The following is a 57,671-nucleotide window of genomic DNA, read 5'->3' on the forward strand; positions in this document are numbered from 1 at the left end:
TAGACAATTGAAAAAATTCGATTAAGTTAAGTACATCGAGTTCGCAACGCGCTGAATGAGATCCCCTTTTTCAAGGGGATGACGGTTCTTGTGCTTGGTTTGAAACAAAAAATGGGGCAGAAGTGTTTTACAAGCCTAAGGCTCTAATACCCCGAAACACACCAAACGGTATTGGAACGGTTCAGACTCTATTACCCTTTGACATCAATAGGCATGATTTATTGTTTTTAAATGATTGTTGCTGCTTATCTTGGGTTTTTAGGCATAAAAAAGGCCCCGACTAATCGAGGCCTAGAAATTTTTTAAGCGCGTTATTACTGAGGAACAACGTTTGTCGCTTGTGGGCCTTTTTGGCCTTGCTCTACTTCAAAAACGACCGCTTGGCCTTCTTTTAAAGTTTTGAATCCGTCGCCAGTGATAGCACGGAAATGAACGAACACGTCAGCGCCGCCATTTTCTTGCTCGATGAATCCGTAGCCTTTCTCTTCATTGAACCATTTTACTTTGCCAGTCGTGGTGTTAGACATCTTTTGTCCCTTACATTTCAGATTAAAACTCTCGCCTTACGGCTATCTTGCTTAGTGGTTCGGTTTATTTAATCAAAGCGTAAATGGGAAAAACGAATAGCAAATACTCGCATAGGGACTATCTGACAATACAACTCGCACTCTTTTACTCTTACATTTAAATAACTCTAAAAACACTAGAGCCAAATTAGTTTAGCACAGCGAATAGGCTATTAAATGAAATTGTTATGACGGTGAGCACAAAACAGGGCAACAATTTGTACAAAAAGTCGCCCTGTTTCAATATGAGACCATGCCGCCGCTGCAGCGATTAACGAGTTATCGCTTAGCGCTTGAAGGTGACTTCTTCAATGGCATCCAAGTGGATCTCTGTTTGAGCAGGTTTGGTCGTAGCGATAATTGCGCCCTTACGAATAGAGTAGCTCACTGGCACTTGGCGGCGAACCGCATCAAAACCATTGTCCGCAGGCAGTAATACTAGGCTACCGTGCTTACCAATGTCCAAACCATGGGTGTCTTGGATGTTGAGTGTTTTTGCTGAGTTAGCGCTGATCAAATCTAAAGATTCGTTGATTTGGTCGTAACCCATCACTTGGCAAACATGCAGCCCCATGTGCAGGACTTGCAACATGTTTGCAGTACCCAGTGGGTACCACGGGTCAAAGACATCATCGTGTCCAAAACAGACATTGATATCTGCCGCGAGCATTTCTTTCACACGCGTTACGCCACGGCGTTTAGGATAGTCATCAAAACGACCTTGCAGGTGGATGTTTACCAAAGGGTTGGCAACAAAACTGATTCCCGACATCTTCAACAAGCGGAATAAGCGTGAAGCGTACGCGCCATTATAGGAATGCATAGCGGTGGTGTGGCTAGCCGTGACCTTGTCACCCATTTGGTATTTATGAGCAAGTGCTGCAAGGGTTTCGATAAAACGCGATTGCTCGTCGTCTATTTCGTCACAGTGCACATCAATCAAGCGGTCATATTTGTTCGCAAGCTCAAAAATGAAGTGCAGAGACTCAATACCGTACTCGCGAGTGAACTCGAAGTGCGGGATCGCGCCAATAACGTCAGCGCCAAGTTGTACAGCCTCTTCCAAAAGCGCCTTACCATTTGGGTAAGAGAGAATACCTTCTTGAGGAAAAGCAACGATCTGGATATCGACCCATTGCTTCATTTCTTCACGCACTTCAACCATCGCTTTTAGGGCGATAAGGGTAGGGTCTGACACATCTACGTGGGTACGAACATGCTGAACACCATTGGCAATCTGCCATTTTAGCGTTTGTTTCGCACGTTGTTTTACGTCTTCAATAGAGAGCAGTGCTTTGCGCTCAGACCAGCGTTCGATGCCTTCAAACAAGGTACCGGAAATGTTCCAGCTTGGCTCGCCTGCCGTTTGGGTCGTGTCGAGATGGATATGAGGTTCACAAAATGGCGCAACCGCCATATGGCCTGTCGCATTGATTATGCGGTCGGCCTGCATTTGTTGAGAACCCGCTACCTCGATTGTGGTAAATACGCCATCTTCAACAAGGATGTCAAAGCGACCTTCACGTTGGTCAATGGCGGTATTTTGAATGAGTAGAGATGACATAACCGGCGATTCCTAATTAATGGCTATCAGCGTGCGTAACGGCTGCGCTGTTTTTATTGAGCATTGGGTTTAATACAAGATAGCTTAACGCGCCACCAAGTACTGCATTGACTGGAACGACACCAGGTAAAAAGTGTCCTGCAGCCACGCCCACGGCGACGGCAATAATACCTGCCCAATTCACCGTTTGGAATGTTGTGGTTTCAAATTGCTTGTATTTTTTACGGTTGGCAAGGAAGTCAGCAATGATCACGCCACCAATTGGTGGAATAGCAATCGATAGGAAGGTCAACCAACCGACAAAGTTATTGTATAGCCATAGTGCACATAAGGTGCCGACGATGCCATTTGCCATAGAAAGGTATTTACTTGGCAAGCCCGTCACGTTCGAGAAACCTAAGCCTGAGGCATATAGCGCGTTGTCGTTCGTGGTCCAGATATTTAAGCCCAATACGATGATGGCAGGGAGTAATAGCCCTTGTGCAATCATCACTTCTGAGATATCAGACTGACCCGTCACGGCTGCGCCTGCCGCGCCAAAAACAAACATCAGAGAATTACCAATAAAGAAGGCGGTCATTGTGATGAATACGGCGTTTCTTGGCTTCTTACCAAATCGAACGAAGTCAGCCGTTAAGGTGCCAGCACTAACAAACGAGCCGACTACCATCGCTAGAGCGACAGAGAAATCGATAGGCTCTGATGGTTGAATTTTTTGTAGCTCTGCCACACCACCAACGCTGTCGACCGCGGTAAACACCGAGTAGCCACCCAATAAAGCAATCGCGGGAACGGCAATGGCAGAGAGTACCATTAACGCTGAAATACCAAAGTAAACCGTTGCCGTCATTAATAGGCCACTGACAATGATGAGCGTGTTGGTATCAATGCCCGTTGCTTTGTGCACCGGGATAGCAAACATTGCCACGCCGACACCAAACCAACCGACTTGCGTGCCGCCAAGTAATACGGAAGGAAGCCATGAGCCTTTTGAACCGAAAGAAAAACGAGCAAGAAGGTGAGTAGAGAGGCCAGTAGAAGAGCCGATGTAGCCAAGAAAAGAAGTATAGATACCGAGGATTAAGTTACCGATGAGAACCGCGAGGAGAAAATCGTTAAAGGACAGTCCAGTGCCGAGTGAGCCACCTGTCCACATACTGGCGGAGAAAAATGTCAGCCCCAGCATCACCATTGTGAGTGACGCAACCCCTTTCCTAGCCGATGTGGGAACCGGACCAAGACTGTAGTTGTTATCCGCAGCCATTTTATACCCCTTCGTTAAATCAAAATAGTTAAGTCAAATTCTTTACAGAATGCCTGCTTATTTCGTGCAAACGGCGTGCATTATGGCGATGTAACTTTGAGTGTCAAGAGGAGTTTTTTACGACAAATTACGATAAATGATAATCTTTGAATTTTTTGTTTTTAAAAACAAAACACTAGACTAATTGCTAACCATGTAAAAACTAATTTTTTTCAATTTTAAACGTAAGTTACCTCTTAGGCAATGGTTTGCAATTATAGTTTTATCTCGTAGTTGCCATTTTCATTATTATGCTTATAAAGGCATAAAGGCATAAAGGCATAAAGGCATAAAGGCATAAAGGCATAAAGGGTTGGGTTAACTATTTACAGTAAAGAGAGCGGTGTCGATACAACGACTATTAAGTCGTCGGAAGATAGCCCAACAATGTTATGAGGCCAATTTCATATTGTGTGTCGTGGTGTTATCTAAAGTTCGCATTATGTTTACTGGTTCTCGGTAACGGTATGATCGTCCCATCAACTCATATTGACCACCAGAGAGATGAATGAAGAAATTAAGTATTGCGACCGCCTTTGTACTGATTGTCGGTGCCACCTTTGCCGTTGCAATAAGTGACGTAAAGGCGGCGGGTCAAAGGGTGGCAGACAATCAAGAAAGCAGCATTAAACCCATTGTGGCAGAGTTTGTCTACTATGAGCGGACGCATGACGGCTACGAGCATTGTGTTTACCAACACAATGGTTTTGTTAGCGGCGTATCTCTCGAACATTTAGGAGTAAAGGTAGGTAATGAATGCCCAGCTGCCCTAGTGTTTTCATTCAACGAATCCCTGTGATCTTGCATCGTTACCATCGTTCTAATCCGTTGTTCTTAAAGCCGAGGTCGTTAATGTTAAAATTTGTTGAGCGCAAAAAAGCACGTCAAGCCATCGCCTATAATTTGGTCCTTGCTGGATTGGAGCGTGATGACGCCGAACAGCTTGTGTATGAACACTCGACGCCCGACATGCTGTTTGATGATATGTTAGAAGCTGTCAAAGATCTCACGAAAAACAACACAGAGAAAATGCTTTGTTTTTCGTATGTTATGTTGTCAAACGAAATTACGTGCCTGAGAAATCAAACGCTTATTACAAGCGAATTGGCTTCTTCCTATCAAGCTAATGCCTCATACCAACACCTAGCTGAAAGTAATACTGTCGATGTATGTAAGCCCAAGGTGCAGGGCGCGGCGGTTACTGCACAAAGCCGTCGTGATTTGGGGGGGGTGTTTATGAATCTCAATGCCCTTATGACTGGTGAGAGCGTCATCGAAGACAATCAACTTGACCGCATTCGGAATCGCTACCGTCTAATGATTGATTATGTCGCGTTAAAAGAGATGAATGAAAGGCTGTATTCATTCCACCTTAAGAGCGCGTAGCCTGAGTGTAGATGATACCGTTCATTTCAATAAAGCACCTCGTAACGCAGAGGTGCTTAATATAGATTTGCTTTAGCTTTCTTTACTTACATCGCGCTGAGTTTATCCCACGCTGATGTCCAATGACTGCCTGTCCCAGGTTCATACTGAGTCGCGGAAGGTGACCACTGAATACAATAACCCGAGTATGGGAAAGGTTTACATTGATAGATCCCACCATCGGTTGCTAAGACTTTTGTCCCTTCGGTATATTCAGATAGATTATTTGGGAAGACAAAATCGTAGTCACCAGGCTCAGTGGTGTCGACCAACATAAAATCATTCGTGGTTTGGTCAATAAGATTATCGTTTTTATCTTTTACGCGAGTCACCAACATGTGATGCCCGGGTTCTGACTTCGATAATGTTAATGTCACGCTTTGTGAATCGCCGTCGGCAATCTCAATTTTTTGATTGGCAAGAGATTCTTGGCCATGATTGTACACATCCATTTCAACGTTTACGTCACCTGTGGCAACGACGCTCAAGGCAAGAGCAACTGGTGACTCTGTTATTGTGTACTCCGGTTGTAAGCCCGAAATTTCAACACCGACTACCGGTGGCGGTGTCACAATGTCATACCCAATTTCAACACGCTCTAACGCGCTGTTTTCGGCAACATAAACTGGATTCGCACCATAAACAGGGGTGGCATTGCCATTACTATCCATGGAGCCAGCTTTGATATCGTTTCGGTCAGCATTTATCTGTGAAGCAAGTGCATGAGACCATTGGTTAGCTTGGCCTTGTGCCGCACTTTGAATCGTGATGCTGGTGGATAAGCTTGGCAGTTCACCATTGTTATCAAAGACACGTGTATAAACGGAATCGCCGATATTGAGATCCATAGTTGGGTTAATGGTACCTGCTGGACTCCAACCCGGAATTCCAGGGTTTTCACCACTAAACTCCACATCAATCACGTTATAGAATGCGGCAGCAGTATCGCCCACATCCCACACTGCAAGTACAATCTGATAGCCACTTCGTTCAGGTACTTGGCACAGGTGTGACATGCGCATTGGCGGTTTTTCCATATTGCCTTCAACAACACAAAATGGGTTTAAATCAAACGAATCACGTGTAAGGGCTTGGTTAGGGTTCCAATCCGCTTTTGTGATGTAGTATTTCCAATCCCTTGTCGTGTGGTTGGCGGTAAAAGTCCACTCAAAATGTTGAGCGCCTGATTGGATCGGGCGTTTTACCCAGCGATCAGCCGTTTGTTCGTTCAGCGCAGAAAACTGACTTAACCCAGCACTGGCGATTTGTCCGTCTGGTGGGCCGCCTTGTGGAAAGCCTTCAGGGCCTTCAATGCTCTGAGGTTCCCACTGCACTGAACCGCAATTAGTGTTTTTCTCACCTGTGCTAGCAGGATACTTACATAACGTCCCACGCGCTTCTGCAATGCCATTATCGACCGATGAGACATACCCATGGCTAAACACTTGCGGGCTTAATGCAAGCCCAATAGCCACCACTGGAAAAAGAACCTTGGAATTCTTCATGCTATTACCTTTTTATAATTTTTTTGTTTGAAATGTACGTAACACGCATCACGCATCATTACGTTGAGCTTCGATGTTAAAACGTTCGCATCCTGCGACCGTTAGGCGGTAATTTAACGATATAAAATAAGCCGAGCGAATGAGTTGTTTGTTTTATGGAATAGATTTCTATGTTTTGATTTTTATATTGAACAAATGATATGTTTTAGGTGATTATTCTGGTCATTTGTACTAAGTGAGATTTTAGTGTTGGTTTTGTCACTAAATAAGAATGCTAACAAGGTAAGGGAAGTGGATTGTTCCACGATGTTGGTTTGCTGGTTTGCACAAGATTGCAGAAAAAAGGTGTGACTGAGTGTTCGATTAAGCCGATGAGTAATACCATGCCCACATTCAAGCCAATAAAAAGGCTTTAAAATGATTAGCCACGGCAGATGCGGTCGCAGGGGGTTGATAATACATGTTTAAGCTCCAAATACTCGTATCGAAATCCTCTAGGATAGCGGTTATTTCACCGTTGTTGATGCGCTCTTCAACCAAGAATCGGGGGAGGTAGGCGATCCCTGCACCATTTAACGCCGCCTGTAATAATAAATCGCTATCGTTGACTTCCAGTGATTTTGGCACCTTGATGATTTGGCATTCATTGTTTTGTGTAAACACCCAGTCATTGCTGCCGGTGAGTGTGGTGGCAAACAGGCATAAATGCGCTTTTAAATCGATTGGGGTTTGTGGAATGCCGTTTTTCGTTAGGTAGTGGGGGGAGGCGACTACGACAAAGGGGCTTTGCATGATTTCGCGACGAACCAGGTGTAAGTCTTTTTCTCTATACCCTTGATATGACGCGTTGGCACTTATGGTGATATCACTGTCCGCAGCATGATCAAGTGCCCACGGGGTGATATTGAGATTGAATGTTACATCGGGGTTGGTGATGAGGTATTCACTGATTTTTTCCATTAAAAAGTGATTAGCGTAGACGGGGGTGCAAATCACATCAATATGCCCTTTATCATGTTGTTGATAGTCTTGCATGGTACGCATAACCGCTTCTGAGCGGTCTACAATAATGGAAAACTCATCAAACAACGTTTGCCCCGCGGGTGTGGGCTTCAATAGGCGATTGTTGCGTCGGTACAGTGGCATTCCAAACTTTTGTTCAAGTTCTTGTAACCAACGACTCCCCGCAGAGACAGATATATTCAATTTACGTGCAGCGGCTGAGATTGAACCGGTACGTACGACATAAATAAAAAACGCCATTTTATCTAACATTGAATTTACCTGTATTTAAGAAAGGACAAATTAAAAACAGGCTACCCATCTGGAATAGCCTGTTCTAGCGAGGTTACGTGATTTAAACGGTCGCTTCCGTCGCTTTAGCAGGGGATTTTTTGCCCAGCTTTTCGGCCATTACTTTTTCCATATCCTCAAGAGCAACGCCTTTCGTTTCTGGAACATATTTGACCACCACCACCATACAGATGAGCGACAGGGCAGCGAACACCCAAAACGCGAATGCGCCATTGAAGTTCTCTTTTAAATATGGGTTTTCGTTAAGCATTGGGAAGCTTTGGGTCACAATGAAACCGGTAAACCATTGTGCACCAACAGCAATAGCCATTGCTCTCGAGCGAATGCTATTAGGGAATATTTCCGAAATCATCGTCCAACATGCGCAACCCCAAGAGGTCGCATACGCCACAACATAGAGACAAAGTGCGAACAATGCCGCGTAACCTTCTGTGCCGGTGTACAGCACGTAGCCTACAATGGTCATACCTAACGCACAGCCCAAGGTACCATATTTCATTAGTGGTAAACGGCCAACCTTGTCGATTAGATACATGCCTAAGCCGTTACCAAGAATAAAGACGACGCCCACAAATGTGGTTTGGAAAAGAGCGTTCTCAGTCCCCCCAGCGATTGGTTTTAAAATCTCTGGCGTGTAGTACATGATGACGTTGATGCCGGTAAGTTGTTGCGCGGCTGCGACAAAGGTACCAATGACAAGAATGGAAAAGAGTAGTGGAGACCGTAAACTGATTTTGCTGTTTTTAGATGCGTTTGCTGGCACCAATGATTTTTGGATATCAAGAATGACTCGGTCAGCATGCTCTGGGTTGGAGATGCGTGAAAGCGTCTCTTTTGCTTTGCCTATCTTGCCTTTGAGTACCAACCAACGAGGCGATTCTGGGATCATGATTAACAAGCAACCAAACAACGTTGCGGGTAACACTTCAGAAGCCAACATCCAGCGCCAGCCTACGTCCACTAGCCATGCCTCAGACATCCCCTTCGCGATGAGGTAGTTGACGTAGAAAACCCCCGTTTGTCCAATAACAGCTGACTGTTGGAACATACTGACGGCACGGCCACGAAAGTCCTTCGGAGCCACTTCTGACATGTACATAGGAGAGACGACACAGGCGATACCCACGGCAATACCACCCACAATTCTAAGTAATACATAGATGGTAAATGTAGGGGCGATGGCAGAGCCAATGGCGGAAATAATGAAGAGCACTGCAGATAAAAAGAGTGCGCTTCGGCGACCATATTTAAGGGCAACGGTTCCAGCAGAGACCGCGCCAATAATACTGCCTAACACGACGCTCGATACCGCCCAGCCAGTCTGTGCTGGTGTTAAACCAAAATGATCTCTGATAGGGCCAATAGCGCCGGAAATAACCGCGGTATCGTAACCGAGCAGAATCCCTCCCAGTGCGGCGATACAACAAATCCTAACGATATAAGCGATATTATGTTTATGAGACTGTGTCTCAGAATTAGGTGACATTACATACTCCTTTGTACGAGACCCGGCACTGGCTCAACCATCAAATAAGGCAGTGTGGGTGGTTATCCGATGCACCAATGAATGTAGGGTAAGCGTATCGGATTTAATAACTCGCCATGAATTTAATAATAATTGTAAATATATATGATAAATATTTTTCATTTTGGCGGCGTTTAGAATCATAAGGCTTCAGGATGAATCCGGCCACTAAATAAACGAACCTTTGTTTCATAATGTTAACTCGATCAAGGTATGAAAAATATTTATCGAATGTCATTTTTTGGTTAACCTGTTGAATTTATTGCTATTTTATTAAGTGTGATCTATGCCGTGTTTTGCTCTTAGCCCCCGTAAACTCTAGTTTTTTCAAGTTTTCATTTAAATTCGTTATGGATTTTTCATGGGTGAAAAATATTTTTCATTTTTATTTTTTTGAATTATATTGGCTCTCAGTGAAGCAAACTAGTGTGGCTGAAATAGCGATGCCATTGACGAACAGCAATAAGCGCTAATGGCGCAAGATGCTAACGACAGTGCCGGAGTGAATACCAGCCTCATTCTATTTAATTTGAAAATCATTTTTGGAGTACGAACATGAGTAAAGTTCAATATGGAATTAGCCCTTTAACTTGGACCAACGATGACATGCCAGAGCTTGGTGGTGAAATCCCGTTGGAGACGTGTTTGAGTGAAATGTCTGAATCTGGCTTTACTGGTACAGAACTAGGAACGAAATATCCAAGAGAGCCTGAAGTCCTGATTCCGTTACTAAAAAACCACAACTTAGTATTAGCGTCTGGCTGGTTTAGCGGCAACCTAATGACATTAACAGCAGAAGAAGAAATTGCAGAGATGCAAGGGCATATCCTGCTACTGAAAGCGGCTGGCTGTAAAGCAATGGTGTACGGAGAAGTGAGTAATACCGTCCATGGCGACATTACTAAGCCATTATCTTCTCGCGTTATTTTAACAGACGACGAGTGGAAAACTTATGCTGAAAAACTGACAACTGTTGCGGATTATCTACTGAACAAGCATGACATCAAGCTGTCTTTCCACCATCACGTGGGCACAATTGTTGAGACGGAAGAAGATATCAACCGCTTAATGGAACTCACAGGTGATTCTGTTTATCTGACGTTAGATACTGGCCACATCACTTACGGTGGTGGTAACCCTGTCAACATTATTGAGCGTTGGGGTCACCGCATCGGTCACATGCATTTTAAAGACCTTCGTATCGAAGTAATGAACGCTGCTCGTGATGCTGATAAATCATTCTTAAATGCAGTACTTGATGGTGTATTTACCGTTCCAGGGACCGGTGATGTGAACTACGACGATGTCTTCGCTGCGCTCAAAGCTCGCAACTACGAAGGTTGGCTATTAGTAGAAGCTGAGCAAGATCCGGCAAAAGCACACCCACTAACGTTCGCAAAAACGGCTTACGAGAACATCACGGGTTACGCGAATAAATACGGCTTGTAATAAAAAGTGGCTTATTGAAGGGCTGCCCCAACAATAAGCCAAACAAAGTCGACAACTATGGAATACGCAATTGGTACATGAATGTACCAATTGCGAGTAAGAAAGATCGAGGAAGAAGATGAAAACTGTACGCCTAACTGTGGCTGAGGCCCTAGCGAAATATCTTGCAGCGCAGAAAATTGTAGTCGATGGAAAAGAAGAGCAATTATTTGGTGCTGCTTTCGCCATTTTTGGTCACGGTAATGTGACATGTTTTGGTCAACAGCTAAAAAACATCGAAGAACAAATCCCCACATGGCGCGGTCAAAATGAGCAATCAATGGCCACGGCCGCAATTGCTTATGCTAAGGCCAACAAACGTCAACGTATTGGCATTGCAACAAGCTCAATTGGCCCTGGTGCGACGAACATGGTCACAGCGGCAGGTATTGCCCACACAAACCGACTCCCTCTATTACTTATCTCTGGTGATGCTTATGTTAGCCGCCTGCCAGACCCAGTATTGCAACAGCCGGAAAACTTTGAAGACCCATCGGTCACCTCTAACGACGCATTCAAGCCTCTTACTCGTTATTGGGACCGCGTGTTGTCGCCTTCTCAGTTAATGCATACGCTACCTCAAGCGCTTGATACTATGCTTGACCCTGCAACTTGTGGCCCTGTTTTCCTTGGCTTGCCGCAAGACGTTCAAGGGATGGCCTACGATTTCCCTGAAGTGTTTTTCGCTGAAAAATGCCACCGAATCCGTCGTCCTGAGCCAGAAATGATTGTGTTAGAAGAAGCGAAAGCGATACTCACACAAGCGAAAAAGCCACTGATTATTTCAGGTGGTGGCGTCCATTATTCACTCGCCACCGACGAACTTGCCGCGTTTGCAGCGAAGCACAACATCCCAGTGGTCGAAACCATTGCAGGTCGTGCAACGATGTTGCAAGACAACCCATTGAACGCTGGCCCAATTGGTGTCACCGGTTCAAATTCAGCTAACCACATGGCAAATGAAGCCGATGTTGTGCTTGCCATAGGTACGCGATTACAAGATTTCACCACCGGTTCTTGGAGCGTATTTAAAAACCCAGAAATGCAGCTTATTAGTATTAACGTGGCAAAATTTGATGCGATTAAGCATCGCTCTTACCCCGTGCTTGGTGACGCTCAAACTTGTATGACTAAGTTGTCTGGCTTATTGGTAGATTGGCGCTCAAGTGATGAATGGTCTGATAAAGCAAAAACCAGAGCCGACGAATGGAAAGCACTCGTGCAACGCCGCACTAACCCACAAGCGGGTGAATTGCTAGACGGCACGTCTTCTTACGCTGAAGTGATTGGCAAACTCAACCACAGCATGGAAGAGGGTGACACGGTTCTCACCGCAGCGGGTGGTTTACCTGCTGAGCTGTCAATGAACTGGCAAAACTACCAAATCGGTAAGTTTGATATTGATTTTGGTTACTCGTGCATGGGCTATGAAATCGCCGGAGGCTGGGGGGCTAAAATTGCCAACCCTGACAATGACGTGGTGGTTCTTGTCGGTGACGGCTCATACCTTATCCAAAACTCAGACATTTACTCGTCTGTCTTGACTGGTCACAAAATGATCGTGGTTGTGTGCGATAACGGCGGTTTTGCTGTCATTAACAAGCTGCAAAATAACACGGGTAATGAGTCATTCAACAATCTTCTAGAAGATTGTCGTCGCCCTGACGGCGAACTGGCTCGTGTTGATTTTGCTAAGCACGCTGAAGCGCAAGGTGCTATCAGTGAAAAGCTGACTTCTATTACCGAATTTGATGCTGCGTTCGCAAGAGCGAAAGAAGCAGACCGCACTTATGTCATCGTTGTTGATATTGACCCTGTCTCTCCAGCCGCTTGGTCGAAATGCGATTGCTGGTGGGAAGTTGGGCTTCCTGAAGTGACTCGTAGTGAAGAGACGGCGAAAATTGTCGCTGATTGGGAAGAAGGCCGATCGACTCAGCGTCGCGGTGTTTAATCGAAATTACAATAACTTAACCACTGAGACATAGCCGGTTTAGGTAATGTCTCAGATAACGGAGCAAAAATTATGTTTAATGAAGAACGTCGCTTTGAGCAACCTCTACGCTGGGCAATGATTGGTGGTGGACGTGGTAGTCAGATTGGTTATTCCCACCGTAATGCCGCACAGCGTGATGGTTTATTTAAACTGGTCGCAGGTGCATTTGATTTGGATGCCGATCGCTGTCGTGATTTTGGGACGAACCTGGGCCTTGATTCTGGTCGTTGCTACGCGAACTATAAAGAGATGTTTGCGGCGGAAGCGCAGCGTGAAGATGGTATTCAAGCAGTGTCGATTGCGACACCGAACTCAACGCACTACGAAATCTGTAAAGCGGCCCTAGAAGCAAACCTTCATGTGGTCTGTGAAAAACCCATCACATTTACTTCTGAGGAAGCGGAAGAGCTTAAAGTCATCGCTGCAGAAAATAATCGTGTCATTGGTGTGATGTACGGCTACAGCGGTTTCCCTATGGTTCAGCAAGCACGAGAAATGGTACAGCGTGGTGATTTGGGTGACATCCGTGTCATCAACATGCAATTCGCTCATGGCTTCCACAATGAAGAGTACGAACTCAACGATCCAGGCTTAAAGTGGCGTGTTAGCCCTGAAGTCTCTGGTCCTACTTATGTGCTAGGTGACATCGGTACACATGCTTTTTACTTGTGTGAAGTGATGACGGGTCTAGAAGTTGATCGCCTTGCTTGTATGCGCCAAAGCTTCATCAAGTCTCGTACCCCACTAGAAGATAACGCGCACGTCATGATGGAATTTAAAGGTGGCGCTGTTGGTACGCTTTGGGCTTCAGCGGTGAACGCTGGCTCAATGCATCAACAAAAAATCAGAATCGTTGGTTCAAAAGCTTCTATCGAATGGTGGGACGAGCAGCCAAATCAACTTCGCCTAGAAGTACAAGGTGAACCGTCGCGCATTTTGGAGCGTGGCATGGGCTACTTGCACCAAGATGCACCGGGTGTCGCGGTGAATCGCGTCGGCGGTGGTCACGCAGAAGGGTACTTTGAGTCTTGGGCAAACCTTTATCATCGTTTTGCTTTGGCATTTGATGCCGCGGAGCGTGACGACCAGCAAGCGCTGTCTGATATCTGGTTCCCAGGTATTGATGCGGGTATCGAAGGCGTTCGTTTATGTGAGAAGTGCGTGGAGTCTGCTGACCAAAACGCCGCTTGGGTAGAATTTAGCAAATAAGGGCACACTATGACAAAGATTGCACTTCCAAAGGATCGCAAACTCGATGCCATCGTATTAGGTCGCGCTGGCGTTGATCTGTATGCCCGAGAGTTCAATACGGACATGGCCGATATCTCTGGCTTTAACAAATTTGTGGGTGGTTCAGCAGCAAACATTGCTGTGGCGATTAGTCGCCTAGGCGGAAAAACGGGCTTTATTGGTTGCGTGGCGAATGACGCCTTCGGCGGTTACGTCAAAGGTTACATGCAAGAGCAAGGCATAAACCTTGACGGCATGATGACTGATGATACGGGCTCTCGCACCTCGGTGGCATTTACTGAAATGAAACCCAGTGATTGTACCGTATTGATTTACCGAAACAATGCGTCTGATCTTACGATCAAACCAGAACAAGTCAGTGCGGATTACATTGCTAGCTCAAAAACACTCGTGGTAACGGGCACGGCCTTGTCGGAAAGCCCAAGCCGTGAAGCCACACTGATCGCGATGGAGCATGCTCGACGAGCTGGCACCGTGGTGATTCTTGATGTGGATTACCGCCCTTACTCGTGGCGCACCGATGTTGATGCTTCCATCTATTACGGCATCGCAGCGGGTTTGTCTGACATCGTCATTGGTAACCGTGAAGAGTTCGACATGATGGAAACGGTATTGGCACCAGGTAATCAAGATGATGACCAAACGGCGGCGCGCTTTTTACACCAAAACACACAAGTGGTCGTGATTAAAGCGGGTGAGCTTGGATCGAAAGTGTACTGCAAAGATGGCTACAAATTTGAGCAGGGCATTTTCCGAGTCAAAGTAAACAAACCATTTGGTTCAGGTGATTCGTTCGCCGGTGGCCTTATTTGGACACTGATTAACGATGGTGAATTGGAAGATGGCGTTCGTCACGGATCGGCGGCAGCTGCAATTAACGTCAGCGGAGACAGTTGTACGGAAGCAATGCCTACGAAAGAAGAACTGCTCGATTTTATTGAGAGCAGAACATAACGCTTTTGACTTGAACCTTCTTTAAAACATAAAGGGCTAAGTCAGCCGGGCCGGTAATTTTCTAAGTGATTAACAAGCTTTGGATTGCAACCATCTCGGCCCGGTATTTTTATTCGTTTCGAATGAAATAACAAAGAACTACGTTGAGTCGCAACGACGACTCAACGAATGAGGAGAAAGGATTATGGGTAAGCATATACCCCCGTTTAATAATAAGAATCAGCCAATCGTCGATGTTAACGATGACGTCACACCACTTTGTTACTTTAACCAAGTTCGCTTAGCTCAAAGCGAACAGCATATTCACTCGGTTGAAGGGTATGAATCGGTTATCGTCTTGGCTGGAGGCACGTGCTGCATTTCGGTCAGTAACGGTAGTGACGAACCACAAGTCTTTGACAACATTGGTCAACGTCGCTCGGTATGGGACGGTGAACCTGAATCAGTGTATGTTCCACTAGGTTATACAGCGACCATTGACTGTGTGAGTGACGATGCGGATGTGATGATTGCCGGTGGTAAATTTGACGCGTCATTGGAACCGTTTTGTGTTCGTGCTGATGAGGTTGAAATGGTTCAGTACGGATCCGATGACACCAAAACACATCGTAAAATCAAACACGTTCTAGGCCAAAGTAACGCAGACAAACGTGGTCGCTTGTTGGTGAGTGAGTTATTTACGGTAGGTGCTGGCGGTTGGTCGGGCTTTCCTCCACATAAACACGATGAAGACCGCATCAAAGAAGATGGCAGCAAGGAAACGTTGTACGAAGAAGTCTATCAGTTCCGTTTTAATCCAGATTTTGGGTTTGGAGCGCAATTCTTATATGAGCATGAAGATGATTTCGGACCGGTTTACCATGTTCGCACGGGCTCTGTGATTGCGATTGACAAAGGCTATCACCCTAGCGTAGCTGCGCCAGGTTATGAGATGTACTACTTCACCATCATTGTTGGAAAAACATCGAAATCTCTAGTTCAGCACTTTGACCCTCATCATGAGTATCAGGTTGAAACCATTCCAGGCATCAAGGACATGATTGCCAAGTTTAAATAAGAGGGAAACGTTATGCTGGTTAATTTAAACGACTTATTACCTGATGCTGCAGCGTCAAATTATTCGGTTCCTTGCTTTAATGTTTTCGGATTTGAAGATGCTCGCGCGGTTGTTGAAGCAGCAGAAGAAGTCAACAAGGCTGTTATCTTAGCGTGTAACAAGGATGTAGTGGACTTTTATGGTGTGGAGACGGCGGCTGCCATGTTTTTGGGTTTGGCGACTAAAGCCTCGGTACCGGTGTGCCTTCACCTTGACCATACGTATGAAGAAGATATTGTATTTCGTGCATTAAAAGCGGGTTTTAGCTCGGTCATGTTTGATGGTTCTCAGCTGAGTTTGGAAGAGAACATTGCACGTACTCGCAAAGTGGCCGACGTTGCTCATGCGCTCGGGGCATCGGTTGAAGGTGAGATTGGTTCAGTACCGTACGACGAAGGTCGTGACCATATTAAAACCATAGATACCAGCCCAGAGGATGCGGCTAGGTTTGCAAGAGAAAGCGGCGCAGACTGCGTGGCGATTTCGGTAGGAAATATCCACCGCTTAACCGAGCCAACTTGTACGATTGATTTTGGTTTGCTGGATCGCATTGCTGCTCAAGTGTCGATTCCTCTCGTCATTCATGGCACAAGTGGTATCCGAGATGAAGATATGGAGAAGCTCAAACAGAGCCGTGTTTCCAAATTCAATATTGGTACCTGCCTGCGTCAGGCATTAGGCAACAATTTGCGCGGTTATATGAATGATGAGCCGGAGAAGTTTGACCGAATCTATTTCATGCAAAAAGCGATGCCCTACGTAAAAGAAGAAGCGATTCGAAACTTCGAGCTTTTATCTTAGAATTAATACCCCAGAGTGCTGAACCTTGGGGTATTATTGATTTAACAACACGAGTATTGAACGGGAAACAAGTCGGGTATGGAAGTTGAAACTACTGAAATTCTACAAGTGCCTGCTGATTTAGACTCTCTCAAAGAGTTAATCGTAAAGCGCTATGACAACCTGAGCCAACGCTTACAACAAGTCGCAGACTATGTGTTAGCTCAGCCGATGTTGGTTGCTGTTGAAACCATGGCAACCATTGCGGAACAGGCGAACGTACCATTATCGACATTGAGCCGATTTTCTAACGCGATGGGCTTTAGTGGCTTTAGTCACATGCAAGCGCTGTTTCGAGACCAGTATCTAAACAGGCCTCGTGATTATAAAGATCGAGTGCGTAAGGCAAGAGACCAAGATACGTATCGTCCTGAATCGCCGACGGCAATCTTTAATGATTATTGCGCGGCGAACGTTGATGCGATAGAAAAGCTACAAGTCTCAGTTTCGCCACATAAGCTTGAACGAGCGGTGAGCCTGATGGATCAAGCTGAGACCATTTACATCCAAGGCATGCGCCGCGCGTATCCTGTTGCATTTTATCTTTGGTATGCCCTCATGAAGTCTGACAATAATGTCGTCCTACTCGATGACCATGGCGGTATGCTGACCCCAATGATACGCAATATGAACGAGAAGGATGTGCTCGTGACGGTGACTTTCGCACCTTATGCGGTGGAAACCAGCAATGTTATTGAATCTGCTCATGATCGAGGCGTACCTATCGTTGCCATCGCAGACAACCAAATGATGGCGCATGGCAGCAAAATGGATGTCTGTTTCGAAGTAGAAGAAGGCGAGGTAATGGGCTTTCGTTCACTCAGTTCATCGATGTATTTGGCTCAAACATTGGCCGTGAGCTTAATGTGTCGTGAGATCAAATAGCGCTTGTTTTTTACCGCTTATCCCTCCTAAAAAAGCCGATGATTTATCGGCTTTTTTAATGCCAATCAATGACCTCTGTTCGCTCTATGTCGCCTGCCTTTGTGATGTGACACTATGACCATGAAAACCTATGTTATTGGAGGCAATGTTTAGCTATTTCCGAACTCGGTCCTGAACATGTCAATTAAAACTTTAACTTTGTTCGGAAGATAACTGTTTGAAGGGTAGAGCATCGTTAGTTGCAGTTCTTTATGTTCGTACCCAGAAAGCACTTCGATGAGTTCTCCCTTATCGATAGCTTCAGTAACATGCAGCTCGGGCAGAAATGCTATACCCAATCCCGATTTTGCCATTGAACGCAATAAGTAAAGGTCATCGGACTTTAACGAAACATCCATGCTCTTATCAATGATTGCCGAATGATAACGATTAACGAATAGTCGATGTTCCTTAAGATCATCGAATGATTGAATTTTGTTGTGTGCCTTGACGTATTGTTGTGACGCGACAAAACAGCACTTATAAGGCAATAGTCTAAACTGCACGTATTGATCGTCAGACACGTGCACTACATTTGGTAATATTTGTAAGTCAAAGTTCTGTCTTTTTAAATTGACGCTTTGTTGGTGATTTTCTATCTCTATTTTTACGTTAGGGAATGCACAAGAATAATCCGTGAGCACGGAATTGAATACTGTCGATGTCATTAATGCGGAAGGAATGGCTAGCCGAATCTTACCGTCGAAGTCTTGTTTGTGAGCTCTAATTTGCGCTAGTCCACTCGCAACGGATTGCAGTCGCTCTGAAGCTACTGCGTACAGATGTTTACCATGTTCTGTTAGTTCAATAGTGCGAGTCGTTCTAATAAGCAACTCACAGCCGAGTGAGTCCTCAAGTTCTTGCAGTCGGCGGCTCACCTTGGAGCGTTGGAGTTGGTTGGCTTTTGCTGCGGCGCTAATTCCGCCATGTAGTACCACTTGGACAAACAGCCAAGTATTATCAAAACTCATTTATTGTCCTAAATATAGTGCATATATGACCTGTCTTTCATTCTAGTTAGTTCACCTATAGAAAGCTACTATGGCGACTAAATTCTTTCATGGTAGTTAGTTATATGGGAAAAGAGCAAACGTTTAGACGAATTATGCTATTTCTTATTGTCCTCTTTATAGCCATTTTTTCGTATATCGTTGTGGCGGATAGACAGGCTCCGATTAGTAGCGAAGGACGGGTTCACGGGCTGGTCGTTCAAGTTGCGTCAGAGGTAATTGGTCGAGTCACAAAAGTTAGGGTCGTGAATAATCAGCGGGTAAAAAAAGGCGATATTCTATTTGAGTTGGATCAAGAACCTTATCTTATTGCTTTAAAGGATGCACGATTGTCACTAGAGTCGGCGGAAGAAGAGTTACTTTCGCTGCAAACTCAAAAAGATGTACTTTTAGCGGGGATAAGGCAAGCTCGGGCACATTTCGATAATGCCAAAAGGGAATTTATAAGAGCTCAGGAGCTAGAGCGAAGGAATCTTACGTCAAAGTCGGAATTTGATGCAGCAGAGCGGCTTTACTTAATGGCAGCGGCGGGCCTAGAAGCTGAAAAGCAGAGTCTTCGATCAATCAAGATATTACTTGGTCAAGACGGTAATACCACTATCCAACTCAAGGTTGCCCAAAATCGATTGAATAAAGTCGCATTAGACCTAGAGAACACGAAAATACGCGCTTCAGTAAATGGTGTTGTGACTAATCTTCGGTTAGATGTAGGAACAATGGCCAGCGTGCAAGTTCCTTTATTATCCATAGTTTCTACCGACTCTCTCTGGATTGCCGCCGATTTTAGGGAAAAGTCTGTGAGTCGTATATCAAAAGGCTCATACGCTTACGTTACCTTTGACGCGTACCCAGGGAAAGTATTCTCCTATTCTGTGGAAAGTCGAGATAAAGGGGTGATGTCTGCTCAATATATGCCGAACGGAACCCTCAGCCAGATCGAGGTTAATAACCGCTGGGTTCGAGATGCACAACGAGCTCGAATCAATTTAGCCAACGATAAGCCACTTCCAGACGCCTTATTTGTTGGATCGCGAGCCACACTGACCTTATATGTAGAAGAAAAGAGTTTCTGGCAAAAGCTGGCGTGGATACAAATAAAAGTAGTGAGCTGGTTGCATTTTGTCTACTAAGGCGGACACGATGAAAGTCTATCGAATTTGGTTTGGTTGTTCTTTAGGTTTGACACTAAGTATGCTGTTAAACTGGAATTATGGTTTCTTAGCGGTATTATTACCGATGTTTGTATTAAGTAAATCTCCTACATTTAATTTGGCATTTTTATTAATGGTTGTGGCAGCTACTATCTTTGTTACAGCTACAGCAACATATATATGGGAATACACTAAACATCATCCACTATTAATGTTTAGTGTGGTTGCACCAATGATGCTTATTTACTGCTTGGCAATGCTAAAAAAAGCAACATTTATTTTTGGGTATTTAGGTATATTGGTAGGTTCGGTTGTATTTAACTTGTCAAGCTATAGTATGTTCGATATTAGTGATTTTAACATTAACTTGTGGATCATTTGCGTGTGTAATATTGCTGTATGTGCACTTGCGTACTTAATTTTCCCAGATAATCTATTTGATACTAAAGACGCTAATAATAAAATAAATAATATGCCGGAGATCAAAGTTGCCGATGTGGTTGTCGTGTGGATACTAGTGATGATAGCGTTCGTTATTTTTCAATCCACTAATTTATATGACTCTGCCTCAGCAAATGCATCAATATTTGTAATGTTGGCTCCAATGAGCCTAGTTAGTGTAGTCATGATGGCAAAAGTAAGGATATTGGGTACGGCATTAGGATGCTCATTTGGGCTAGGTGCTCAATTAATAATGGGTGTTTGGTTTGATGTCGGAATATTATATTGGCTGATTTTGGTCATTTTCATTGGTGGAATCTGCACGATGTTGGTTAAGGATAAAGCTCAAGAAGCGATTGGATATTCGGCCATGTCTGCTTTGAGTGTACCTTTAACAACTGTGTTAGTGCCTGGTAGTAATGATGCGGTATTTAATACTCTATACCGATTCAGTTCAATTTTAATCGCGGTATTAGGTGGTGTGATCATTTTCCTCAGTGTGCACTATCTATTTAACTTAGTTGATAATAAAGAAGTATGAGCTGATGAGTGATTCTGGATCCATGATGCTAAAAAAAACAGCATTATTATATTTATTAGTATTGCCGATGGTTTTGGGTTGCACTTCTATAGAAGATAGAAGTGCAAGTAAAATCAGTGAGACGTTAAGCCCTTTGAACGAACAACATCTGAGATTTTGGGATGAAGACGAACATGCGTCCTTTAATATTTTCAATGAAATAGAAGTCATGTTAAGTCGTAAAGGCGACAATGAGGAGATCTATCATCTTGCCTTGTCAGGAGGAGGCGTAAATGGCGCGTTTTCTGCTGGATTATTAAATGCTTGGAGTGAGCGTGGAGATAGACCTGAATTCGATATTGTAACAGGCGTTTCTACAGGAGCCATCGTTGCCATTTATGCATTTTTGGGTAGTGACTATGACCAAGAGTTAAAACACTACTACACTGATACGTCCATTGACTCCTTATTTAAGAAAAACTCGTTCGTTACGACCTTATTTAAAGGTGCCTTTATTGATACGAGTGGATTTGAGTACCAAGTTAGGTCTGCCGTTGATAAGGAGTTAGTTGAACGTTTAGCAATAGAGAGAGCAAATGGACGAATTTTGTTAATAGGGACAACTAACCTTGATAACGAAAAACTTGCGATTTGGGATATTGGTCGAATCGCACAACTTAGTACTGATAAGTCAATGGCGTTAATTCAAGACATAGTTATAGCAAGTGCAGCTATACCTGGCGTATTCCCAGCGAAGACTATAAATATTACAATTAATAATGAGTCGTACGATGAAATTCATGTTGATGGTGGCGTGTCAAGGCAGGTTTTTTTGATACCAAGAACCGTAAGAAATAAATTATTACAAACTAACCGTAAACAAAATATTTTTGTTGTCCGTAATGGAAAGCTTGAGCCTGAATATCATCCGACAAAAAACTCGTTATTAGATATATCTTCTCGCTCTATCTCTATCATTTTAAGGAATCAAGTCATAGGTGATGTTGAATATATTTATCATTATGCAAAAGAAAATAATATGGACTATAAATTAGCGCATGTAAGTAATGATTATGAGTGGCAGGATGAATCTATATATTCAAAAGAATATATGATTAAGCTCTACCAGTATGGTGCAGGGAGACTGCTCACAAATGAGGTTTGGGTTAATGAGCCGCCAAGTTTAAGTAATAGTTATCGATTACCGAATTAAAATACCATATTAAAAAACAATTTGCTACCAAGTATTATGAGGTTTATAGGATGAAAGATAATCATGATGTTTTATTTGAGTCGATGAAAATTGGTTCAATGACGTTGAAAAATAGATATTCAATGGCTCCAATGGGGACGTTGGGTTTGGTCGATAATAATGGCGCTTACAATAAAAGAGGAATTGATTATTATGTCGCGCGGGCAAAAGGCGGCGTTGGACTAATCATCACAGGTATTCATATGGCAGAAAATGAGCTTGAACCCTTGCCTATGCCATCATTACCATGCCCAACACTAAATCCTACCGCTTATATAAGAAGTGCCAGAGAGCTTACCGAACGAGTACATAGCTATGGAACTAAGATCATTGGCCAGATTACGGCAGGGTGGGGGCGCTCAATGATACCGGGATTTACTCCTAAAGATAAGGCCGTTGCCCCTTCCATCGCCGCAAATCGATTTGATCCATCAATTACCCATAGGGCGCTTACGACTCAAGAGGTCCAATATTATATCCGTCAGTTCATTCAAACAGCAGTGATTATGCAAAAAGCAGGGTTTGATGGGATTGAGGTTCATGCCGTACATGAAGGTTATTTATTGGATCAGTTTGCACTTGAGTATTTCAACAAGCGAACGGATCAATACGGAGGAAGCTTCGAAAATCGTTATCGATTTGCCGTTGAGATTATTCAGGGGATTCGAAAAGTATGTGGTGAGCATTTCGCCATTACGCTCAGATTTTCAGTTAAGAGTAATATGAAAGGCTACGGACGAGGTATCCTTCCCGATGAAGACGCTACTGAAGTAGGTCGAGATTTGGAAGAAGGATTGAATGCAGCACGATTGTTCGAAAAGGTGGGTTGTGATGCACTAAATGTTGATGTTGGAACCTATGATGCGTGGTACTGGAACCATCCGCCCAATTACTTTCGTCCTGGTATGTACCAGCCCTATTGCCTCGCGGTTAGTGAAGTCGTTGATATCCCAGTTATCATGGCTGGACGGATGGATAACCCTGATCTTGCATCAAGTGCAGTTAAAAATAAAATTGCAGATAACATTTCTCTTGGCCGTCCTTTATTGGCAGATCCTAACATTGTCTCGAAGATTCGATGTGGGAAATACGAGGAAGTTCGACCATGCTTATCATGTCATCAAGGTTGCTTAGGCCGTATGGCGGAAGTTGGAAATGTATCATGTGCTGTCAACCCTCAGTGTGGAAGAGAAGAAGAGTATTCGCTTTCACCAGCACTAAAATGTAAGAAGGTCGTTGTCGTTGGTGGTGGTGTCGGTGGAATGGAAGTGGCGAGAGTCGCATCTCAACGTGGTCATAATGTTGTTTTGTTTGAGCGAACGTCACAACTTGGGGGAAATGTTATCCCTGGTAGCCAACCGCCGTTTAAGCATGATGATAAGTTACTTCTAGATTGGTACCAAGGAGAGATGGTAAGACACGCGGTTGATGTGCGTTTCAATTTTGAAGCTACGCTTGATGCGATAATGAAAGAAAATCCTGATAGTGTTATTTTTGCGACGGGATCAAAGCCTATTATTCCACACAATATTAAAGGTGTCGGAAACCAGAACGTATTATCCGCGGAACAAGTATTGTTGAATCCGGATTGCATTATAGATCTGCGTGTTGTCGTAGTGGGTGGTGGGTTAGTTGGTTCAGAAGTTGCTTTGTGGATGGCTCAGCGAGGGAAAGCAGTAACTTTGATTGAAGCCGATGATGATATCATTGGTGGGCCTCATGGTACTTGCTTCGCTAATTATCTGATGTTGCGAGAAATGTTAGAAAATGAAACAGTGGTAATTAAAACGTCGACAAGGCTGCAGGAAATTACTGAAACAGGCGTCGTTGTTGAGTGCCAAAACCCCTCCTCAACAATGCAAGTTATTGAAGCCAATCATATCATTCTTGCTATGGGTTATAAGTCCGCTTCTAGTTTGTTCGACTCTTTGCATGGAAAACTTGATGTAGAAGAGGTTTACAATATTGGTGACAGTAAGAAAGCTCGAACCATTATGTCTGCGATTTGGGAAGGGTACGAAATAGGGCGTGCTCTATAGAAAGAGATTAACAAAGGGCAGCTCTTATTTCGTCCTTTTAGCGTGTACTATCTGCCCCAGTCAGACTAGGCGCTTCATTGAGCAACGGCGAGGTCATGGGCTTCTCACCAAGTTCCTTGATGTATTTGGCTCAAACATTCGCCGTTAGCTTAATGTGTCGTGAGATCAAATAGCCTTAACGTTTATCCCTTTTATAAAAGCCGGTGATTTATCGGTTTTTATACTGCTAATCAATGATATATGTTCGTTTTATTTCGCCTGTCTTTGTGATGTGAGGATAACCATTAAACCTATGTTTTTGGAATAAAACCCTACCCTAGGACTTTATTGTATGACTTTGTCAGTAACTGTTGATTAACGTTGTTGTAACATGTAGTTTGATTTTATAATTGTCAATTGTGGATGATTAGCTAAAGTTTGATGGTCATCTTTAATGGCGGGAAATGATTAAGGTCGTGACCTCAATGGTAATTAACAATCCAACCAGAACAATGGGTTAAGTTATGAACATTGAATTAAGACGAACAATAGAACAACTACTCGTGATCGCAAGCCGTGAGGGGGTTTCCATCATTGGCTTAGTGGACTCCCCCGAGGACACTCAATGCCAGATTATTAGAGCGATTCAAATTGACTGCAAGCCTGAAACTCGCGCTGTTGATGAAGTGCTGATAGGGCAGCATTGCTCTGGAGATTTGAAGCACTGCGAAACGTGTCATTTGGCGAACGACGGCGAATCTAACGCAGCAGGTAGCACGAAAAAATGGAAGCCACTCTATCTGGTTAAATAGATAAGGTTGCTTATGTAAGCCTTGTCCATCAAGCCTGTCTGATAGATAGCTCAACTGACGCCACCTGTACTTTTCCCCTTAGCGCCAGTTCACGTTTAAAGCTTATCAAGCCAAACGCTTCAATGTTCATTTTTCTTTCAATATCATTGTATTCGTTTCGTTGGCTAATGCCGCTACATAGTCATCATAAAACTTATCGCTCACGTCAACGCCAAGTACCATTGCTTCGCTTTGGATAAATGTTTTTTGTTGCCGGTAAACACACAAAATGATGTCACCATCAACCTTTTGTTTATCGTAAGTGGTTTGGCAATCTCGCATACTTTGTGCCATCTCTTCTGATATCTCCGGTATTTCGGCGTGCTTTACTCGGTCTAGAAATTCTTGTTGCTGAACAAAGGAGGATTCAACTGAGAACGCAAAATAACTCACAAAACACAATAGCAACAACACGTTAGGATTTCTCATTGGATTCATCATGCCTTAAAGGTTAGGTGCTTAAGTAAAGGCCACCTGCGCTAATTTCACAAGCTGGGTTGTGACTGATCAGGTCGCCCTGTTTAATGATAGAGCTCAATATCTGACGCGTTAATGACGTACCCCGTTTTAATTTCCTGATTACCATCAGACAATGCAACCGACGCGCCGACAGACTCCGTTTTAATATCGCCTTTCACCCACACTGGTGTGTATAAACTTTGTAATTCATGACCTTTGGGGAATTCGACTAAAATCGTTTGATTGACTGGCGGGGGAGGTGTGTGAATACAAGCCCCTGCAGTTGGTACCAAAATGAACTGAGTCCCCATTAACCCTTCCATTTCGAGAGGTACTAAAAACCCGGCTAGCTGCATATCATTAATGTTGAGATCGGTAACAACATCGGTTGTTTGTTGCGTTCGTTGTTCAAGCAGTTCAGATACGTTGAGGCCAAATTTTTCAGCCAACGCGACGCGTTGAATGTATCCGTCATTTTCCATTGGACTTAACTGGCGAGTTTTTTGAGCAATTTCATAAGCATAAATCTCAGAAAGTAATGCCTTATTACCTGGTGAAAGGGTCTGATATTGATTCTGCGCAGGTCGTAATGACTGCCAAGATAGTGTTTCAGATGCTTGTGCAAATAAACTAAAGCAACAGGCCATAACCATCAGCAATGCATTTTTCATAACAGTATTTTCTCATGAGAATAAAAGCCAAATGTTCAAATGGCTAAGAAAACCTTAGCCATTTGATAGTCTTACAGCAGTGATAAAGAGTCGTCAGATTACAGGCTTTCTAAGTTGTCCATAAGTTGATAGAAAAACCCAATAGAGCGACCATACTCTTTGACCAAGATTCGTTCATTCACACCGTGAAAGCCTTCAAATTCCTTCACACTTTCTAGTTGAATTGCCGTCATCGTATATACATCTGGAGCGAATTCTCGAGCTTGGAAGTGTTTAGAGTCTGAGCCACCGATGACAAAGAAAGGCGATACAATTAAGTCATTCCCCCACGTTTGACGGATGGTTTTTTCTAGCACTTTGTAACCTTCTCCGCTTGGGTCTGCGACATTGGTTGCGGGTGTTGAGGCTGATATATCACGAACGGTTATTCTTTCATCATTAATTGCGTTTTTAACATGTTCAATGATTACCTCAGGGGTGTCACCTGGCATGGGTCTAAAGTTCACCACCGCGGTAGCTGCTGGCGGCAGTACATTATCTTTGATGCCGGCATTGAACATTGTTACTGCTGTGGTGGTATGCAGCATGGCACGTGTGACTTGGTTTTTTGACATGACATCAATGAAATTTTTCTCCAAGTCTGTCACGGTGTCGTTGTCACCGTAGGCCACGGCTTTGTATAGTGGTTGTTGCGCTTCAGGAAGCTCAGGGCCCATATATCGATATTGGTATCTCACCGCCTCGTGGATTTTGTAAGGGAATTGCGCGGCTTCAACTTTCTCAACGGCTTTTGCTAGTGCGACAATATTCGACTCTTCCCCTGGTTGTGAGGAATGGCCGCCAACGCCTTTTATCGCAATCTCTAGACTGATAAACCCTTTCTGAGCAATACCAATTAATGCCGTGTTTTCACGAATGCCAGGGAATATACCCGGTACAAGGGGCGCGGATTCATCCATAACAAACGCTATTTTCTCATAGCGCTGTTCAATGATATCAGCGGCATGCTTCGCGCCTTCTGGCCCGCCGACTTCTTCATCGTGACCAAATACAAACAAAATGGTACGTTCAGGCTGGAAACCTTCGCTTAACTTCATTTCAGTCGCTTCTAAAAGTGCTTGAAGTTGGTTTTTATCATCTAAAGAGCCACGACCCCATATATAACCGTCTTTAATCACGCCGGAGAATGGTGCTTCTTTCCATTCATCGCGAGATTCTTCGGCGATAGGGACTACGTCTTGGTGCGCCATAAAAATGGCAGGTGATAGAGATGGGTTTTTCCCTTCCCATGTGTAAATCAAGCTGAAAGGACGTGGGTCGCCCACTTCTTCGCGTTTGAGCGTTTTATGAACTAACGGGTAGGATTCTTTAAGAAATTGGTGGTAGTCACGGAAGGCTTGTTCATCAAAATCACTACGGTCTTGATTAGAGATGGTTTGGAATTGAACTGCTTGTGATAAGCGTTGTGCTGCGCCTTCAACATCCACTTGAATGTTCACTTTTTCAATACCTTGCATCTGCATAGAGCTAAAGTCTTGCGTTTCAGCCAGGGCTGAAACACTTGCGGCCAGTGCCAGCGCAGAGGTTATGCTCGTAAATAGTTTTGATGGTTTTGTCATCGCAAGGTTCCTTAGTTAGACAGGCAGTAATTGATGCTTGGGTTGATGTGTACATTGTGGAGGCAAAAGATAAATGGAACGAATCGCTTATGCAGGGTTGTATCCTGCATGAATACCATTCGTTTATATTCATAGGTATCGGTGGCATGTTTGTGCTCCCGTCTCTTTCTCACACAGGCATTAAGGTGCGAGTTATTTCCTTGAAAAAGACGATCGCCAAAGTAGGAGACTATGCGGTCTTTGGTTGAGGTGTTCTTGACGCGGTTGTGATTTTGCTTTGCTTATGCCTTCCTCATTTCCACTAACCTCGGAGTTTACAGTGGTAGATATTTGAGACTTAAATCGATGGGATCGGGCGACAGGGAACGTCGTTCCACCGTTGTAGGCTGTTGAGGGGCAGATATTTTTGAAGTCCAGTATTACTGGCCTTACATTACGAATTAACGGTCATAAGCATGGTGTTAACGGTCATAAGCATAGTGTTAACGGCCATGAGCTTAGTATAAACGCTCTGAAACCTATTATGGCAAAGCTTCATTCAATAAGCGTCTTGATGTGCCTCATATCTACATATTCATTCGCATCATTGAAGTTTGATGATGATTCAAGTTTGGTCGTGACTTATTGGCAAGCGAGATCCTGGCAAACGTGAACCCATCGCACAGTTTATATTGGGTTAGATTGCTGTCACTGATGATCTTCGTTAGTGTGCGAAAAAATCGTTTACAGAATAAGGTTTCTGAGTTGTTTCCAATGTTAAAGCACAGTGGCTTCAAGCTGAGTATATGCTTCCTTAGTATTTCACTGCTCTCAGCATGTGGCGGAGAGGGTAACGGTGACGTTCAACCTCCTATTACCCCTGGGCCAACCTTCCTGACACAAGATCAGCGTTATGACCTTCTCTATCGGTCGACATTTGGGCCCCAGCCAGATTCCTATCAGAAATTAACAAACTTGGGCTATAAGAGTTGGCTAGATAAGCAGTTTTCTATGGCCCCAAGCCTGCATTCAACACGCCTTAAAGCGTATCCACTGGAACCAGGGAAAGACAGCTACAACCAATCCGATCGCGTGGCTGTATGGTGGGACCTTAGCCTGAATGCATCGGATCAATTACGACAGCGTGTCGCGTTTGCGTTGAGTGAAATTTTCGTGATTTCACGGTATGGCGCTAGCTTGAATGGTCGAGCCTTAGAAATGACCGACTACTACGACATGCTCATTACCCATGCTTTTGGCAATTATCGTGATCTGATTGAATCAGTGACGCTTCATGCCGCGATGGGCGATTACTTGTCCATGATGGCGAATCAAAAGGCCAAGCCAGAGAGTAATCGCTACCCTGATGAAAACTATGCACGTGAAGTGATGCAATTGTTCAGCATTGGGCTGTATGAATTAAACCCAGATGGCACAGAGAAGCTTGATGACCAAGGGCAGCGGATTCCAACGTATTCGCAAAATGATATTGAAAATCTTGCACGCGTATTCACCGGTTGGCACATCGCCGAGAAGAGCAAGCCATCGTGGGGGTCTAAAGATGGGAATTGGTTCTTGCCTATGGTCGCTTATCCGGAGCATCATGATGACGAAGAAAAGGTCGTAATGGGCGAGGTATTTGCACAGGGACAAACCGCCGAGCAAGATATGGCGCAAGCGATGGATATGTTGCTTAACCACCCAAATACGGCTCCATTGATCAGCAAGCATCTTATCCAAAGGTTGGTGACGTCGAATCCTTCTCCAGCTTATGTTGCCCGAGTTAGTGCGTTGTTCGCCGACAATGGTGAAGGAGTAAGAGGCGATCTTGAAGCGGTAATCCGCGGGCTCCTAACAGATAGCGAAGCCCTTAGCGGCGGCGATCGGTCGCCCGTTAAGATGAAAGAGCCTTTGATAGTGATGACTAATTTTTTCCGTGCTTTAGAGGCGAAATCAGCGGATCCTTCGGGGCGGTTCCATAACTCCATTGGCACGTTTGGGTCATATGGGCAGTCTCCGCTTGGTTCGCCAAGCGTGTTCAATTTTTTCTCTCCAGATTACGCCCCAAATGGCGAAATCGCAGCTGTGAATGACGTGGCACCAGAATTTGAGATCTTGAGCTGGAACAATTTTATTCTCACCAATAACCAGCTTTGGGCAGCCACTGGGCGAACAGATTACGAGGGAGAAGATAACCCGAATCGTATTGTCATCAATACCGCGTCTTTAGAAGCGATCGCCAATGACCACTCGGCATTGATTGATGAGATTGAGAGGCGTCTGCTTTCTCAAAGAATGAGTGAGCCTCTAAGATCTGTCGTATTAGAAGGGTTAGAAGACCTTCGCGATACACAGCAAAGCTTAAAAGTCCGAAATGCACTCTATATTGTCGTGACTAGCCAAGAGTTTCATATTGAGGAGTTAGCCCCATGATTTCCCGACGTCAACTGCTAGCGGCCATGGCCTCGACACCGCTCGTCTCGGTGATGGGCACCGGCTCCGCATATGCGCTGCCAAATAATGATTACAAAGCCCTCGTTTGTGTGTTTCTGTTTGGCGGTAATGATGGCTTTAACATGTTGGTGCCCAATGATAATGCACACTATGATGAGTACGTGACTGCTCGTCCGGATATTGCCATCCCACAAGCATCATTATTGCCTTTGTCATTGAATACGGGATCAGATCTGACATTGGGTTTGCACCCATCAATGGTTGATGTTCATAATCTTTTTGGCAGTGGAAAAATGGTCGCCATTGCGAACAGTGGTGTATTAATAGAGCCTTCAACAAAAGCGGGATTAGATAATGGAACGCACGCGATGCCACCCTTTTTATTCTCTCACAATTCCCAACAAGCCGAATGGCAGCGCGGTTGGTCTGGTAGTACAACAACGTTAGGTTGGGCGGGACGATTGATGGATGTGCTTAGCAGCGAGACTGACGCCATTAGTCCAACGTTTAGTCTTAACGGGTATGCTCAGCTACTGAATGGCAGCGATCACAGTGCTAACCTGATTAATGCATCATCACTGCCTCAAATGAATGCCATCAATAACGTTCAGCGTCGTAAGAGCTTTGATCGGGTGATGAATCTATCTCCGCAGACAGCGTTTGGGCGAGAGTTTGACCGTGTGAAGGATGATTCGATTTCAATACGAGATACGCTAGCAGCAGCGATTGATTCTGTGCCGGAGGAAGGGCATTTTCCTGATATTTCGCTAAGTCATCAGCTGCATACGGTTGCGAGACTAATCAAGTCGAGTGATCAACTTGGACACCAGAAGCAAGTCTATTTTGTCGGCTTAGGTGGCTTTGATACACACGCCAACCAATTGGATGACCATGCAGCATTGATGAGCGCTTTGAGTCAGTCGCTTGCCGCGTTCAATCAATCAATGGAAACGTCAGGGTTGGATGATAAAGTTACAACAATGACAATGTCTGATTTTGGTCGACGTTTAGCAAGCAATGGTACCGGAACTGACCATGGTTGGGCCAGTAACCACCTTGTGATGGGGGGCGCGTTAAATAGTGGACAGTTATACGGACAGTGGCCATCGCTAATCCTTGATGGAGAAAATGATTTCAATAAAGGGCGAATGATTCCAACAACCTCTGTTGATCAAATTGGTGCGACAATCGCGAAATGGATGGGAGTGAAGAGTGATAGTGCAATGGCTTATATCTTTCCAAATTTAGCGAATTTCTCAGTACAAGATTTAGGGTTCTTGAGATAATTGCTCCCAAAATTCAAAAATAACCATCATCCCCTTGAAAAAGGGGATCTTCTTCAGCAAGTAGTAATCTTATTTTTATCATTTTTTGTCTGTATGAATTTTATTTGCACAACCTAACCCTGATTCAAGTCAAATTATTTTGAAATACCAGTCGACCTTTGTAAGGGGTAACTACCCGACAAGAATTAGTAGTGGTATTATCGCCGAAATTTATTTTAGTAATACCAGATGTAAATGTACAACTTTATTCTTATAGCCGTGTTGATGTTAATTTCAACTCAAACTTTCGCACTTAACCAAATTGAAGTATCCGCTCAAATACAACGAACCCACTTGATTAGAGAGTATGAAAGTAGTTTTCTAATTAATAATGAAAATACTAAAAGCCACAATGGGCTTGATGCAAAAATTGGGTTGCTAGAAGTGGGTATATCGATACCTGTCTATCGTGGCTTTAGGGCAATAGGTACGATAAGTATTGGTGATGACAATCACCAGAATATACTTTGGATCAGTCAGTATAGTCTTGATAATAATATTGGAACCCAGCCAAATCATGGTGGATATAATGAATATTCTGATGGGCACCTTAAGTACAAGAACTATAGAGTTGGAATTGAACAACAAACAACCAATATGTTGACAACGGGCATTTATTTAGCCAAAGAAGAAGTAGATTCACGTTCAGATACATTACATGCATCATCGATTCCAGCTACAACATACTTTGAAGAAAGCTTTAAACTCGAAGGTTATTCGGAGATACACACCCGAACGCCATTGAATGGTGTTAGTGTAGGAATCCAAAATATCATTACCTTGCGCCGCTCCAGTGTAAATCAGTCATTTTGGTATCAGGGGAATAATAATTGGGTAAGCTTTAACGCGCCATCCATACAGCTTCTATCTTCTCCATATATGCTTATCAATATCACACCAGGTTTTTTTATGCGGATGAGTTTAACTCATACAGTATTCAAAGGGTTGAAGCAAAAAGATGTGGAGTTTGAATCTACCTCATTGGCACAAATCTCAGATGTTGGTATCGATGCATATAGCGGCTCTCAAACAAATGTGGCATTAAACGCCAGTTATTGTTTCTAATACAATGAACTAATGTAGTTGTGATTTAATGAATTAGCGGGCATAAAATAGCTGTATGCCAGAGGCACCAGAGAAGTGCTGTTGGATCAGCTTTCTCTCTACAATATTTAGGGTTCTTGAGATTATTGCTCCTAAAAATCCAAAATAACCGTCACCCCTTGATAAAGAGGAACGTTAGCAGCGTGTTGTGAGTTGATTCCTATCACTGGCTTTAAATTTAAGTGCGTTCGCCGTATTGAGTGAATCTAGTTTTTATGAGGACGCCGACCCAGTTTGAGGTCGGTTAGAGAGTGATGAACTAAGATGTCGCAGTCCAATTCTGAGTAAGGGAGAGTGGCTCTCGCTCATTTGCATTTTAATGAGTCTCAGAAAATGGTCATAGTTGTGCACTAGATAAGAGCCAAATTACATTAGCAAATCCTCGTACCTCACTTTATTGGTATTGATGATTTTTTTTTCAATAAAGTCTAAAAACACCTTAACCCTAGCGGGTAAAATTCTGCCGGGTGGCCGTACTGCCCAAATTTTCGTGTCATTCAAAAGTTTATAATCAGGAAGGATTTGAACCACTTGACCTGATTTTAATGACGGTCCTGCGTGCCAGTAAGAGGCCATACCAATCCCCATACCAGATTCCACTAGATCACTGATCGCATCCCCCAAGTTTAAAGAGATTGGGTTTGCTACCGATACCTTTTGGACTTTCCCATCAACATCCATAAACGCCCAATCTACGGCGTGACCTAAGGGTAAACATCGATGCTTAAGCAAATCTTCGGGGCTTTTGGGCGTACCATATTTTTCAATATAACTTGGTGAAGCGACTAACGTAATAGGATTGTCAGCCAAGCGCCGTGCTAATAGGTTACTTGAAGATAAGTTACCGATACGGAAGGCTAAGTCGTAACCATGCTCGATCAAATCCTCGGTTTTGTCGTTAAAATCAATTTCCAATTCAAGATTAGGATACAACTCGAGTAACTCAGGGATAAAGGGAACAATGTAGTGACGGCCGTATGAAGCAGATACCGCCACCTTTAATCGCCCTTGAACATTGCTTTCACTACCTTTGAAGACATTTGCCACCTCTTCAACATCGTCAACAATACGCCTTGCATGAGGTAAAAATATTTCACCGTCATGAGTCAAAGTGATGGTTCTTGTTGAGCGGTGGAACAGTTTTACGCCCAGCTCTGCTTCTAACTGTTGGACTCTTTGACTGGCATTAGTTGTTGACAACCCAAAGTCTTCGCCAGCGCGCCCAATTTTGCCTATTTCTACAACCCGTAAGAATAACGCTAAGGTTTTTAGATCAAAATTCACGTCATTTGCCTTTTAGTTAATCCCGAAATTAAGGATAGTATTTCCTTAAATCGCCAGATGATACCAAATAATAGCATGTATATACTCATTTACGAGTTCACTAATGGAGACCAACCAATGAAAGCAATTATCACTCATCAAGCAGGCGGCATTGAAAACCTACAGTTGCACGATGTAGAGCAGCCAAGAATTGAAGACAATGAAGTACTAGTAGAAACTCGAGCCATCAGCATTAATCCTGCGGATACCAAAGTGAAGTATGCAGAAGAAGCGTTACTTGATTTGTATGGTGAAGAGCGTCCAGTCATTTTAGGGTGGGACATTGCGGGCACAGTGATTGAGACAGGAGCAAACGTCACTAATTTCAAAGTTGGTGATAACGTCTTTGGCATGGTGAACTTCCCGGGAAATGGTAAAGCGTATGCGGAGTATGTTGCCTCTCCTGAATCACATCTCGCATTAATGCCTGAAGGCATCAACTTTATCGATGCAGCAGCAACCACACTTGCCGCGATGACGGCCTATCAGGCATTAAACGGTCGGGTCAATCAAGGTGATAACGTTCTTATTCACGCTGGCTCTGGGGGGGTAGGTCACTTTGCCGTTCAGATGGCCAAACAAATGGGCGCAGTTGTTTATTCAACAAGTTCTGTTCGCAATAAGGATTTTGTGATGTCTCTTGGTGCAGACCAACACATTGACTATCGTGAGCAAGACTTTGAAAAAGTACTTCATGACATTGATTTCGTCTTTGACACAGTGAGCCCAGAAAATGCTGAAAAATCATTGCAAGTGCTACGTTCTGGTGGGCAACTCGTTTCAATTACGATTCGAGAACCTTCAGATAGTATGCAAAAAACCGCGTTTGAATCAAATTTAACGATTACTCCGCTTCTTGTTCAGTCTAACGGTGGAGATGCTTCAAAGATTGCTGAAATGCTCGCAAATAACTCGATAAAACCGCACGTATCGCAAATTTTTGAGTTTAAAGATTTAGCTCTGGCGCACACCGCTGTTGAAACTGGTCGAACGGTTGGTAAAGTTATTGTAACGGTTTAATTTTATTTTAAGTTATTGATATTAAGTTTAAAAACCTGATAGGGTGCAAAATCATGATAAACCAAATTTTAAAGTTCACAGTAAAGCCTGACTATAAAGATGAATTTCAAAAAGTGCTATTGGAGAACCAACAGGCGAGTCGCCAAGAAGCCGGTAGTGTGGAGATGCGAATCTACGTCGATAACCAAGATGCTAATTTGTTTTTTGCTTATGACCGTTGGGTAGATCAAGAGGCTTTGGATTCGCACTTACAGCAGTCCTACACTCAAAAACTCATCAAATTAACAGAAATAGCTTTGGTTGAACCTGCGATGGTTTTGAACCTTGGTGAAACTGCCCCTGCCCCTGTTGCATTGAAGCAAGCAGATAAAGACGATGAGAAATTTAATATTTTCTTCATTTTCAAACTAAAAGTAGAACACCGTGAAGCGCTAATGGCTCAATTCGAGGAGCATATTGAACACACTCGTACCGAGGCCGGTAATCTGTTGTTTGATTTGTACACTGTTAATGGCAGTGATGACACGTTAGCAGTGTACGAACACTGGAGAAAAGAATCGGATGTTTGGGATATCCACTTTAATCAGCCTTACTCAAAAGTAACAGGGGCGTTGATGGAGAAAGCCGTTGTGGGTGATATGAACCAGTACATGAACTTTGTTACTCAAATAGCAGGCTGATTGGAGATAATAATGACGGTTTATTATGTGGTTAATTATGATATTGCGGATGAAGAGCTGTATGCGCAATACAATCCGGGGTTAAATCATGTCACGGCCAATACTGTTGCAAAGCATGGTGGTGAGATTTTAGTCGCAACAAATGAAGGTCAAACAATGTCGGGTCGATGCTTACAAATGAAAGTGATCATTCAGTTCCCAAGTCGAGAGTCGGCGTTGGCGTGGGATAATGACGTAGAATATCGTGATGCAAAACGGATACGTATTGCTGCCACTACAAATATAGAGTGCTACATTGTAGACAAGTTGGTTGTTCCGCCTAACTAAAAGGCGTCTATTAAGTCAGTGGCTATTCACTATTTGGGTGAGCCATACGCTTTTGGAAACCCTTGTTATCACAAAGGGGGCGACCTCATTTAGATAGGTTAGAAAGTGACACGCTAGAGGGGATGCCCAAAAGCGTGTCTGAACTATGTTGGCGTTAAACCTACTTCAACGTCGCTAAGATAGTTTCGGCTTTGCTGGCTTCAAACTCTTTGGGTGCTTCGACGTTTAACTGTGTCACGACACCGTTATCTACTACCATGGCGTACCTTTGTGAGCGAATACCGCCGAAAGTGGCAGTGTCCATCTCAAGACCGAGAGCCTTGGTAAAGCTGGCGTCACCATCACCCAGCATCATAATCTCATTGGCATTTTGTGCCTCGCCCCATGCCTGCATCACGAACGCATCGTTTACTGAGACACACGCGATAATATCGATGCCCGTTGCTTTAATCTCATCCGCCAACACAACATATCCAGGCAAATGTGCCTCTGAACACGTTGGTGTGAATGCGCCTGGTACCGCGAAGAGAACTACGCGCTTGTTTGCAAATAGTTCATCGGTGTTGTGGGTTAACATTCCAGTATCAGCAAGTTCGCTAAGGGATGCTGTTGGCAATGTTTGGCCTTTCTGAATCATATCGACTTTCCTTGTTGTATTCGTATTAAACAGTTTAGCGACTAAAGCATGCACAAACCACCCATTGAAACTAAGGAGATTACTCGTTTTCCAATAACCCACTTTAAAAGCATTTATAGGTGAGTTTCCAAGCAGTTATCTGGCTTCATTTTAGGCCAGACAGCGTGTTTATGGCACAATGACTTTAGTTTGGTGGTGCTATTTACATCTTAATGCGTGCTAACGACATAGAGGGAAATATGAACTCACAGGAAATTGTTCTCGAATTCTGGGATGCAATGAAAAGCAATGATTTCGTAAAAGCGAGCGAGTGGTTAAGTGCCGATTTTGAAGGGTACTGGCCTCAATCTTCGGAGCTTGTCATTGGCCGAGCTAATTTTGTTGCGATAAACCGTTATTATCCAGCAACCGGTAGTTGGCAATTTGAAATTAATTCAATCGTATCGAACGGCACTGAGGTCGTAACGGATGTGTCGATAACGGATGGTACCCAAGTCGCGCGTGCGATAACGTTTCATACTGTTGAAAATGGCTTAATTAGAAACCAAAAAGAGTTTTGGCCTGATCCAATGAAAGCTCAAGCATGGCGCTCACAATGGGTAGACATAGTGTGCGAATAAGGTCGAGGTTTTGTGTTTATCTTGGTACTTGTTTTGGCATTATGGAACAAGAGCTCGTTTAACCATTAACCATTAAAGTCAACCGAGATTCAAGTTCGTTCGCGGTGTCTCGCATTTTTAGTTGCAGTAAGTTTAGTGTTGACGGTGCAAGGTGATAGCGTCCAGTTGCTTTGTATCCAGTCACTTCTCATGCAATTTAATGCAGCATTAAACAGGTAAGAAGAAACATGTCCAAAATAATACTCGAGGGATACATTATTGTTCCTAAAACCGGGCTTTCGGCTGTCATCAAAGCACTTGATATTCATAAACAGCTCACGCTTCAAGAAGACGGTTGCCTTGTTTTTGATGTCATTCAATGTCAAACCGATCCCACTCGTTTTGATGTTTACGAAGAGTTCGTAGATAAAGCGGCGTTCAATCGCCATCAACAACGTGTCGGCGCGTCAAATTGGGGCGCGGTTACAAAAAATGTCGAACGGTTTTATGAACTTCGCGAATGACAGTCAAGATAATGGTACATACGAACCATCTTGCGCTATTGGACTGGGGCGCTTAACCGCATTCGCTGCCATGATAGTGTTGGCAGCGTCAGGGTTAGCTGTCGTTCTCTATACATCAGAGACTCTATTTTTTCTGATTAAATTATCGGGTGCGATTTACTTATTGTGGATTGCTTTCAATCTATGGTGTTCTAAACCTAGCCCTGTCACAGAAATAGAGCGTAACAAAAATCGAGTGGGACTCGCTAAACAAGAGTTTGTCTTAGCAGCAGGCAACCCCAAAGCTATATTGATTTTTACTGCTTTTTTGCCTCAATTCGTTGACGTCTCTGGTAATGTTAATGAGCAATTTTTCATTTTGGGCGGAATGTTTCTAGTTTTGGAAATGTTGGCCATCACGCTCTATGCTTCCTTTGGTTTATATCTGAGGCATTGGTTCTCAAAGCCAGAGATAGCAAAACGCTTTAACAAGGGCTGTGCCATGTTCTTAGCGTTATCCGGTGTTAATTTATTAGTGAGTCGCCAGTGATAAAGCGATAGACCTGTATATTGGCAAAGCAGTAAAGCAGTAAAGCAGTAAAGCAGTAAAGCAATAAAGCGATAAAACCACATACCCATTATCTAAGGGATTTCATGCTTGAACTTAAAACCGTTGGCCTTTTTGTTATTACGGCTATCGCTGAAATAGTAGGCTGTTACTTGCCTTATCTATGGCTGAGACAAGATAAGAGCATATTACTGTTAATACCGGCTGCTTTGAGTCTTGCCGCTTTCGCTTGGTTGCTGACACTTCATCCTACCGCCACTGGTCGCGTTTATGCCGCCTATGGGGGCGTGTATATTTCTGTCGCATTGTTATGGCTCTGGGTGGTTGACGGAGAGAAGCCTACGGCGTGGGATTTGGTTGGCGGTTCAGTCGCTTTGATTGGCATGGCTATTATTATGTTCGCCCCGAAGAGTGCTTAATCACGTTGAACAACGTTTCTTCGTACCTTCAGGTTGGCTTACATGGCAAGGCGCGACATGCAAAAGGGCGTGAAGTGATACATTGTCATCTATAGAGGAAGGATTTATGTCTAGTTTAGAAACTCAGTGTCTTTGCGGGGCAGTGACCATCGTAGCGCAAGAGGTGAATCCTAAGTTTACGGTTTGTCATTGTCAATCCTGCCGAACTTGGGGTGGTGCGCCTTTTTTTGCGGTCAAATGTGGCACTCAAGTGAACATTGCCGGCGGTGATAACGTCAAAATGTTTGAGTCATCAGCTTGGGCGTCTCGTGGTTTTTGTACCGAATGTGGCACCCATTTGTTTTATAAGTTTAAGGAAACGGGTGAATACAACATGCCCGTCGGTCTATTTCCCAATTTAGAAGGGTTAGAGATGGATATGCAATATTTTAGCGATGTGCGTCCGAGTTATTACTGTTTTTCTAACGAAACCAAAGAAATGACGACTGAGGAGATCATGGCTTACTTCTTGGATAAAGTGTCATGAATTTAGACCGACGCAACCGTCAGGACTACGCCAGATGATTAGACATTTATTGCTGATTAAATTTAAAGAGTCCGCTAAGCCACTTGATATTGAACACCTGAAAGGTTTATTCGAATCAATGCCCGACAAAATTGAGGGCGTCGTTTCAGTGGAATGGGGGATGAATGACAGCCCCGAAGGTAAAAATAAAGGGTATACGCATTCTGTCTTTATGACGTTTTCAGGCGAAGATGCGAGGCAGCGATACCTGCCTCATCCAGAGCACGAGGCATTGAAACAAGTATTTCGTCCATTACTTGAAGATGTTTTGGTCTTTGATTATCAAGTGTAAAAAGACCAAAGTAGAGGGATAAATGAACATGAAACGAATTATTCATTTGAGCTATTGAGGCAGAGAGTAAGGCATACTCCCCACCATGAGTTTGAAGAGCTAGCTTGCTAAACTCGGATCAATGCATTGGTAGATTTGTCCTACCGCGTCACTGCGAGAGAGTAATTCATGGCTTAATCTCGCGACTTCTCCTCGTGAAATCGTGCCATGAACCTCTATCTCTTGTGAGATTTGCCCTTGATTAGACGGTGCGCCATCTTTCAACCCGCCAGGTCGTAAAATCGTATATTCTAGTGCGCTGCTTTGAAGCCAGGCTTCAGCCAGTGTTTTCTCTCGCACCGCGCTACCAAAGCCAATCTTGGCTCGGTCGGAAAGATATTTCCAAGAATCCCCACACCCAAGAGAGGTGATCAGTAATAAACGCCTAGACAAGCTAGTTTCTAGAGTATCGATTAGATATCGATGTCCTATATAGTCCACAGGGTTGTCAGAGTGAAAGCTTCCCATAGTGGAGATGTTTACGGTGTGATCCGGTAGCTTCTCAATCGTATCTTGCACTTGCTCTTTGATGGTGGCGTCGCAAGAAATAGCGGTGATCTGGCGCTGAGATAAGGTCACGTTCTTACTTGGGTTTCTTGCGATAGCAATGACATTGAAACCTTGATTATAAAAGTAATCAACCATAGCTGCCCCAAGCCCACTAGCGGCACCCCAAATCGCGATGTTATTCATAAATATTCCACACTGTTACTAATGATATTGATAATAATTTACATATTTAAATGAGAATAGCTAGCAATAAAGGTGAGATTTGCTGAATAAATATGTTTAACATCTGACGGATGATGATGCTTAGAGGCTTGCGAGTTACCATCTGGTGCATTGATGATTAGTTTCTTGCTATGAATCATCAATATATTATTGGCGTTCAATACAATGGTTTCTTTACGTTTATAGTGAGTGACATGTGATTGCCGTGATTTTTGAGGTTCAAGTAGCCGAAGGTAAGACAAAGGAATATTTAGATATTGCCAACGAGATAAAGCCGTTATTGACAGAAATTGATGGCTTTATATCAGTCGAACGTTTTCAAAGCTTAACGAATGACGGCAAGGTGCTGTCGCTATCATTTTGGCGTGACGAAAAGGCGATTCAGCAGTGGAGACAACTTGAAGCACATCGATTGGCTCAGAGGCAGGGGCGTGGTGGTGTGTTTCAAGATTACAAATTAAGAGTGGCAGGTGTGATACGTGACTACGGTATGGATAGGCGCGATGAAACGCCAAAAGATAGCTTAGCGAAACACAATTAAATTGGCATTGCTTATACTATCGACGCGTGATGAATGAGAATAGTGATACATGCCATTCGCTTATTTGTCCGTCGTTACAATGGCATATCAGCAACAATGGCATATCAGCAACAATGGCATATCAGCAACAATGAGATATCAACAAAAGAGGCATAGTTAGCAGATGAGTGAATTTGAAAAGATGTGCTTGGGCATGGATTATGACGCGCAAAGTTCAGAGTTTGATGCGCTTCGAAATACGGCGTTTGATCTTCTACAAAAGATCAATCAGCGACAGTTTGAAGCCGCCAAACCTTATGTCGCACAGTTGTTTGCTCATGTCGGTGAGCGCAGCGTGGTTTGCCCGCCTTTTTTATGTGAATACGGGAAAACTATCTCAATCGGCCACGACACCTTTATTAATATGGGAGTGACGATGTTAGATAATGCGCCAATCACGATAGGTAACCATGTGCTCATTGGTCCTAGCACACAGTTTTATACGCCAACACATCCTTTAGACCATCAGCGACGCAGGAATTGGGAAATAACGTGTTTACCGATCATCGTGGAAGATGATGTATGGATCGGCGGCAACGTGGTCATTTGTCAGGGGGTAACGGTTGGTGCTCGCTCGGTGATTGCTGCGGGCTCCGTGGTAACGAAAGATGTCCCGCCCGACACGTTAGTTGGGGGTATGCCAGCAAAAGTGATCCGTATTCTTGACACGTCACCATCCGCGGCAGATAGTCCATAATTGGCTGAAAGCAGATTTAGCCGCAGTGCTTACCGCAGAAGATGATTCAGCGATTCCATCAGGCCAAGGCAAATGACTTGCCGAGCACCTATCGGCAGATTATCAGCATGCTTCAGAAGGTTATGGTCATATGACGTATTGTGCTGGACCCTATCAGCAGCTAGGCCAATCGCTATTAGTAACCAAACCAATCACTAGTGGCTGCCCTTCTTCGTGGACGAGAGTTAATATCGAAATGACAGAAGGGCGACCGTGTATTCGGTTGCCCTTTACTACGTGCCTATTTTAATTAGGGCACGGGTTAAAGGGCGTGGTTACCGGTAGACTCCGGCATTGGGGGGCTATCTATTTGTTATGAAAACAATCGCTTCATACCTGCTAACATGCTGGTGGCGGTTTCGTAATGATCACCTTCCCACAGTTGGTCATTTAAAAATTCCCCTGAATAGAACCCATCATATCCGGTGCTTTGAATCGCCGCAGTCCATTCTTGCAACGGAATATCGCCTTCACCCAACAAGCAGTTTCGAAGTTCTTTCTCGTCAACCCAAGGTGCGCCGACTTCCGGGCGGTGGCCATCGGATATATGGACATTGTAGATAAGAGATGGATCAATCTTCGCCATGTCTTCTGGGGTGGCCCCGCGGCACGCCCAGAAATGCCATGTGTCGAGAACAAAACCAAAGTTATCTCGGCTAACGGCATCGTGCAGTTGATAGTACTGCTCTAGGGTGGCGATGGGGGTCCATGCTGCGCCCTCATACTGAAAGCGAATGCCATGCTCTTTACCAATATCCGTCATGTTGCGGATATTTTGAGCCGTGATTTTGATGTTATCTTCAATCGATAATCCAGTTAGCGCTTCAAATGCATTCAATTGAATGGTGGGCGCACCAATGTCCTTGGCAAACTGACAGAGTATCTCGGTGTCTTTAAAGAGCTGGTGTTGTGCTTCTTTGGTCGTACTTTCGACACTACCGATTATATCGATGGCTGAGGGCGTAATGTGGGCATCATTCAATCGAGTTTTAAGAGCTTGGCTTGTTAAGCCCGCATTAATGTAGCGCCATAATTTCTCGGTATGAATTTCTAAGCCGTCATAGCCAGTTTCTTTCGCTAGGCGAATGTCGCTGACGATATTGTTGTGTAATGAACACATTCCGTGCAGTGCATAGCGCATAAAGTCGTCCTCTTTTCGTTGCCATACAGCTCGAGCTGTTGGCATGGTGTCAGTGTGATTATGCTATTCTTTACTGGTTGATAAATTTTTTCCATTTTTAAATTTTCTTTCTGTGATGTTACATCGATAATTGCAATATTTACCGATTTGTTGCGCTTTATTTCTGGAAAGGGTGCACTTTTAGAGGTATTTTGGGTGATAATATTTTTTCATTTCGGTTTGGTTGCTACATTTTTTCGTTGTTTTTAGCCACTTACATAGACAATCCATATTGATGTTTAAACAAGCAATACGTCGTGTGAAATGAAAAATAGGAAGGTCACAAATGCGTGACGGTCTGCCACAGTCGCTGTTGATGCAGCACACTCTACATCACAAGGAAAAAGTATGTTTAACATCGCTTTATTTGGTGCGGGACGCATTGGTAATGTCCATGCGGTCAATATCAGCAATCATCCAAAAACGACATTGTACTCAATCGTAGACCCGTATGTAGAGGGCGCGAATAAACTGGCGCAGCAATATCGTGCAAAGATCCAAACAATAGAAGAAGCGATGGCTGATCCTAATGTTCATGGGGTATGCATCGGATCTGCAACGGACACGCACGCGGATTTTATTGAGTTAGCGGCAAAAAATGGCAAGACAATCTTATGTGAAAAACCGATCGATTTAGAGCTGAGCCGAGTTCGTGATTGTTTAGGTGTGATAGAGCAGTACCCAGTGCCAATGCTGGTTGGCTTTAATCGCCGATTCGATCCGCAGTTTCGTCAGTTAAAAGCAAAGCTCAGTGCGGGTGTGATTGGTAAAGCTGAATCCCTGTTGATCACGTCTCGTGACCCGTCTCCTCCTCCGGCGCATTATGCAAAAGCGTCTGGTGGTATGTTTCGCGACATGAGTATCCATGACCTTGATATGGCGCGTTTTATCTTAGGTGAAGACCCAGTATCTATTACTGCGCATGGCAGTTGTATGGTTGATAAGGCGATTGGTGAAGCGGGGGATATTGATACCGCAGTGATTGTTATGAACTTCCCATCGGGCGCCATTGCGACGATTTCCAATAGCCGCCGTTCTGGTTACGGTTATGACCAACGCCTCGAGTTACATGGTGAGAAAGGGTTGCTACAAGCGGGTAATATGAAAGAAGACTTGGTGCAGCACTGGGGAGATAGCGGCTGCGTGAGTGCAAAGCCGCAACTCTTTTTCTTAGAGCGTTACGAGCAGGCCTACATTAATGAGTGGAACCATTTTGTAGAGATTCTTGAAGGGGAAGCAATGCCACTTTGTAGCGGCAAGGATGGGGAATTTGCGCTTGTCCTCGCAGAGGCGGCTTTAGAGTCAATGAGAACTGGAAAAACGATTAAGCTTTAGATGGAAAGTGGTGTATTGATTTATTGGTTTGATAGAGTCGAGCTTAATACTGACCGTCCATAACTCATAACCCACAACGCATTGCTTAATGACAAAGGCAGAACTCACGATTAATCGAGGGTTCTGCCTTTTTTAAATGCGAGCGATACCGCCAAGGATTGTGCCAAGCATAAAGACGCAGATTGTGACCGAAAGGCATCGACACTGGCTTCTTTTACGGTAAAACACACATCGCTATAGGCCGCAAGCGGACTGACTTGATTGTCGGTAATCACGACTTGCTTCGCCCCGATTTTGGAGGCCATTTCACAAAGCTGGACCGTTTCCGTTGCGTACGGACTAAAGCTGATTGATACGACCGCATCATTCGGTCCCACCATGCCAAGTTGTTCTTCAAACATCCCGCCTAAACCATCGATAAGAAAGGCACGGCATTCAATATGACGTAGCGCGTAGGTCAGGTAAGACGCCACGCTAAAAGAGCGTCGCAGACCAATTAAATAGATGTTGTCGGCTTGCGCTAAGATATCAACGGTCTGCTTGAGCTTTTCTGGCGAGGTCAGTTTTGCCAATTGCATCATTGCTTCAGCGTTGGCTTGCGCGAACTCGTATAAAATGTCTTCAGGCTCTTCTCTCGGGTGGTCATCATTGAGTGCTTTCACTAAACGTGTACGTTGAGTATAGCTGGTGGTCTCTTCAACGAGGTTTTGACGAAATATTTGTTTCAGTTCATTGAAACCACTAAACCCAAATGCATTAGCAAAACGTATTAGTGTCGATGGGGGAACGTCCGCCGCTTTCGCAATCACGGCAACAGTGTCAAACGCCACACTGTTTGAGTTTTCAAGCACGTAGTGAGCAACTTGCTGTAGCCGCTTACTCAACGTACTGTGTTGTTGGCGAATTTGGTTTTCTAGTTCATTGAGGTTGGTCGCAGCACGCATAAAAAACATCCTAAAATTTTTACGTTTGGCAGAGTGGAGATGAACGCCTCCTATATTACCGTGCAAATTGATGATGTGAAGCAGAGTCGGCAAGAATGAAACATTTATTTCATTAAATGTAACACGGATAAGATGCCCAATTACTTTCTTTTTAGAAAAAAAAGGCCACGAGAGCGGTGAGCTTGCGTGGCACGGAAAACCTCTTTCAAGGCCCCTACATTCAACTGTTGTCTGACCATCGATTGACGGCATTCGTCATCTTTTTTTGTGGTCGACTATTTCAATAAGTGTTGCTTTGAACGTTTCTATTTATGCCTAGCCTAAGCCCCTAGTTATTTCGAGACTAAGGACTTGCTATGTCTAGGCTAAGTGATTGTTATTTTTAGACTAAAATCCTGCTCACCTCGAGATTAAGAGACTGCCTAATTCGAGATTAAGAGCTTAGTTATTTCAAAATTAAGTCAATAAGCGAACGGCATAACTTAATTACTTACTTTTCTTTTGGCGCTTCATATCAAAGATAACGGCCACGACGATGACTAAGCCTTTTACTACTTGTTGCCAGTAGGCGGAAACGTTGAGTAGGTCGAGCCCATTTTGCAACACGCCCATGATCATGGTGCCCACGATAGTGCCTTGAATCGTACCAATTCCGCCAGCGTGTGATACACCACCTACGGTCGCCGCAGCAATCGCATCGAGCTCATACATATTGCCCAGGCCTGGTTGCCCTGAGTTGATTCGAGCAGTCAGGATTAACGCGGCAATACCGGCGAGGAAACCAGCATAGACATAGACAAGAATTTTGTACTTAGTGACATTGATTCCTGATACATATGCCGCTGTTTCGTTACCTCCAATGGCATAGGCGTATTTTCCAAACCGGGTGTAATTAAGAAGTAAATACGTAAACAATGCCATGACGAGGAAGATCACCACTGGCACAGGAATACCACCAAGCGTACCTTGTCCAATCCATTGGTAGGAATCGATGAGGCTACTAATAGGGCGGCCATCTGAATACAGAAGCGCCGCGCCACGAGCGATGATCATCATCCCCAAGGTGGCAATAAAGGGAGGGATACCGGTGTAAGCGATGAGTGCTCCGTTAATCAGGCCACAGAACGCGCCCACACCTAATGCTACTAAAATCGGCACAATGACAGGCAGTTCAGGCAAATTTGGGTACATCCTCATGCTCCAGTCCAAGGTCTGCGCTGTACTGGCTGATACGACGGCCGCAACCGCCAGAACGGAACCTGAAGAGAGATCGATACCGCGAGTGATGATGATGATCGTCACCCCTAACGCAAGTAGACCGATACTGGCCATTTGTGTCATGACGTTGAGTAAGTTAGCAACCGTGAGGAACACCGGAGACAAGATACTCATGACGATACACATAGCCACGAAGACGACGTAGATGGCGTACTTGGATATAAAACGTGTTTTGCTGCCAGTTTGTGGTTGGTCCGACGTGGCTTGAAGAAGTTTAGCTATCATAACTACTTTCCTTGATATGTTGGGCTAGCTTGTGTTCCTAGTTGAACGCTAATGACATGACTTGTTGTTGCGAGGCCTCATGGCCGTCCAGTTCACCTTTGAATTGACCATCGTGCATGACGAGAATACGGTCACTCATGCCGATTACCTCAGGTAATTCAGACGAGATCATGACCAGACTTTTTCCCATGCCAGTGAGCAGGCGCATCAGTTTGTAGATCTCGGATTTTGCGCCGACATCAATACCTCGCGTGGGTTCATCGAGGAAAAGGATGTCGGGCTTAGTCAGCATCCAGCGAGCAAGTAATACTTTTTGTTGGTTACCACCGCTCAAGTTGTCAATCGCTTCTGACATACCAGGCGTTTTTACTTTGAGAGTTGAACACTGTGTTGAGCAATCTTTTTGCATCTTTCGTACATCGAGTAGATTCACCACTTTATTGCGATACGCATCAAGATGGGCAATCGAGGTGTTAGCAAAGATATCCAGCATCAAATAGAGGCCAGAATGGCGACGATCTTCTGTGAGAAAGGCCATTTTGTGGTTGATGGCATCTGTTGGTGTTTTTATTTCAACCTTGTCTCCGTTGATCCAAATCTCGCCAACATCTTTTTTTCTCACACCAAAAAGTGTTTCAATCAGTTCGGTGCGACCCGATCCTACAAGCCCGGCAATCCCAAGGATCTCGCCTTCGTGCAGTTTGAAACTGATGTCACTGAATTGCCCCTCCACCGAGAGGTTTCTGACGTCGAGTCTGACCTTGCCGGGTTTGGCTGTGATCGGTGGGTAAACATCACCGAGATTGCGTCCCACCATCATGTGAACCAACTCGTCGTTGTTGGTCGCCGAGGCTTCTCGTTCTCCAATAAAATTACCATCTCGAAAAACCGTAATGTCGTCACAGATTCGAAATATCTCGTCCATTTTGTGGCTGATATAGACGACGGCCACCCCCTGAGATTTAAGCAGCTCAATAATTTCAAATAAATGATCGACTTCCTTGCCGGTTAGAGCTGAAGTTGGCTCATCCATGATGATGATCTTGGAGTGGTAGGAGATGGCCTTTGAAATCTCAATCATTTGCATGGTTGCGACCGTCAACTCACTCATGGGCGTTCTGGGATCAAGATGCAAATCTAATTTTTCTAATAGCTTGGTGGTATCACGATACATTTTTCCGTGATCGATGAGCTTGAACGGCCCTTTAGTTGGCTCCCTACCTAACCAAATGTTTTCAGCAATACTGCGATGAAGAATAGGGGACAGCTCTTGATGAATCATTGAAATTCCGGCTTCAAGGGCATCTTTAGCACCCGTGAAGTTGACGGTTTCTCCCTGATAGCGAATGGTGCCATCATCTCTTTGGTAGATCCCAAAGAGTACTTTCATTAGGGTGGATTTTCCGGCACCATTTTCACCCATTAAGGCCATAACTCGCCCCTCTTTTAATGTCAGTTGCACATTATCGAGGGCTTTGACTCCGGGGAAGGATTTAGAAATACCACGCATTTCTAATAGGGCTTGACTCATAATTACCGCTCCGTTTGAAATGTTCTATGCACCGCTTCTTGTCCAACGGGAAAAGGGGCATAGAACATATGAGTAAAGGTGGTGTTAACCTTGTTTCGCTTTGAATTCAGCGAGGTTGTCTTTGGTGACGAGTTCTGCAGGAATCCAGGTGATTTTTTCACGTGGTTGTTTATGGATGCCGTTGAGCGCCGCATCAATCGCGCCACGCGCTTGTCCGCCGCCGTCTTGGAATACGGTGGCATCTAATGCACCACTTTCAATCGCCATGAGTCCATCCGGGGTGGCGTCAACGCCGACAACAATCGTGTCATCAAGTTTGCCTGCGGCACGTAACGCCTGAATGGCACCTAATGCCATGTCATCGTTGTTGGCAATGATGACGTCCAGTTTGTCACCTGAATTGATCCAGTTCTCCATAACAACCATGGCTTGCGAACGTTGCCATAATGCAGTTTGCTTGCGGATGATGTTGAAATCAGGTTTGTCTTGAAAGTAGTCCTCAACGCCTTCAGTACGAAGAATTGCCGCTTCAATGGTCATCATGCCCATCAAAATACCGATGTTACCGCCATCACTTTTATCGGCGACATATTTAGCTTGTTCTTTACCGAACTGCAGTTCTTCAGACCCAACGTAAGCAACACCTTCTGGCAAATAAGAAGGGCGACGATTGAGGTAGACCAACTCGATGCCAGCATCCAAAATTTTGTCTGTCATAGGTTGAGTGGCGTCGGTGTTGACCGGAACGAGAATAATGCCGTCGACCTGCTGGATGATGAAGTTTTGGACCTGGCCAAGTTGCTTGACCGTATCTTCTTTGGCATCAACAAAGATAAGTTCAAGATTGTCTTGTTTGGCGGCATAGGCCGTCATTGAATCTTTCATATTAACAAGGAACGTGTCATCAAAGTTTGGAATCGCGACTCCAATTGTGACTACGTCAGACTTTGTTTCTTCGCCACCACAGGCGACAAGACCCATTAAGCTAATGGCGATGACGCAAGCTTGAATGAGGCGCTTCGGCACGTTTTTTACTCGAGTAATTTTGAATGTTATGTATTGCGATAGTCTCGCGATTGCTGATGACATTATATGCCTCCTAGTTTTTATAATGTTGGCGGCCAAATTCGATCCTTTTAGGAAGTGAAATGAATTCAAATTCCATCATATGAAAGCGACTTGACATCAATGTTCCGTCTTTGGAACATTATTTGTTACATTAATTCTATTGAAAAATATTTTTCATTGTTTGCGTGGGGAACTATATGCCGAGAAAGTTAAGAACGCTAGTGTGCATGATAACGTATTGTTAAAATTGTTACATAGATCTTATGGTTATGGCTGATTATGCTTCAAGGTGTTTGCTTAACGTATTGTTTAATAAGGATTAAAAATATGCTTATTTTTTGTGTCAATATAAGTTATTGATTTTAATAATTTAATCCAACTCGTCATGACAAAGATGAAGATGAAAAATAGAGTGAAAAATATTTTCTATAATTTTCATTTTATATCTAATACTAAAGTCTAAGCTTTCAAAGAATGTCGTCTCGATCACTGATGTGAACTAAAAGTTTCAATTTATGTTGATCTTGAAATGAACGTTTCATATAAAGGGGTCAGTAGAATGAAATGTTCATTCTTGGCGTTGATTTAATTTGTTGAAACATGCGGTATTGGTTCTTGGCCGCTTACTGTAAATGAAGGCGACGTCTTGTTATTTCAGTTGGAGCACCTAATGAAGTTGGAAGAAAAAACACTGGATCTGATTTGTTTGGGCAGAGTCGCGGTTGACCTTTATGGGCAACAAGTTGGTGCGCGGCTAGAATCGATGGGGTCATTCTCAAAATATTTAGGCGGGTCGTCTGGTAACGTCGCCTATGGGACCGCAAGGCAGGGATTGAAATCGTCGATGCTCGCTCGTGTTGGCGACGAACATATGGGGCGGTTTATTCGGGAAGAATTGCAATCTGTTGGTGTGGATACTCAGTATCTCATCACTGATCATGACCGATTGACGGCTTTAGTACTGCTCGGTATTAAGGATGAAGAGACTTTCCCATTGATCTTCTATCGTGATAACTGTGCTGATATGGCCCTTAGTGTGGACGATATTTCAGAGTCGTATATTGCATCGGCTCGATGCTTGGCGATTACGGGCACACACCTTTCTCATCCAAAAACGCGAGAGGCGGTATTGCTGGCTTTACAATATGCAAAGAAGCACGGCGTAAAGACGGCGCTGGATATCGATTATCGCCCCGTTCTTTGGGGGCTGACGAGCTTAGGCGATGGGGAGACTCGATTTATTGATTCTGCGAAAGTGACGTCGCAACTTCAACAAGTGTTGCCTCTTTTCGATTTGGTCGTGGGTACTGAAGAAGAGTTTCATATTGCGGGTGGTTCTACAGACACGGTGGCAGCCTTGAGAGCGGTTCGCTCGGTGAGTCAAGCCGAACTAGTGTGCAAACGAGGCGCGTTAGGTTGTTCTGTCTTTTCTGGTAACGTGCCTGAATCATTAGATGAGGGTATCACTATTGAGGGCGTAAAAGTGGATGTCCTTAATGTACTTGGTGCGGGCGATGCATTTATGTCTGGGCTTCTTCGTGGTTACCTCAATAATGAAGGTTGGGAAAAAGCGTGCGCTTATGCGAATGCGTGCGGTGCACTAGTGGTCTCTCGTCATGGCTGCGCACCTGCTATGCCTACCAAGGAAGAACTTGATAATTACTTAGCTCGCGCCCAACACGTATTAAGACCAGACCAAGACGCTCAACTCAACCACCTACACCGAGTCACCACGCGCCGGACTCAATGGGACGAACTCTGTGTTTTGGCGTTTGACCATCGTAGTCAATTTGAACAAATGGCTCAACATGCTGGCGCTGATCTTTCTCAAATCCCTAGGCTAAAATCATTACTCTACCGCGCGTCACAAGAGGTCGCCCTTGAGGAGAATCTAGCCCAAAAGTCGGGTGTACTTTGTGACAGCAGATATGGCCAATCGGTGCTTAATGCGGTGACAGGAGCGGGGACGTGGGTCGGCAGGCCTGTTGAATTACCAGGTTCTCGGCCCTTACAACTTGAGCATGGTGATATTGGTTCACAGCTTCGTTCATGGCCATTGGAACATGTCGTGAAATGTCTTGTTTTTTGTCATCCAGATGATGATCTGACGCTTCGTCAAGCCCAGGAAAAAACGGTTAAAGACGTCTACCAAGCCTGCTGTCAATCCGGCCATGATTTGCTTCTTGAGGTTATCTTACCTAAAGGTTGCGACGCCAACGACGAGCTTTATCTTCGATTAATACATCAATTCTACGCGATAGATGTCAAACCGGATTGGTGGAAATTGCCACCATTGTCGCCTTCTTCATGGACCCAAGTGGAAAGCCTCATTCAAGATAATGACCCTCATTGCCGTGGCGTATTGATACTCGGTTTGGATGCACCTATTGATGAGGTGAAAGCTGGATTTAACGCGGCAGCAGGGTGCTCACTGGTCAAAGGGTTCGCTGTAGGGCGCACAATCTTTGGGTTACCGTCTACCTTGTGGCTGGCAAAAGATATAGGGGATGACGAGTTCGTCGCTCAAGTAAAAACAAACTATCAACGATTAATCACGGCATGGCGCGAACGCCAATTAAACCAGCCGAATGCAAACTCAGCGCATCGTTTTTCACAAACCGAATCTGCCACATTGGTATCAAATTAAGGAACACAGTTATGAAAACCGTATTTAATTTTGTTAATGGTGCAATTAAAGCTACCGTTGGTAATCCGCAACCTCACCGTGTTTCTGCCGTTTTTGACCCAGCAACGGGGCAGCAGACCAAGCAGGTGATACTCAGCGATGAAGCGCAAACTCAACACGCGATTTCGGCTGCTCAACATGCTTACACCGGCTGGGCGAAAACCGCGCCACTAAAACGGGCCCGAGTGTTATTTGCCTTTAAAGCGTTAGTCGAAGAAAATCTTGATCGCTTGGCTCGTTTGATTTCTAGTGAGCATGGCAAGGTGTATTCGGATGCAGTAGGGGAACTGGCACGTGGGCTTGAAGTGGTGGAGTTTGCATGTGGCATTCCACATTTACAAAAAGGCGAGCACTCCTCTAATGTGGGGACGGGTGTGGATAGCCACTCACTGATGCAACCTTTAGGGGTTTGCGTTGGTATTACCCCGTTTAACTTCCCTGCAATGGTTCCCATGTGGATGTTTCCGATTGCGTTGGCAACGGGTAATACGTTTGTATTAAAACCGTCAGAGAAGGATCCTTCTCTGGCAATCGAGCTAGCGCTCTTGCTTAAGCAAGCGGGTTTACCTGACGGTGTGTTCAACGTGGTTCAAGGGGACAAGGAAGCGGTGGATGTTCTGCTAACGGATGAACGTGTTCAAGCGGTGAGTTTTGTTGGTTCAACGCCTATAGCAGAATACATTTATGCAACGGCTTCTGCGCACGGCAAACGGTGCCAGGCATTAGGCGGTGCTAAGAATCATTGCTTAGTGATGCCTGATGCGGATTTAGATATGGCCTCTAATGCCATTATGGGCGCAGCTTACGGCGCGGCGGGCGAACGGTGTATGGCGTTATCGGTGGTGGTCGCGGTGGGAGATGAAACGGCGGACCGATTAATTGATAAGTTACAAACTCAAATAGCAACGATGCAAGTGGGTCCGGGTATCGTTGAAGGTAAAGAAAATGACATGGGACCGGTGATTTCAGCGCCGCACAAACAAAAGATTTGTGACCTTGTCACAAATGGTGTCGAGCAAGGCGCATCGTTGCTCGTTGATGGGCGTGAACTCTCAGTCCCAGGCTACGAGCAAGGTTATTTTGTGGGACCGACACTGTTTGATCATGTCACGCCAGAGATGACCATTTACCAAGAAGAAATCTTTGGTCCGGTGCTCGCCATCGTCCGTGTGCCTAGTTACGCAACGGGATTGGAGCTGATCAATCGCCATGAATACGGTAACGGCACGGCAATTTTCACTCGTGACGGCGAAACTGCTCGTCAGTTTGAAGAAGAAGTGCTTGCCGGAATGGTGGGTGTGAATGTGCCATTACCGGTGCCTATGGCGTTTCACAGTTTTGGCGGATGGAAGCGCTCGATCTTTGGGCCATTAAATATGCACGGTGGCGACGGTGTTCGTTTTTATACACGAATGAAAACCGTGACAAGCCGATGGCCAGCCAGCGTGCGTTTGGAGGAGCACACCAGCAGCTTCAATTTTCCAACGATGTAAGCCTATGTCCGTCATTATTAATTCGTCGCCCAAGGCGACGAATTTTGCCCCAAATAGGTCGTTTTAACATAAAAGTAACTTATCTCTTCTGAAGACGACATAACACCCGAATCTGCTATCGTTTTTACCTATTAAAAGGGGCATAGCCCCTTTAGTTTCCAGCCGTTAATTAATGAATGACGTTATTGCAAACGACATACGTAAAGACTTATTGGGAAGTGGTCACGCTGTCTGAACGAACGCCGGTTCGCCAACCATTTCCGCATGGTTGATTTGTCATGTTAACGACACCTGCGCTCGCCATATCAACTTCGCAAATAACGCTAACGTCTATGTTCATTGTTCGAATTGAAGCCCCATAAATACAGTATTCATCAATCTGATTCTGCTACTCTCATGTAACATGAGTCATTTGACGTAGCTTCAATAGTGATGAAAGGTACCCCTAAATGCAAAATGAAAACGTCAGTAAGATAGGGTTAGGCGGTGGGTGCCACTGGTGTACCGAAGGCGTGTTCGAATCACTGACAGGTATTAAAGAGGTGAAGCAAGGTTGGATAGCCTCAATTGACGATCACGCGGCATTATCTGAGGCTATTGAAGTCTATTTTGATCAATCTGTGATTTCTTTGCAGACATTAATCGAGATACATTTGCATACGCATGCGTCCACATCTAACCACTCTATGCGGGAAAAGTACCGCTCGGCAATATACACCTATAATGACAATCAAAATCAAGAAGCAAAAAATATCGTCGGCGTCTTACAAAGTGATTTTGATGAAGCCATTATCACCCAAGTGCTGCCATTTTATGCATTTAAGGCTAATAAAGATGAATTTCAGCACTACTTATATAATTCGCCGGATAAGCCTTTTTGTAAAACGTATATACACCCCAAATTACGACTACTTCTCGCTCGCTTCAAGAATCAAGTTAATGATGAAAAAATAACGCTATGTTTAGAATTGAAAAATGAAAAAGATAATTGAGCTAAAAGCCAGGCGCGAAGTATTTTTCGCGTTGGCCTTATTATTTTGGGTCGCTACTTATTGATTATAAGCTGATGACCGTGTCACATCGCTTTTCTATCAGGTGAGGATCGTGACTGACAAGAAGTAATGCACAGTTTTGTTTTTTTGCTAAATCGACCAATAAATCGGTCACTTCCTTCGCAATGACTGGATCCAGTCGTGAAGTTGGTTCATCAGCAAACAAAAATACAGGGTCGAGTAGTAATGCTCGTAAAATCGCAAACCGTTGCAGTTCACCGCCGGACACGGCATCGCTTTTACGTTCTAATAATTCAGGCGCCAGATTTAGCTTCGACATTAAAGGCGCAATTCTACTGCGATCTATGTTGTGGAGGGTAATGAGATCCTCTAGCAATACCCCCAAAGACACACTGGATGTAAACGCGGCGGGTGGATCTTGAAAAAGTTTTAGCCATTGATAAGGTTTTGCCTTTGTCGTTTTTTTGCTCACCAGACCTTTAATTGGAGACAGTAACCCAAGTAAGGTGTCGCCTAAGGTGCTTTTTCCGCAACCACTGTCACCGATTATCCCCACGACTTCACCTGCATGAATGGTGAAATCAATACCTTTGGATAATGCTTGTTTATTTCGGCCAATCACTAAGTCGCTCACCTGCAAAACAGGCGTATTCTCATCAAAACTTTTCGCTCGTTCGTCCCAGTTTCTTGGCGTTGCGTTGATCAAGGATCGAGTATAATCGTGTTGCGGGTCATTGAGTATTTGTTCAGCGCCGCCCATTTCGACCACGCTCCCTTTTTTCATTACGATGATATCACCACCAATTTGGCGGGCGACATCGATGTCGTGGGTAATTGTCAGCAAACCGCCTCCCTTGGCGGCGTCAAGAAGTTGGTGGACAATGTCGTTACGGCGATTTACGTCTAAACCTTTGGTGGGTTCGTCGGCTAATATCAGCGTTGCACCACCCGCTGTTGCTGCCGTGACGGCTAGGCGTTGCGCCATACCGCCAGATAGCTGACCGGGGCGCTTAAATGCGCTGTCTGTTAATCCTACTTTATCGAGCTCACTCATGGAATGATGAAACGCTTGCTCTTCACTTTCGTTATGTAAACATTCGTACACTTCCGATACCTGTTGATAGCTAGGCATTAAGGGGTCGAGCGCGTGCCATGGTTCTTGAGGCAGCATGGTGATTTTTTTGCCCCATAGGTTCATTAATGAATGGCGGTCATGATGATTGCCAAATACTTGAATATTACCGCATTGAGATAACTCGCTAGGTAATAGGCCTACCACCGCCTGAGCCAGTAAGCTTTTACCAGCACCGGTTTCACCAAGAATGGTTAATGGCTTGTCTTGATATAGTTTTAATGACAAGGGCTCAAGTAGCACGCTGTCTTTGGTATAAATGGATAAATCAGTCAGTTGAATTAAGAGATTCATGACTCCCTCCTGCTAACAAGTGAAACCCAAGTACCAGTAGCGCGACCACCAATAATGGTTGTGCCAACACCCATGGCGCTTCGCTGTAAAATGGGAAAAGCTCGACAGTCATCAAACCGAGTTCCGCTAGAGGGGGCTGTATCCCGACATAAACAAAGCCAAGTGATGCCATCATGAGTATGGCGTTTGCGCCACTAAAAGCGGCCATTGTGAAAACCGAAGGGGCCATCGCAGGCCAAATATGGCGCTTAAACTGATACCATTTTCCAAACCCCATCATTAAGGAAACCTGTCGCTCAGGACTGTTCATTAGAGTTCGAGTGATGGCTCGGCTAACCCGGTAGTATTCCACCCATAGGACGAGTGATATCGCCAAATACATAATAAAAAATGACCCTGGCACAATGGCGGCCAACATCAAGACCAATACCAACCCCGGCAGCGCTAATACAATGTTGACGATAATCTCGAGAATTTTCTCTACACGACCGCCTGCCCAAGCAGAACCAACGCCGAGTGCGATACCAAGCGTGGCAGAGCTGACTAAACACAGCACGCTAAGTGTAAATGACAGGGTGATGGCGCTGGCCAATCGAGTCATCATATCCCGGCCGAATTGGTCGGTTCCAAACCAATGTTCTGCGTTTGGCGCCATCAGGCGATGAGAGAGCGCTTGCTCACCTATGGTGTAAGGGGACAACCAACTCACGAGAGCTGCAAAAGTAAACAGACCGAATAAAAGAAACAGGCCGACCTTTTGATTTAAATTAAGTATCTTCATCATTCTTCTTGTTGGCCTCTTGGGTCAATCCAGTAACACATCATGTCGACAACGGTATTTAGGGCAACAAATAGCGCGCCCATGGAAAATGCACAACCTTGAATTATTGGAATATCTCGTGCAAAAATCGCGTGCGCTAACCCATGCCCAATGCCTGGCCATGAAAACAGCGATTCAATCATAACGATCCCTTCGATGACACTGACTAACTGAATGCCAATAAATGCAACGACTGGAACGGCCATGTTACGGATGCCGTGACGAAAAAAAGTAGACCTCTCTCGTAGTCCTTTCACTCTCGAAAATAAGTAAAATGGCGAGCGTAAAACGTGGCGAACACTGTTAAAAACGACTCGATTTGACACGGCGGCTAAGCTGACCGCAAGCGTTAAACTTGGAAGAACGGCATGTTGCCAAGTGCCAAATCCAGCAACAGGTAATAGCTTGAGTTCCATTGAAAAAATGAGAATCATAACTAAACCGAGAACAAATACTGGCATTGCCTTTGTGAATGTAGAAAGCCAGACGACCAGTGAGTTAAAGCGCCCCTCTTTTTTGGCCGATAACGTCCCTAACGGCAGAGCGATCATTATTGATAAGGCAATACCAACGCCTGCGAGTATTAATGAGTGTCCTAGCTGATGCTGTACTGCCTCACTGACAGGCAAGCCACTGACTAAAGAGTGACCTAAGTTAAATTGCAACAAGTCCGCCATCCAATCGACGTAGCTGCTAAACCACCCCTGATCAAGATTTAACTCTTGCCGAACGAGTTCCGCTGCTGCTGAGTCCACGTTATCTTGGCCGTATCGTCCCGCCGCGATACGGTGTGCCATATCACCAGGAAGGCTGCGCATCATAATAAAGGTAAGCGAGCCTACTCCCCACGTGACCAAGATGAGTTGAGTGAGGCGGTTCCTAATCAGTGACCACAACATTACTTCAGCTCCATTTGGTTGATAAAGTAGTCACGTTCAAATGGGTCAAACCTAAAGTTTTTAACTCGCTTATTAACGCCAGTGTTTTCTGTGTAACTCGTAATGGCGAATACCGGTGCTTCTTGATAAATAATAGTGGCGACTTTTTGGC

General features: G+C 44.4%; 54 protein-coding genes (1 of these 54 running past the window's edge). 32 read left to right on the plus strand and 22 right to left on the minus strand.

What is annotated here, in order from left to right; all coding sequences use genetic code 11:
- Positions 1-314 precede the first annotated feature (314 nt).
- The 3 genes from cspE to codB all read right to left on the minus strand — a co-directional run bounded on the left by cspE (position 315) and on the right by codB (position 3,394).
- Positions 315-527, minus strand: coding sequence for a transcription antiterminator/RNA stability regulator CspE (cspE, locus tag ACE1OE_RS19330; RefSeq protein ID WP_102532607.1), 213 nt, complete (start codon positions 525-527; stop codon positions 315-317).
- Positions 528-852: 325 nt separating this feature from the next.
- Complete coding sequence (locus ACE1OE_RS19335; protein ID WP_449211995.1) at positions 853-2,130, minus strand: cytosine deaminase; 1,278 nt, start codon at positions 2,128-2,130, stop codon at positions 853-855.
- 16 nt (positions 2,131-2,146) lie between these two features.
- Complete coding sequence (codB, locus tag ACE1OE_RS19340) at positions 2,147-3,394, minus strand: cytosine permease (RefSeq protein ID WP_102532605.1); 1,248 nt, start codon at positions 3,392-3,394, stop codon at positions 2,147-2,149.
- A gap of 547 nt (positions 3,395-3,941) precedes the next feature.
- Between codB and ACE1OE_RS19345 the strand changes: the two genes are divergently transcribed.
- Positions 3,942-4,232, plus strand: coding sequence for a hypothetical protein (locus tag ACE1OE_RS19345; RefSeq protein ID WP_449211996.1), 291 nt, complete (start codon positions 3,942-3,944; stop codon positions 4,230-4,232).
- 53 nt (positions 4,233-4,285) lie between these two features.
- Positions 4,286-4,819 (plus strand): hypothetical protein, encoded by a 534-nt coding sequence (locus tag ACE1OE_RS19350; RefSeq protein ID WP_449211997.1) that lies wholly within the window; start codon positions 4,286-4,288, stop codon positions 4,817-4,819.
- 86 nt (positions 4,820-4,905) lie between these two features.
- Here ACE1OE_RS19350 and gbpA read toward each other — a convergent pair whose 3' ends face one another.
- The 3 genes from gbpA to ACE1OE_RS19365 form a co-directional block, all read right to left on the minus strand.
- A complete protein-coding gene (gene gbpA, locus ACE1OE_RS19355) occupies positions 4,906-6,363 on the minus strand; it encodes an N-acetylglucosamine-binding protein GbpA (RefSeq protein ID WP_449211998.1) in 1,458 nt (485 codons plus the stop codon).
- A 393-nt stretch (positions 6,364-6,756) separates the two neighbouring features.
- Entirely contained in the window at positions 6,757-7,638 is an 882-nt protein-coding gene (locus tag ACE1OE_RS19360) for a LysR family transcriptional regulator (RefSeq protein WP_449211999.1), read from the minus strand.
- Between the two features lie 82 nt (positions 7,639-7,720).
- Complete coding sequence (locus tag ACE1OE_RS19365; RefSeq protein WP_102532816.1) at positions 7,721-9,163, minus strand: sugar porter family MFS transporter; 1,443 nt, start codon at positions 9,161-9,163, stop codon at positions 7,721-7,723.
- A 594-nt stretch (positions 9,164-9,757) separates the two neighbouring features.
- Between ACE1OE_RS19365 and iolE the strand changes: the two genes are divergently transcribed.
- The 7 genes from iolE (at position 9,758) to ACE1OE_RS19400 (ending at position 17,709) form a co-directional block, all read left to right on the plus strand.
- Entirely contained in the window at positions 9,758-10,651 is an 894-nt protein-coding gene (iolE, locus tag ACE1OE_RS19370; RefSeq protein ID WP_102532553.1) for a myo-inosose-2 dehydratase, read from the plus strand.
- A 118-nt stretch (positions 10,652-10,769) separates the two neighbouring features.
- A complete protein-coding gene (gene iolD / locus ACE1OE_RS19375) occupies positions 10,770-12,641 on the plus strand; it encodes a 3D-(3,5/4)-trihydroxycyclohexane-1,2-dione acylhydrolase (decyclizing) (protein ID WP_449212000.1) in 1,872 nt (623 codons plus the stop codon).
- Between the two features lie 72 nt (positions 12,642-12,713).
- Positions 12,714-13,892, plus strand: coding sequence for a Gfo/Idh/MocA family protein (locus tag ACE1OE_RS19380; RefSeq protein ID WP_372078663.1), 1,179 nt, complete (start codon positions 12,714-12,716; stop codon positions 13,890-13,892).
- A gap of 9 nt (positions 13,893-13,901) precedes the next feature.
- Complete coding sequence (iolC, locus tag ACE1OE_RS19385) at positions 13,902-14,888, plus strand: 5-dehydro-2-deoxygluconokinase (protein ID WP_449212001.1); 987 nt, start codon at positions 13,902-13,904, stop codon at positions 14,886-14,888.
- A gap of 184 nt (positions 14,889-15,072) precedes the next feature.
- Positions 15,073-15,945 carry a 5-deoxy-glucuronate isomerase gene (locus ACE1OE_RS19390; protein WP_102532897.1) on the plus strand — a complete coding sequence of 291 codons (873 nt, stop codon included), beginning with the start codon at positions 15,073-15,075 and terminating at the stop codon, positions 15,943-15,945.
- A gap of 12 nt (positions 15,946-15,957) precedes the next feature.
- A complete protein-coding gene (locus tag ACE1OE_RS19395) occupies positions 15,958-16,785 on the plus strand; it encodes a class II fructose-bisphosphate aldolase (protein WP_102532896.1) in 828 nt (275 codons plus the stop codon).
- Positions 16,786-16,863: 78 nt separating this feature from the next.
- Complete coding sequence (locus ACE1OE_RS19400; protein WP_102532895.1) at positions 16,864-17,709, plus strand: MurR/RpiR family transcriptional regulator; 846 nt, start codon at positions 16,864-16,866, stop codon at positions 17,707-17,709.
- Positions 17,710-17,858: 149 nt separating this feature from the next.
- On the opposite strand, the gene ACE1OE_RS19405 is transcribed toward ACE1OE_RS19400, so the two are convergent.
- A complete protein-coding gene (locus tag ACE1OE_RS19405) occupies positions 17,859-18,719 on the minus strand; it encodes a LysR family transcriptional regulator (protein ID WP_449212002.1) in 861 nt (286 codons plus the stop codon).
- A gap of 104 nt (positions 18,720-18,823) precedes the next feature.
- On the opposite strand from ACE1OE_RS19405, the gene ACE1OE_RS19410 reads away from it, so the two are divergent.
- From ACE1OE_RS19410 to ACE1OE_RS19430, 5 genes are all read left to right on the plus strand, one after another.
- Complete coding sequence (locus ACE1OE_RS19410) at positions 18,824-19,888, plus strand: HlyD family secretion protein (RefSeq protein ID WP_449212003.1); 1,065 nt, start codon at positions 18,824-18,826, stop codon at positions 19,886-19,888.
- 10 nt (positions 19,889-19,898) lie between these two features.
- Entirely contained in the window at positions 19,899-20,891 is a 993-nt protein-coding gene (locus tag ACE1OE_RS19415; protein ID WP_449212004.1) for a DUF2955 domain-containing protein, read from the plus strand.
- A gap of 4 nt (positions 20,892-20,895) precedes the next feature.
- Entirely contained in the window at positions 20,896-22,083 is a 1,188-nt protein-coding gene (locus ACE1OE_RS19420; protein WP_449212005.1) for a patatin-like phospholipase family protein, read from the plus strand.
- Positions 22,084-22,133: 50 nt separating this feature from the next.
- Entirely contained in the window at positions 22,134-24,161 is a 2,028-nt protein-coding gene (locus ACE1OE_RS19425; RefSeq protein WP_449212006.1) for an oxidoreductase, read from the plus strand.
- A 503-nt stretch (positions 24,162-24,664) separates the two neighbouring features.
- Complete coding sequence (locus ACE1OE_RS19430; protein ID WP_102532890.1) at positions 24,665-24,952, plus strand: hypothetical protein; 288 nt, start codon at positions 24,665-24,667, stop codon at positions 24,950-24,952.
- A 126-nt stretch (positions 24,953-25,078) separates the two neighbouring features.
- Here the strand turns inward: ACE1OE_RS19430 and ACE1OE_RS19435 are convergent, their stop codons facing one another.
- The 3 genes from ACE1OE_RS19435 to ACE1OE_RS19445 all read right to left on the minus strand — a co-directional run bounded on the left by ACE1OE_RS19435 (position 25,079) and on the right by ACE1OE_RS19445 (position 27,740).
- Positions 25,079-25,420: a hypothetical protein gene (locus ACE1OE_RS19435; RefSeq protein WP_449212007.1), complete on the minus strand. Its 342-nt coding sequence runs from the start codon at positions 25,418-25,420 to the stop codon at positions 25,079-25,081.
- A 92-nt stretch (positions 25,421-25,512) separates the two neighbouring features.
- Entirely contained in the window at positions 25,513-26,121 is a 609-nt protein-coding gene (locus ACE1OE_RS19440) for a DUF3299 domain-containing protein (protein WP_449212008.1), read from the minus strand.
- A 98-nt stretch (positions 26,122-26,219) separates the two neighbouring features.
- A complete protein-coding gene (locus ACE1OE_RS19445) occupies positions 26,220-27,740 on the minus strand; it encodes a M20 family peptidase (RefSeq protein WP_449212009.1) in 1,521 nt (506 codons plus the stop codon).
- 753 nt (positions 27,741-28,493) lie between these two features.
- Between ACE1OE_RS19445 and ACE1OE_RS19450 the strand changes: the two genes are divergently transcribed.
- The 3 genes from ACE1OE_RS19450 to ACE1OE_RS19460 all read left to right on the plus strand — a co-directional run bounded on the left by ACE1OE_RS19450 (position 28,494) and on the right by ACE1OE_RS19460 (position 32,563).
- Entirely contained in the window at positions 28,494-30,152 is a 1,659-nt protein-coding gene (locus ACE1OE_RS19450; protein WP_449212010.1) for a DUF1800 domain-containing protein, read from the plus strand.
- Positions 30,149-31,459, plus strand: a complete 1,311-nt coding sequence (locus ACE1OE_RS19455) for a DUF1501 domain-containing protein (protein WP_449212011.1) — start codon at positions 30,149-30,151, stop codon at positions 31,457-31,459. Before ACE1OE_RS19450 ends, ACE1OE_RS19455 begins: the two co-directional genes overlap by 4 nt.
- Before the next feature lie 264 nt (positions 31,460-31,723).
- Positions 31,724-32,563 carry a hypothetical protein gene (locus tag ACE1OE_RS19460; RefSeq protein WP_449212012.1) on the plus strand — a complete coding sequence of 280 codons (840 nt, stop codon included), beginning with the start codon at positions 31,724-31,726 and terminating at the stop codon, positions 32,561-32,563.
- A gap of 405 nt (positions 32,564-32,968) precedes the next feature.
- On the opposite strand, the gene ACE1OE_RS19465 is transcribed toward ACE1OE_RS19460, so the two are convergent.
- The gene (locus tag ACE1OE_RS19465; RefSeq protein ID WP_102532884.1) at positions 32,969-33,886 is read right to left on the minus strand and encodes a LysR family transcriptional regulator; all 918 of its coding nucleotides are present in this window, start codon (positions 33,884-33,886) and stop codon (positions 32,969-32,971) included.
- 117 nt (positions 33,887-34,003) lie between these two features.
- Between ACE1OE_RS19465 and ACE1OE_RS19470 the strand changes: the two genes are divergently transcribed.
- From ACE1OE_RS19470 to ACE1OE_RS19480, 3 genes are read left to right on the plus strand one after another with little or no spacing between them, the layout of a single operon-like run.
- Entirely contained in the window at positions 34,004-34,945 is a 942-nt protein-coding gene (locus ACE1OE_RS19470; protein WP_449212013.1) for an NADP-dependent oxidoreductase, read from the plus strand.
- A gap of 53 nt (positions 34,946-34,998) precedes the next feature.
- Entirely contained in the window at positions 34,999-35,625 is a 627-nt protein-coding gene (locus tag ACE1OE_RS19475; RefSeq protein ID WP_372061146.1) for a putative quinol monooxygenase, read from the plus strand.
- A gap of 12 nt (positions 35,626-35,637) precedes the next feature.
- Entirely contained in the window at positions 35,638-35,952 is a 315-nt protein-coding gene (locus ACE1OE_RS19480; RefSeq protein WP_449212014.1) for a DUF1330 domain-containing protein, read from the plus strand.
- A gap of 160 nt (positions 35,953-36,112) precedes the next feature.
- Here the strand turns inward: ACE1OE_RS19480 and ACE1OE_RS19485 are convergent, their stop codons facing one another.
- On the minus strand, positions 36,113-36,589 hold the full coding sequence (locus ACE1OE_RS19485) for a redoxin family protein (protein ID WP_449212015.1): 477 nt from the start codon (positions 36,587-36,589) through the stop codon (positions 36,113-36,115).
- A gap of 239 nt (positions 36,590-36,828) precedes the next feature.
- On the opposite strand from ACE1OE_RS19485, the gene ACE1OE_RS19490 reads away from it, so the two are divergent.
- The 6 genes from ACE1OE_RS19490 to ACE1OE_RS19515 all read left to right on the plus strand — a co-directional run bounded on the left by ACE1OE_RS19490 (position 36,829) and on the right by ACE1OE_RS19515 (position 39,535).
- Positions 36,829-37,209 (plus strand): nuclear transport factor 2 family protein, encoded by a 381-nt coding sequence (locus ACE1OE_RS19490; protein WP_449212016.1) that lies wholly within the window; start codon positions 36,829-36,831, stop codon positions 37,207-37,209.
- A 227-nt stretch (positions 37,210-37,436) separates the two neighbouring features.
- A complete protein-coding gene (locus ACE1OE_RS19495) occupies positions 37,437-37,712 on the plus strand; it encodes a putative quinol monooxygenase (protein WP_449212017.1) in 276 nt (91 codons plus the stop codon).
- Positions 37,696-38,241, plus strand: coding sequence for a LysE family translocator (locus tag ACE1OE_RS19500; RefSeq protein ID WP_449212077.1), 546 nt, complete (start codon positions 37,696-37,698; stop codon positions 38,239-38,241). Before ACE1OE_RS19495 ends, ACE1OE_RS19500 begins: the two co-directional genes overlap by 17 nt.
- A 104-nt stretch (positions 38,242-38,345) precedes the next feature.
- Positions 38,346-38,678, plus strand: coding sequence for a YnfA family protein (locus ACE1OE_RS19505; protein WP_449212018.1), 333 nt, complete (start codon positions 38,346-38,348; stop codon positions 38,676-38,678).
- A 106-nt stretch (positions 38,679-38,784) separates the two neighbouring features.
- Complete coding sequence (locus ACE1OE_RS19510) at positions 38,785-39,204, plus strand: GFA family protein (protein ID WP_449212019.1); 420 nt, start codon at positions 38,785-38,787, stop codon at positions 39,202-39,204.
- Between the two features lie 34 nt (positions 39,205-39,238).
- A complete protein-coding gene (locus tag ACE1OE_RS19515) occupies positions 39,239-39,535 on the plus strand; it encodes a Dabb family protein (RefSeq protein WP_372061162.1) in 297 nt (98 codons plus the stop codon).
- Positions 39,536-39,634: 99 nt separating this feature from the next.
- Here ACE1OE_RS19515 and ACE1OE_RS19520 read toward each other — a convergent pair whose 3' ends face one another.
- A complete protein-coding gene (locus ACE1OE_RS19520; protein ID WP_449212020.1) occupies positions 39,635-40,267 on the minus strand; it encodes an SDR family NAD(P)-dependent oxidoreductase in 633 nt (210 codons plus the stop codon).
- A 235-nt stretch (positions 40,268-40,502) separates the two neighbouring features.
- Here ACE1OE_RS19520 and ACE1OE_RS19525 point away from each other — a divergent pair, with 235 nt between their 5' ends.
- Both ACE1OE_RS19525 and ACE1OE_RS19530 read left to right on the plus strand, forming a co-directional pair.
- Entirely contained in the window at positions 40,503-40,847 is a 345-nt protein-coding gene (locus ACE1OE_RS19525) for an antibiotic biosynthesis monooxygenase family protein (RefSeq protein WP_449212021.1), read from the plus strand.
- Positions 40,848-41,010: 163 nt separating this feature from the next.
- Positions 41,011-41,583: a sugar O-acetyltransferase gene (locus tag ACE1OE_RS19530; protein WP_449212022.1), complete on the plus strand. Its 573-nt coding sequence runs from the start codon at positions 41,011-41,013 to the stop codon at positions 41,581-41,583.
- Positions 41,584-41,935: 352 nt separating this feature from the next.
- Here the strand turns inward: ACE1OE_RS19530 and ACE1OE_RS19535 are convergent, their stop codons facing one another.
- Positions 41,936-42,763, minus strand: coding sequence for a sugar phosphate isomerase/epimerase family protein (locus ACE1OE_RS19535; RefSeq protein ID WP_449212023.1), 828 nt, complete (start codon positions 42,761-42,763; stop codon positions 41,936-41,938).
- A 387-nt stretch (positions 42,764-43,150) separates the two neighbouring features.
- Between ACE1OE_RS19535 and iolG the strand changes: the two genes are divergently transcribed.
- The gene (iolG, locus tag ACE1OE_RS19540; RefSeq protein WP_449212024.1) at positions 43,151-44,137 is read left to right on the plus strand and encodes an inositol 2-dehydrogenase; all 987 of its coding nucleotides are present in this window, start codon (positions 43,151-43,153) and stop codon (positions 44,135-44,137) included.
- A gap of 110 nt (positions 44,138-44,247) precedes the next feature.
- Here iolG and ACE1OE_RS19545 read toward each other — a convergent pair whose 3' ends face one another.
- The 4 genes from ACE1OE_RS19545 to ACE1OE_RS19560 all read right to left on the minus strand — a co-directional run bounded on the left by ACE1OE_RS19545 (position 44,248) and on the right by ACE1OE_RS19560 (position 49,204).
- The gene (locus ACE1OE_RS19545; protein ID WP_449212025.1) at positions 44,248-45,081 is read right to left on the minus strand and encodes a MurR/RpiR family transcriptional regulator; all 834 of its coding nucleotides are present in this window, start codon (positions 45,079-45,081) and stop codon (positions 44,248-44,250) included.
- Positions 45,082-45,567: 486 nt separating this feature from the next.
- Complete coding sequence (locus ACE1OE_RS19550) at positions 45,568-46,584, minus strand: ABC transporter permease (RefSeq protein WP_449212026.1); 1,017 nt, start codon at positions 46,582-46,584, stop codon at positions 45,568-45,570.
- Positions 46,585-46,621: 37 nt separating this feature from the next.
- Positions 46,622-48,115, minus strand: coding sequence for a sugar ABC transporter ATP-binding protein (locus tag ACE1OE_RS19555; protein WP_449212027.1), 1,494 nt, complete (start codon positions 48,113-48,115; stop codon positions 46,622-46,624).
- A gap of 84 nt (positions 48,116-48,199) precedes the next feature.
- Positions 48,200-49,204 (minus strand): sugar ABC transporter substrate-binding protein, encoded by a 1,005-nt coding sequence (locus ACE1OE_RS19560; protein WP_449212028.1) that lies wholly within the window; start codon positions 49,202-49,204, stop codon positions 48,200-48,202.
- 649 nt (positions 49,205-49,853) lie between these two features.
- On the opposite strand from ACE1OE_RS19560, the gene ACE1OE_RS19565 reads away from it, so the two are divergent.
- The 3 genes from ACE1OE_RS19565 to ACE1OE_RS19575 all read left to right on the plus strand — a co-directional run bounded on the left by ACE1OE_RS19565 (position 49,854) and on the right by ACE1OE_RS19575 (position 54,354).
- Positions 49,854-51,830: a bifunctional 5-dehydro-2-deoxygluconokinase/5-dehydro-2-deoxyphosphogluconate aldolase gene (locus ACE1OE_RS19565; RefSeq protein ID WP_449212029.1), complete on the plus strand. Its 1,977-nt coding sequence runs from the start codon at positions 49,854-49,856 to the stop codon at positions 51,828-51,830.
- An 11-nt stretch (positions 51,831-51,841) separates the two neighbouring features.
- A complete protein-coding gene (locus ACE1OE_RS19570) occupies positions 51,842-53,362 on the plus strand; it encodes a CoA-acylating methylmalonate-semialdehyde dehydrogenase (RefSeq protein ID WP_449212030.1) in 1,521 nt (506 codons plus the stop codon).
- Positions 53,363-53,811: 449 nt separating this feature from the next.
- Positions 53,812-54,354 (plus strand): peptide-methionine (S)-S-oxide reductase, encoded by a 543-nt coding sequence (locus ACE1OE_RS19575; protein ID WP_449212031.1) that lies wholly within the window; start codon positions 53,812-53,814, stop codon positions 54,352-54,354.
- Between the two features lie 64 nt (positions 54,355-54,418).
- Here the strand turns inward: ACE1OE_RS19575 and ACE1OE_RS19580 are convergent, their stop codons facing one another.
- The 4 genes in view from ACE1OE_RS19580 to ACE1OE_RS19595 are tightly spaced (at most 2 nt apart) and all read right to left on the minus strand, a layout consistent with a single transcriptional unit that may run on beyond the window.
- Complete coding sequence (locus ACE1OE_RS19580) at positions 54,419-55,801, minus strand: ABC transporter ATP-binding protein (protein WP_449212032.1); 1,383 nt, start codon at positions 55,799-55,801, stop codon at positions 54,419-54,421.
- Entirely contained in the window at positions 55,776-56,585 is an 810-nt protein-coding gene (locus tag ACE1OE_RS19585) for an ABC transporter permease (protein ID WP_449212033.1), read from the minus strand. Before ACE1OE_RS19585 ends, ACE1OE_RS19580 begins: the two co-directional genes overlap by 26 nt.
- Positions 56,582-57,517, minus strand: a complete 936-nt coding sequence (locus ACE1OE_RS19590; protein ID WP_449212078.1) for an ABC transporter permease — start codon at positions 57,515-57,517, stop codon at positions 56,582-56,584. Before ACE1OE_RS19590 ends, ACE1OE_RS19585 begins: the two co-directional genes overlap by 4 nt.
- Before the next feature lie 2 nt (positions 57,518-57,519).
- A protein-coding gene (locus ACE1OE_RS19595) for an ABC transporter substrate-binding protein (RefSeq protein WP_449212034.1) crosses the window boundary here: on the minus strand, positions 57,520-57,671 show its 3' portion. Its footprint extends 1,447 nt past the window's final position; the window shows 152 of its 1,599 coding nt (coding positions 1,448-1,599); its start codon lies beyond the right edge, outside the window; the stop codon is at positions 57,520-57,522.

It is taken from the genome of Vibrio sp. E150_011, assembly GCF_053544015.1.

What these genes read in the sequence shown, in the direction of transcription:
- cspE (WP_102532607.1), bottom strand. Translation starts at nt 527, where the DNA reads ATGTCTAACACCACGACTGGCAAAGTAAAATGGTTCAATGAAGAGAAA.
- ACE1OE_RS19335 (WP_449211995.1), bottom strand. Translation starts at nt 2,130, where the DNA reads ATGTCATCTCTACTCATTCAAAATACCGCCATTGACCAACGTGAAGGT.
- codB (WP_102532605.1), bottom strand. Translation starts at nt 3,394, where the DNA reads ATGGCTGCGGATAACAACTACAGTCTTGGTCCGGTTCCCACATCGGCT.
- ACE1OE_RS19345 (WP_449211996.1), top strand. Translation starts at nt 3,942, where the DNA reads ATGAAGAAATTAAGTATTGCGACCGCCTTTGTACTGATTGTCGGTGCC.
- ACE1OE_RS19350 (WP_449211997.1), top strand. Translation starts at nt 4,286, where the DNA reads ATGTTAAAATTTGTTGAGCGCAAAAAAGCACGTCAAGCCATCGCCTAT.
- gbpA (WP_449211998.1), bottom strand. Translation starts at nt 6,363, where the DNA reads ATGAAGAATTCCAAGGTTCTTTTTCCAGTGGTGGCTATTGGGCTTGCA.
- ACE1OE_RS19360 (WP_449211999.1), bottom strand. Translation starts at nt 7,638, where the DNA reads ATGTTAGATAAAATGGCGTTTTTTATTTATGTCGTACGTACCGGTTCA.
- ACE1OE_RS19365 (WP_102532816.1), bottom strand. Translation starts at nt 9,163, where the DNA reads ATGTCACCTAATTCTGAGACACAGTCTCATAAACATAATATCGCTTAT.
- iolE (WP_102532553.1), top strand. Translation starts at nt 9,758, where the DNA reads ATGAGTAAAGTTCAATATGGAATTAGCCCTTTAACTTGGACCAACGAT.
- iolD (WP_449212000.1), top strand. Translation starts at nt 10,770, where the DNA reads ATGAAAACTGTACGCCTAACTGTGGCTGAGGCCCTAGCGAAATATCTT.
- ACE1OE_RS19380 (WP_372078663.1), top strand. Translation starts at nt 12,714, where the DNA reads ATGTTTAATGAAGAACGTCGCTTTGAGCAACCTCTACGCTGGGCAATG.
- iolC (WP_449212001.1), top strand. Translation starts at nt 13,902, where the DNA reads ATGACAAAGATTGCACTTCCAAAGGATCGCAAACTCGATGCCATCGTA.
- ACE1OE_RS19390 (WP_102532897.1), top strand. Translation starts at nt 15,073, where the DNA reads ATGGGTAAGCATATACCCCCGTTTAATAATAAGAATCAGCCAATCGTC.
- ACE1OE_RS19395 (WP_102532896.1), top strand. Translation starts at nt 15,958, where the DNA reads ATGCTGGTTAATTTAAACGACTTATTACCTGATGCTGCAGCGTCAAAT.
- ACE1OE_RS19400 (WP_102532895.1), top strand. Translation starts at nt 16,864, where the DNA reads ATGGAAGTTGAAACTACTGAAATTCTACAAGTGCCTGCTGATTTAGAC.
- ACE1OE_RS19405 (WP_449212002.1), bottom strand. Translation starts at nt 18,719, where the DNA reads ATGAGTTTTGATAATACTTGGCTGTTTGTCCAAGTGGTACTACATGGC.
- ACE1OE_RS19410 (WP_449212003.1), top strand. Translation starts at nt 18,824, where the DNA reads ATGGGAAAAGAGCAAACGTTTAGACGAATTATGCTATTTCTTATTGTC.
- ACE1OE_RS19415 (WP_449212004.1), top strand. Translation starts at nt 19,899, where the DNA reads ATGAAAGTCTATCGAATTTGGTTTGGTTGTTCTTTAGGTTTGACACTA.
- ACE1OE_RS19420 (WP_449212005.1), top strand. Translation starts at nt 20,896, where the DNA reads ATGAGTGATTCTGGATCCATGATGCTAAAAAAAACAGCATTATTATAT.
- ACE1OE_RS19425 (WP_449212006.1), top strand. Translation starts at nt 22,134, where the DNA reads ATGAAAGATAATCATGATGTTTTATTTGAGTCGATGAAAATTGGTTCA.
- ACE1OE_RS19430 (WP_102532890.1), top strand. Translation starts at nt 24,665, where the DNA reads ATGAACATTGAATTAAGACGAACAATAGAACAACTACTCGTGATCGCA.
- ACE1OE_RS19435 (WP_449212007.1), bottom strand. Translation starts at nt 25,420, where the DNA reads ATGAGAAATCCTAACGTGTTGTTGCTATTGTGTTTTGTGAGTTATTTT.
- ACE1OE_RS19440 (WP_449212008.1), bottom strand. Translation starts at nt 26,121, where the DNA reads ATGAAAAATGCATTGCTGATGGTTATGGCCTGTTGCTTTAGTTTATTT.
- ACE1OE_RS19445 (WP_449212009.1), bottom strand. Translation starts at nt 27,740, where the DNA reads ATGACAAAACCATCAAAACTATTTACGAGCATAACCTCTGCGCTGGCA.
- ACE1OE_RS19450 (WP_449212010.1), top strand. Translation starts at nt 28,494, where the DNA reads ATGTTAAAGCACAGTGGCTTCAAGCTGAGTATATGCTTCCTTAGTATT.
- ACE1OE_RS19455 (WP_449212011.1), top strand. Translation starts at nt 30,149, where the DNA reads ATGATTTCCCGACGTCAACTGCTAGCGGCCATGGCCTCGACACCGCTC.
- ACE1OE_RS19460 (WP_449212012.1), top strand. Translation starts at nt 31,724, where the DNA reads ATGTTAATTTCAACTCAAACTTTCGCACTTAACCAAATTGAAGTATCC.
- ACE1OE_RS19470 (WP_449212013.1), top strand. Translation starts at nt 34,004, where the DNA reads ATGAAAGCAATTATCACTCATCAAGCAGGCGGCATTGAAAACCTACAG.
- ACE1OE_RS19475 (WP_372061146.1), top strand. Translation starts at nt 34,999, where the DNA reads ATGATAAACCAAATTTTAAAGTTCACAGTAAAGCCTGACTATAAAGAT.
- ACE1OE_RS19480 (WP_449212014.1), top strand. Translation starts at nt 35,638, where the DNA reads ATGACGGTTTATTATGTGGTTAATTATGATATTGCGGATGAAGAGCTG.
- ACE1OE_RS19485 (WP_449212015.1), bottom strand. Translation starts at nt 36,589, where the DNA reads ATGATTCAGAAAGGCCAAACATTGCCAACAGCATCCCTTAGCGAACTT.
- ACE1OE_RS19490 (WP_449212016.1), top strand. Translation starts at nt 36,829, where the DNA reads ATGAACTCACAGGAAATTGTTCTCGAATTCTGGGATGCAATGAAAAGC.
- ACE1OE_RS19495 (WP_449212017.1), top strand. Translation starts at nt 37,437, where the DNA reads ATGTCCAAAATAATACTCGAGGGATACATTATTGTTCCTAAAACCGGG.
- ACE1OE_RS19500 (WP_449212077.1), top strand. Translation starts at nt 37,696, where the DNA reads ATGAACTTCGCGAATGACAGTCAAGATAATGGTACATACGAACCATCT.
- ACE1OE_RS19505 (WP_449212018.1), top strand. Translation starts at nt 38,346, where the DNA reads ATGCTTGAACTTAAAACCGTTGGCCTTTTTGTTATTACGGCTATCGCT.
- ACE1OE_RS19510 (WP_449212019.1), top strand. Translation starts at nt 38,785, where the DNA reads ATGTCTAGTTTAGAAACTCAGTGTCTTTGCGGGGCAGTGACCATCGTA.
- ACE1OE_RS19515 (WP_372061162.1), top strand. Translation starts at nt 39,239, where the DNA reads ATGATTAGACATTTATTGCTGATTAAATTTAAAGAGTCCGCTAAGCCA.
- ACE1OE_RS19520 (WP_449212020.1), bottom strand. Translation starts at nt 40,267, where the DNA reads ATGAATAACATCGCGATTTGGGGTGCCGCTAGTGGGCTTGGGGCAGCT.
- ACE1OE_RS19530 (WP_449212022.1), top strand. Translation starts at nt 41,011, where the DNA reads ATGAGTGAATTTGAAAAGATGTGCTTGGGCATGGATTATGACGCGCAA.
- ACE1OE_RS19535 (WP_449212023.1), bottom strand. Translation starts at nt 42,763, where the DNA reads ATGCGCTATGCACTGCACGGAATGTGTTCATTACACAACAATATCGTC.
- iolG (WP_449212024.1), top strand. Translation starts at nt 43,151, where the DNA reads ATGTTTAACATCGCTTTATTTGGTGCGGGACGCATTGGTAATGTCCAT.
- ACE1OE_RS19545 (WP_449212025.1), bottom strand. Translation starts at nt 45,081, where the DNA reads ATGCGTGCTGCGACCAACCTCAATGAACTAGAAAACCAAATTCGCCAA.
- ACE1OE_RS19550 (WP_449212026.1), bottom strand. Translation starts at nt 46,584, where the DNA reads ATGATAGCTAAACTTCTTCAAGCCACGTCGGACCAACCACAAACTGGC.
- ACE1OE_RS19555 (WP_449212027.1), bottom strand. Translation starts at nt 48,115, where the DNA reads ATGAGTCAAGCCCTATTAGAAATGCGTGGTATTTCTAAATCCTTCCCC.
- ACE1OE_RS19560 (WP_449212028.1), bottom strand. Translation starts at nt 49,204, where the DNA reads ATGTCATCAGCAATCGCGAGACTATCGCAATACATAACATTCAAAATT.
- ACE1OE_RS19565 (WP_449212029.1), top strand. Translation starts at nt 49,854, where the DNA reads ATGAAGTTGGAAGAAAAAACACTGGATCTGATTTGTTTGGGCAGAGTC.
- ACE1OE_RS19570 (WP_449212030.1), top strand. Translation starts at nt 51,842, where the DNA reads ATGAAAACCGTATTTAATTTTGTTAATGGTGCAATTAAAGCTACCGTT.
- ACE1OE_RS19575 (WP_449212031.1), top strand. Translation starts at nt 53,812, where the DNA reads ATGCAAAATGAAAACGTCAGTAAGATAGGGTTAGGCGGTGGGTGCCAC.
- ACE1OE_RS19580 (WP_449212032.1), bottom strand. Translation starts at nt 55,801, where the DNA reads ATGAATCTCTTAATTCAACTGACTGATTTATCCATTTATACCAAAGAC.
- ACE1OE_RS19585 (WP_449212033.1), bottom strand. Translation starts at nt 56,585, where the DNA reads ATGATGAAGATACTTAATTTAAATCAAAAGGTCGGCCTGTTTCTTTTA.